At 62.2% G+C, this 56,495-nt stretch carries 52 protein-coding genes and 1 tRNA gene (1 of these 53 running past the window's edge); 36 read left to right on the forward strand and 17 right to left on the reverse strand.

Going from position 1 to position 56,495, the window contains the following annotated elements; genetic code table 11:
• Positions 1–360 precede the first annotated feature (360 nt).
• Complete coding sequence (locus HMPREF1155_RS02730; protein WP_009077121.1) at positions 361–1,812, forward strand: LuxR family transcriptional regulator; 1,452 nt, start codon at positions 361–363, stop codon at positions 1,810–1,812.
• A gap of 107 nt (positions 1,813–1,919) precedes the next feature.
• On the opposite strand, the gene HMPREF1155_RS02735 is transcribed toward HMPREF1155_RS02730, so the two are convergent.
• On the reverse strand, positions 1,920–2,423 hold the full coding sequence (locus HMPREF1155_RS02735; protein ID WP_009077450.1) for a hypothetical protein: 504 nt from the start codon (positions 2,421–2,423) through the stop codon (positions 1,920–1,922).
• 321 nt (positions 2,424–2,744) lie between these two features.
• Here HMPREF1155_RS02735 and rpsF point away from each other — a divergent pair, with 321 nt between their 5' ends.
• The 9 genes from rpsF to HMPREF1155_RS02780 all read left to right on the forward strand — a co-directional run bounded on the left by rpsF (position 2,745) and on the right by HMPREF1155_RS02780 (position 10,443).
• The gene (gene rpsF / locus HMPREF1155_RS02740) at positions 2,745–3,038 is read left to right on the forward strand and encodes a 30S ribosomal protein S6 (RefSeq protein ID WP_009077202.1); all 294 of its coding nucleotides are present in this window, start codon (positions 2,745–2,747) and stop codon (positions 3,036–3,038) included.
• Positions 3,039–3,105: 67 nt separating this feature from the next.
• Positions 3,106–3,549: a single-stranded DNA-binding protein gene (locus tag HMPREF1155_RS02745; protein WP_009077173.1), complete on the forward strand. Its 444-nt coding sequence runs from the start codon at positions 3,106–3,108 to the stop codon at positions 3,547–3,549.
• Positions 3,550–3,593: 44 nt separating this feature from the next.
• The gene (gene rpsR, locus HMPREF1155_RS02750) at positions 3,594–3,854 is read left to right on the forward strand and encodes a 30S ribosomal protein S18 (RefSeq protein ID WP_006362435.1); all 261 of its coding nucleotides are present in this window, start codon (positions 3,594–3,596) and stop codon (positions 3,852–3,854) included.
• Between the two features lie 12 nt (positions 3,855–3,866).
• Positions 3,867–4,403 carry a 50S ribosomal protein L9 gene (gene rplI / locus HMPREF1155_RS02755; RefSeq protein ID WP_006362433.1) on the forward strand — a complete coding sequence of 179 codons (537 nt, stop codon included), beginning with the start codon at positions 3,867–3,869 and terminating at the stop codon, positions 4,401–4,403.
• A gap of 293 nt (positions 4,404–4,696) precedes the next feature.
• Complete coding sequence (gene dnaB / locus HMPREF1155_RS02760; protein WP_006362430.1) at positions 4,697–6,091, forward strand: replicative DNA helicase; 1,395 nt, start codon at positions 4,697–4,699, stop codon at positions 6,089–6,091.
• A gap of 134 nt (positions 6,092–6,225) precedes the next feature.
• Positions 6,226–7,542 (forward strand): adenylosuccinate synthase, encoded by a 1,317-nt coding sequence (locus tag HMPREF1155_RS02765; protein WP_039993238.1) that lies wholly within the window; start codon positions 6,226–6,228, stop codon positions 7,540–7,542.
• A gap of 31 nt (positions 7,543–7,573) precedes the next feature.
• Positions 7,574–8,848: a phosphoribosylamine--glycine ligase gene (purD, locus tag HMPREF1155_RS02770; RefSeq protein ID WP_009077231.1), complete on the forward strand. Its 1,275-nt coding sequence runs from the start codon at positions 7,574–7,576 to the stop codon at positions 8,846–8,848.
• Positions 8,849–8,856: 8 nt separating this feature from the next.
• Positions 8,857–10,173, forward strand: coding sequence for a coproporphyrinogen III oxidase family protein (locus tag HMPREF1155_RS02775; RefSeq protein ID WP_009077412.1), 1,317 nt, complete (start codon positions 8,857–8,859; stop codon positions 10,171–10,173).
• A gap of 194 nt (positions 10,174–10,367) precedes the next feature.
• Positions 10,368–10,443: transfer RNA gene (locus tag HMPREF1155_RS02780), tRNA-Phe, on the forward strand.
• A 37-nt stretch (positions 10,444–10,480) separates the two neighbouring features.
• Here the strand turns inward: HMPREF1155_RS02780 and HMPREF1155_RS02785 are convergent.
• Positions 10,481–11,128 carry an HAD family hydrolase gene (locus tag HMPREF1155_RS02785; RefSeq protein WP_009077136.1) on the reverse strand — a complete coding sequence of 216 codons (648 nt, stop codon included), beginning with the start codon at positions 11,126–11,128 and terminating at the stop codon, positions 10,481–10,483.
• Positions 11,129–11,227: 99 nt separating this feature from the next.
• Here HMPREF1155_RS02785 and HMPREF1155_RS02790 point away from each other — a divergent pair, with 99 nt between their 5' ends.
• From HMPREF1155_RS02790 to cydB, 3 genes are all read left to right on the forward strand, one after another.
• Positions 11,228–11,965, forward strand: coding sequence for a 6-phosphogluconolactonase (locus tag HMPREF1155_RS02790; protein ID WP_009077404.1), 738 nt, complete (start codon positions 11,228–11,230; stop codon positions 11,963–11,965).
• A gap of 357 nt (positions 11,966–12,322) precedes the next feature.
• A complete protein-coding gene (locus HMPREF1155_RS02795; RefSeq protein ID WP_009077142.1) occupies positions 12,323–13,738 on the forward strand; it encodes a cytochrome ubiquinol oxidase subunit I in 1,416 nt (471 codons plus the stop codon).
• 2 nt (positions 13,739–13,740) lie between these two features.
• Positions 13,741–14,805 (forward strand): cytochrome d ubiquinol oxidase subunit II, encoded by a 1,065-nt coding sequence (gene cydB / locus HMPREF1155_RS02800; protein ID WP_006362420.1) that lies wholly within the window; start codon positions 13,741–13,743, stop codon positions 14,803–14,805.
• A 311-nt stretch (positions 14,806–15,116) separates the two neighbouring features.
• Here the strand turns inward: cydB and HMPREF1155_RS02805 are convergent, their stop codons facing one another.
• Together HMPREF1155_RS02805 and HMPREF1155_RS02810 are read right to left on the reverse strand one after the other, a co-directional pair.
• Positions 15,117–16,370, reverse strand: a complete 1,254-nt coding sequence (locus tag HMPREF1155_RS02805) for a DUF4179 domain-containing protein (protein WP_009077314.1) — start codon at positions 16,368–16,370, stop codon at positions 15,117–15,119.
• Positions 16,367–16,858, reverse strand: a complete 492-nt coding sequence (locus HMPREF1155_RS02810; protein WP_009077244.1) for an RNA polymerase sigma factor — start codon at positions 16,856–16,858, stop codon at positions 16,367–16,369. Before HMPREF1155_RS02810 ends, HMPREF1155_RS02805 begins: the two co-directional genes overlap by 4 nt.
• A gap of 244 nt (positions 16,859–17,102) precedes the next feature.
• On the opposite strand from HMPREF1155_RS02810, the gene HMPREF1155_RS02815 reads away from it, so the two are divergent.
• On the forward strand, positions 17,103–17,546 hold the full coding sequence (locus HMPREF1155_RS02815; RefSeq protein WP_009077402.1) for a GatB/YqeY domain-containing protein: 444 nt from the start codon (positions 17,103–17,105) through the stop codon (positions 17,544–17,546).
• Between the two features lie 134 nt (positions 17,547–17,680).
• Here HMPREF1155_RS02815 and HMPREF1155_RS02820 read toward each other — a convergent pair whose 3' ends face one another.
• Together HMPREF1155_RS02820 and HMPREF1155_RS02825 are read right to left on the reverse strand one after the other, a co-directional pair.
• Positions 17,681–17,962 carry a hypothetical protein gene (locus tag HMPREF1155_RS02820; RefSeq protein ID WP_006362415.1) on the reverse strand — a complete coding sequence of 94 codons (282 nt, stop codon included), beginning with the start codon at positions 17,960–17,962 and terminating at the stop codon, positions 17,681–17,683.
• A 13-nt stretch (positions 17,963–17,975) separates the two neighbouring features.
• Complete coding sequence (locus tag HMPREF1155_RS02825) at positions 17,976–19,493, reverse strand: Mur ligase family protein (RefSeq protein ID WP_009077505.1); 1,518 nt, start codon at positions 19,491–19,493, stop codon at positions 17,976–17,978.
• 118 nt (positions 19,494–19,611) lie between these two features.
• Here HMPREF1155_RS02825 and HMPREF1155_RS02830 point away from each other — a divergent pair, with 118 nt between their 5' ends.
• From HMPREF1155_RS02830 to purB, 9 genes are all read left to right on the forward strand, one after another.
• Complete coding sequence (locus tag HMPREF1155_RS02830) at positions 19,612–20,097, forward strand: PH domain-containing protein (protein WP_009077287.1); 486 nt, start codon at positions 19,612–19,614, stop codon at positions 20,095–20,097.
• A complete protein-coding gene (locus HMPREF1155_RS02835) occupies positions 20,094–21,965 on the forward strand; it encodes a PH domain-containing protein (protein ID WP_009077373.1) in 1,872 nt (623 codons plus the stop codon). The genes HMPREF1155_RS02830 and HMPREF1155_RS02835 overlap by 4 nt, the downstream gene beginning before the upstream one ends.
• A gap of 23 nt (positions 21,966–21,988) precedes the next feature.
• Entirely contained in the window at positions 21,989–22,663 is a 675-nt protein-coding gene (locus HMPREF1155_RS02840; RefSeq protein WP_009077259.1) for a hemolysin III family protein, read from the forward strand.
• 51 nt (positions 22,664–22,714) lie between these two features.
• Positions 22,715–24,058: a hemolysin family protein gene (locus HMPREF1155_RS02845; protein ID WP_009077476.1), complete on the forward strand. Its 1,344-nt coding sequence runs from the start codon at positions 22,715–22,717 to the stop codon at positions 24,056–24,058.
• Positions 24,059–24,096: 38 nt separating this feature from the next.
• Positions 24,097–24,861 carry a PspC domain-containing protein gene (locus tag HMPREF1155_RS02850; RefSeq protein ID WP_009077410.1) on the forward strand — a complete coding sequence of 255 codons (765 nt, stop codon included), beginning with the start codon at positions 24,097–24,099 and terminating at the stop codon, positions 24,859–24,861.
• Positions 24,862–25,022: 161 nt separating this feature from the next.
• Positions 25,023–25,763, forward strand: coding sequence for a hypothetical protein (locus HMPREF1155_RS02855; RefSeq protein WP_009077094.1), 741 nt, complete (start codon positions 25,023–25,025; stop codon positions 25,761–25,763).
• A 46-nt stretch (positions 25,764–25,809) separates the two neighbouring features.
• Positions 25,810–26,469, forward strand: a complete 660-nt coding sequence (locus HMPREF1155_RS02860) for a TrkA family potassium uptake protein (protein WP_006362407.1) — start codon at positions 25,810–25,812, stop codon at positions 26,467–26,469.
• 8 nt (positions 26,470–26,477) lie between these two features.
• Entirely contained in the window at positions 26,478–27,158 is a 681-nt protein-coding gene (locus HMPREF1155_RS02865; protein WP_006362406.1) for a TrkA family potassium uptake protein, read from the forward strand.
• Positions 27,159–27,250: 92 nt separating this feature from the next.
• Positions 27,251–28,594 carry an adenylosuccinate lyase gene (gene purB, locus HMPREF1155_RS02870; RefSeq protein ID WP_009077455.1) on the forward strand — a complete coding sequence of 448 codons (1,344 nt, stop codon included), beginning with the start codon at positions 27,251–27,253 and terminating at the stop codon, positions 28,592–28,594.
• A 162-nt stretch (positions 28,595–28,756) separates the two neighbouring features.
• Here purB and HMPREF1155_RS02875 read toward each other — a convergent pair whose 3' ends face one another.
• Positions 28,757–30,118: a hypothetical protein gene (locus HMPREF1155_RS02875; protein ID WP_009077187.1), complete on the reverse strand. Its 1,362-nt coding sequence runs from the start codon at positions 30,116–30,118 to the stop codon at positions 28,757–28,759.
• A 128-nt stretch (positions 30,119–30,246) separates the two neighbouring features.
• On the opposite strand from HMPREF1155_RS02875, the gene HMPREF1155_RS02880 reads away from it, so the two are divergent.
• From HMPREF1155_RS02880 to HMPREF1155_RS02915, 8 genes are all read left to right on the forward strand, one after another.
• Positions 30,247–30,966 carry a response regulator transcription factor gene (locus HMPREF1155_RS02880; RefSeq protein ID WP_006362401.1) on the forward strand — a complete coding sequence of 240 codons (720 nt, stop codon included), beginning with the start codon at positions 30,247–30,249 and terminating at the stop codon, positions 30,964–30,966.
• Positions 30,967–30,999: 33 nt separating this feature from the next.
• The gene (locus HMPREF1155_RS02885; RefSeq protein ID WP_009077101.1) at positions 31,000–32,586 is read left to right on the forward strand and encodes a HAMP domain-containing sensor histidine kinase; all 1,587 of its coding nucleotides are present in this window, start codon (positions 31,000–31,002) and stop codon (positions 32,584–32,586) included.
• Positions 32,583–33,455: a phosphoribosylaminoimidazolesuccinocarboxamide synthase gene (locus HMPREF1155_RS02890; RefSeq protein ID WP_009077348.1), complete on the forward strand. Its 873-nt coding sequence runs from the start codon at positions 32,583–32,585 to the stop codon at positions 33,453–33,455. The genes HMPREF1155_RS02885 and HMPREF1155_RS02890 overlap by 4 nt, the downstream gene beginning before the upstream one ends.
• A gap of 120 nt (positions 33,456–33,575) precedes the next feature.
• Positions 33,576–34,157, forward strand: coding sequence for a hypothetical protein (locus HMPREF1155_RS02895; RefSeq protein ID WP_009077099.1), 582 nt, complete (start codon positions 33,576–33,578; stop codon positions 34,155–34,157).
• Positions 34,158–34,285: 128 nt separating this feature from the next.
• Complete coding sequence (locus HMPREF1155_RS02900; RefSeq protein WP_009077495.1) at positions 34,286–35,671, forward strand: hypothetical protein; 1,386 nt, start codon at positions 34,286–34,288, stop codon at positions 35,669–35,671.
• Between the two features lie 7 nt (positions 35,672–35,678).
• Positions 35,679–36,581: a sulfite exporter TauE/SafE family protein gene (locus tag HMPREF1155_RS02905; protein WP_009077261.1), complete on the forward strand. Its 903-nt coding sequence runs from the start codon at positions 35,679–35,681 to the stop codon at positions 36,579–36,581.
• A gap of 10 nt (positions 36,582–36,591) precedes the next feature.
• Positions 36,592–37,881 carry a histidine kinase gene (locus HMPREF1155_RS02910; protein ID WP_009077462.1) on the forward strand — a complete coding sequence of 430 codons (1,290 nt, stop codon included), beginning with the start codon at positions 36,592–36,594 and terminating at the stop codon, positions 37,879–37,881.
• A 180-nt stretch (positions 37,882–38,061) separates the two neighbouring features.
• On the forward strand, positions 38,062–38,775 hold the full coding sequence (locus HMPREF1155_RS02915; RefSeq protein ID WP_006362394.1) for a LytTR family DNA-binding domain-containing protein: 714 nt from the start codon (positions 38,062–38,064) through the stop codon (positions 38,773–38,775).
• Positions 38,776–38,895: 120 nt separating this feature from the next.
• Here the strand turns inward: HMPREF1155_RS02915 and HMPREF1155_RS02920 are convergent, their stop codons facing one another.
• Complete coding sequence (locus HMPREF1155_RS02920) at positions 38,896–39,651, reverse strand: Fic family protein (protein ID WP_009077180.1); 756 nt, start codon at positions 39,649–39,651, stop codon at positions 38,896–38,898.
• Between the two features lie 115 nt (positions 39,652–39,766).
• Here HMPREF1155_RS02920 and HMPREF1155_RS02930 point away from each other — a divergent pair, with 115 nt between their 5' ends.
• The 4 genes from HMPREF1155_RS02930 (at position 39,767) to HMPREF1155_RS02945 (ending at position 43,472) form a co-directional block, all read left to right on the forward strand.
• Positions 39,767–40,369 (forward strand): TetR/AcrR family transcriptional regulator, encoded by a 603-nt coding sequence (locus HMPREF1155_RS02930; protein WP_009077149.1) that lies wholly within the window; start codon positions 39,767–39,769, stop codon positions 40,367–40,369.
• A gap of 234 nt (positions 40,370–40,603) precedes the next feature.
• Positions 40,604–41,200 carry an MptD family putative ECF transporter S component gene (locus HMPREF1155_RS02935; RefSeq protein WP_009077339.1) on the forward strand — a complete coding sequence of 199 codons (597 nt, stop codon included), beginning with the start codon at positions 40,604–40,606 and terminating at the stop codon, positions 41,198–41,200.
• A complete protein-coding gene (locus tag HMPREF1155_RS02940; protein WP_039993245.1) occupies positions 41,197–41,949 on the forward strand; it encodes an energy-coupling factor transporter transmembrane component T in 753 nt (250 codons plus the stop codon). The genes HMPREF1155_RS02935 and HMPREF1155_RS02940 overlap by 4 nt, the downstream gene beginning before the upstream one ends.
• Positions 41,950–41,954: 5 nt before the next feature.
• Positions 41,955–43,472, forward strand: coding sequence for an ABC transporter ATP-binding protein (locus tag HMPREF1155_RS02945; protein WP_009077361.1), 1,518 nt, complete (start codon positions 41,955–41,957; stop codon positions 43,470–43,472).
• On the opposite strand, the gene HMPREF1155_RS02950 is transcribed toward HMPREF1155_RS02945, so the two are convergent.
• From HMPREF1155_RS02950 to HMPREF1155_RS02975, 6 genes are all read right to left on the reverse strand, one after another.
• Positions 43,469–44,956, reverse strand: coding sequence for an ATP-binding cassette domain-containing protein (locus tag HMPREF1155_RS02950; protein WP_009077085.1), 1,488 nt, complete (start codon positions 44,954–44,956; stop codon positions 43,469–43,471). The two genes, HMPREF1155_RS02945 and HMPREF1155_RS02950, sit on opposite strands and share 4 nt — an antisense overlap.
• A 445-nt stretch (positions 44,957–45,401) precedes the next feature.
• Positions 45,402–47,123 (reverse strand): ABC transporter ATP-binding protein, encoded by a 1,722-nt coding sequence (locus HMPREF1155_RS02955; protein WP_009077379.1) that lies wholly within the window; start codon positions 47,121–47,123, stop codon positions 45,402–45,404.
• Complete coding sequence (locus tag HMPREF1155_RS02960; RefSeq protein WP_009077374.1) at positions 47,113–48,888, reverse strand: ABC transporter ATP-binding protein; 1,776 nt, start codon at positions 48,886–48,888, stop codon at positions 47,113–47,115. The genes HMPREF1155_RS02955 and HMPREF1155_RS02960 overlap by 11 nt, the downstream gene beginning before the upstream one ends.
• 11 nt (positions 48,889–48,899) lie before the next feature.
• A complete protein-coding gene (locus tag HMPREF1155_RS02965) occupies positions 48,900–50,396 on the reverse strand; it encodes an ABC transporter ATP-binding protein (RefSeq protein ID WP_009077523.1) in 1,497 nt (498 codons plus the stop codon).
• Positions 50,393–51,085 (reverse strand): energy-coupling factor transporter transmembrane component T, encoded by a 693-nt coding sequence (locus HMPREF1155_RS02970; RefSeq protein WP_238319071.1) that lies wholly within the window; start codon positions 51,083–51,085, stop codon positions 50,393–50,395. Before HMPREF1155_RS02970 ends, HMPREF1155_RS02965 begins: the two co-directional genes overlap by 4 nt.
• Positions 51,086–51,158: 73 nt before the next feature.
• Positions 51,159–51,776: an MptD family putative ECF transporter S component gene (locus tag HMPREF1155_RS02975; protein WP_009077440.1), complete on the reverse strand. Its 618-nt coding sequence runs from the start codon at positions 51,774–51,776 to the stop codon at positions 51,159–51,161.
• A gap of 144 nt (positions 51,777–51,920) precedes the next feature.
• Between HMPREF1155_RS02975 and HMPREF1155_RS02980 the strand changes: the two genes are divergently transcribed.
• The gene (locus HMPREF1155_RS02980) at positions 51,921–52,880 is read left to right on the forward strand and encodes a helix-turn-helix transcriptional regulator (RefSeq protein WP_006362382.1); all 960 of its coding nucleotides are present in this window, start codon (positions 51,921–51,923) and stop codon (positions 52,878–52,880) included.
• Between the two features lie 103 nt (positions 52,881–52,983).
• On the opposite strand, the gene HMPREF1155_RS02985 is transcribed toward HMPREF1155_RS02980, so the two are convergent.
• The 3 genes from HMPREF1155_RS02985 to HMPREF1155_RS02995 all read right to left on the reverse strand — a co-directional run.
• A complete protein-coding gene (locus HMPREF1155_RS02985; protein ID WP_009077318.1) occupies positions 52,984–53,475 on the reverse strand; it encodes a hypothetical protein in 492 nt (163 codons plus the stop codon).
• Positions 53,476–53,591: 116 nt separating this feature from the next.
• Entirely contained in the window at positions 53,592–54,878 is a 1,287-nt protein-coding gene (locus HMPREF1155_RS02990; protein WP_238319072.1) for an ATP-binding protein, read from the reverse strand.
• Between the two features lie 84 nt (positions 54,879–54,962).
• Positions 54,963–56,495, reverse strand: partial view of a glucose-6-phosphate isomerase gene (locus HMPREF1155_RS02995; protein ID WP_009077363.1) — the 3' portion only. It continues 219 nt past the right edge of the window; 1,533 of the gene's 1,752 nt are visible here — the last part of the coding sequence; its start codon lies off the right edge, out of view; its stop codon occupies positions 54,963–54,965.

Genomic DNA, 56,495 nt, shown 5'->3' on the forward strand with positions numbered 1-56,495 from the left:
CCAGCCATGCGGTCGCGTCGGCGGCGGTCGCTTCGGCCGCGCCTGCATCTGCGGCGGTGGTGGTGGAGCTGCCGCATCCGACGAGTGCGGCGGCTCCCGCGAGCGCGCTCAGCGTCGCGGCGCCCGCAAGGAAGTTGCGGCGGGAAAGTTCGGTCGACATGGATACCCCTCCTTATGATGGTTGCGGCCACGCTTGCGGCCGCCTGATGTTTCTCAACCGTAGGGGCCGCGCTTCGGCGACGCATCACCCTGCGCCCCGTATTTCACGGCGCACGCTCGGGGATTTCCTCTCACCCTTGTCATATGAGATGCGCATGACCTGCGTTTCCGTAAGAATGGCCGGGCGTTTATAATGCGCGTATGTCAGATTCGATCTCGCAATTGCACAAGAGGGCGGGCGCCGATGCGCGCACGCTCGTTTTCTGCGTCACGGCGCTTTCGCTCGTGTTCATGTACGCATGGGTCTTGAACGCAGAGGTCCTTCCCGCACTCGATCCCCTGTCGCCCGCGATGAGGGATGCGCTCGTCGGCGCGAAGGCCGTCACGCTCGTGGCGGTTGCGATTGCGGCGGGCGGCAGATATCGGGAAGTCCTTCTTCGCTCCCTCGTAGGCGTCTCGCTGCTTTCGATCGTGCTTGGCATCGCGGGATACATGGCCGCCCTCTTCATGCATTCGACCGGTCTGCATGTGTTCGGCGCCTTCGCGTCTTCCATAGGCGCGTCCCTCGCCGCGGTGGTCGTCGGCGTCGCATGCCTGTCCCTTTCGCTTCCGGTGCTCGGCGCCGCTGTGGCCGGAGCTTACGTGCTTTCGTTCGCGTGGCGCGCTCTTTTCGCGGTCGCGGCGGTTTCCGAGGGATATATGGTCGCGCCTCTGATCTGCATCATCGCCGTGCTTCTGGTGCATCGTTCCGCTCGCAGCGGGCTTGCGTGCATATCCGCCTCGCCGTCATCTCCCGATGCGGCGCTTGCGCAGCCGAACTCGTTTCTTTCCATGCTGAACCAGATCTTCGTCTGCATGCTGGTTTTTCGCGTGGTCTACGGGCTGGCCCTCACGGCAGGCGAAACCCTGCGCATCCCGGTGGATTCGAGCATCGTCTTCGCGCCCTTGGCGGCCGCGTTTCTCTACGCTCTTTTCTGCTTCGCGCGCCGTCGCAGCCTTGATGCCGACTTCCTGTTCTACGCGGCATCGCTGTGCGTGGTCGCAGGCCTGTCGCTCTTTCAGGCCGAATCTGCGTTCAGCGAAGGGTTCGTGAACGCGTTCCTGTACACGGGTTCCGCCCTGTTCGATATGTTGAGCTGGTATGTTCTCGTGGCGCTCGGGTCGCGGAACCATGCAATGGCCATCAAGGCATTCGCATGGGGAAGCGCGATGAAGGCGTTCGGATCGATAGCGGGCGCGTTTTTGGGCCGTGCCATGAATGCGGGAGCCTTAGGGCCCATCGACCGATCGGTGCTCGTGGCGGTGACGACCGTCGCGTTCGTGTCGTATGTCGTGCACTTCGCGAGCACGTTTCGCATTACGCGAACCATTGCGTGCGTGGAGCCTGTTCAAGAGATCTCCGTCTTGCATGCCGTGCCCGACGAGACGTTCGAGGCGCGCTGCGCCGCGGTCGCCGCGGAGTTTTCGCTCACGCCGCGCGAGGCCGAAGTGTTCGAGCTTCTCGCGCGCGGCCGCAACGGCAACTATATAAAGGATGCGCTCACGATTTCGTACAACACGGTGAAGACGCATGTCGCTCATGTGTACGACAAGGTGGGGATCCATAGCCAGCAGGAGCTGATAGATCTGGTGGTGGGCGCGAAAGGCTTCTAACGGCCGCGATCGTCGGGCGGGGACGCCATACGGACGGCTTGCACGGACGAGAAGGCCCTCCGACATTTGACGCGTCGGAGGGCCGCGGTGCGCGCAGAGGAGCCGTTCTATTCCTCGGATGCCTCCGCTTCGTCTTCAGATGCGGCTTTCGTCGAGTCATCCTCGATTTTGGCGACCTTCACGGGAAGGAAGCTGGGGGCGGGTCCTAGATAGAAGGGCTCTTCGCTGAAGGTGATCGTATCGTCTTTTTCGGTATAGAGCAGGCCGATCGCGATGCCGTCCTGCCCGTCGGCGATGGCGCCCTCCACGATGATGGCGTCTACCTGTCCCTCGTCGGTGTCGAGGTACCCGTCGTAGCAGAATGCATAGGCGCGTGCCCCTCTCATGCCTTCGACGGTCCTTTCGGCTTCGGCGAAGCATTCGTCGGTGGTTCCCAGGTAGGTTTCCTCGAAGACGCGCTCGCCGATGAGCGTGGCGGTATACGGGCTCAGGACGCCGGACTTCTCATAGCGATCCTGGGCGTTTTCGAGCGTCTGGAGCAGGAGCGTCTCGAGCGTCTCGTCGATCTCGGGAACCTCGGTCGGAGCGACTTCGATATCTCTGTCGGCCATAGTGCCTGCCTTTCCTTGGGGGTGACGAGGATTCGTGCGTCCAGTATACGGTGGCGGGGCACGGTCTTCGGCAGCTTCGATCGCGTTCTCGTCCGAAAAACGCAAGGATTCGGCCGTATCGCGCGGAATCGCCGGAAGACGCCGCCCGGATCCGGGCAAGGATGCCATGATAGGGTCGTGTGCAACGCATGGAGCGATGGCCCGGCCGAAGGCATCGGCAATTGCAATGACGGAAACCTGCTGATAAGATAACGAAGTTTCCTGTCCCGAGCAGATGCCTTCATGAGCCTCGGGACCGTTAAGTCCAGAGGAGGTGACATCATGAAGGCTTATGAATTGCTGTTCTTCGTCTCGCCTACGATCGAAGACGAGGTTCGCCTTGCGGCAATGAAGCGCGTCGAGACCGCCATCAACGACAACAACGGCACGATCGATAACGTCGAGGACTGGGGCCGTCGCAAGCTCGCGTACGAGATCGCCGGCCTGACCGAAGGCGATTACACGCTCATCGATTTCCATGCGGATCCTGAAAGCATTGCGGAACTGGATCGCATCCTGCGTATTACCGACGCAGTCGTGCGCCACAAGATCGTCCGTCGCGACGACCGCGATTAATTCGGCGGCATGCATCCCGAAAGGATGCGGAACCGTCGAAATCTTGAGGAAGAAGGAAGAGGAAGACATGAGCATCAACAAGGTTCTCATCACGGGCAATCTCACGCGTGACCCTGAGCTCCGCCAAACCGCGAGCGGTTTTCCCGTTCTCGGCTTCGGCGTGGCGGTCAACGATCGCCGCAAGGATCCTCAGACCGGTGAATGGAAGGATTTCCCCAACTACATCGATTGCACGATGTTCGGGACGCGCGCGCAGAGCGTTTCGCGCTTCCTGAGCAAAGGCTCGAAGGTTGCCATCGAGGGGAAGCTTCGTTGGTCCCAGTGGGAACGCGACGGGCAGAAGAGGAGCAAGATCGAGGTCATCGTCGATGAGATCGAGTTCCTGTCCTCCCGCGACGGCGCAGGTCAAGGCCAGCAGGCTCCGCGCATGCAGGCTTCGTCGTACGCCTCTCCCGCGTCCTCCGCTCCGATGGTGGACACCTCCGTCTATGACGAGGACATTCCCTTCTAGGCTTCCCATACGTCTCAATGCGTTAGGAATCGAAAGAGGAAATCATGGCTGAATACAACAAGCAGCCTCGCCGTAAGTTCTGCCAGTTCTGCAAGGACGGCACGGACTACATCGATTACAAAGATACGGCCATGCTGCGTAAATTCGTGACCGACCGCGGTAAGATCAAGCCGCGCCGCGTGACGGGCGCTTGCGTCCAGCATCAGCGCGACATCGCTACCGCCATCAAGAACGCGCGTGAAATGGGCCTCATGCCCTATGTCGTGGCTGCCGTCAGCGGCCGTGGCGATCGCCGCAATCGCTAAGGAGGTACACCGATGAAGGTCATCCTGCTTACCGAAATCCCCGGAAGAGGCGGCGAAGGCGACGTAGTCGACGTCGCGCGCGGCTTCTTCAATAACTATCTCGGCCCCAGGGGCATGGCCGTCCTGGCCACCAAGGGCAACCTGAAGCAGCTCGAGCAGCGTCGCGGCTCCATCGCCAAGCGCGAAGAGACCCGCATCGCCCGCGCGAACGAGCTCAAGGCCGCCCTCGAGGGCAAGACCGTCGTCGTGCCTGCGAAAGTCGGCGAAGAGGGCGTCCTGTTCGGCTCCGTCACGGCTTCCATGGTCGCCGACGCCGTCAAGGCCGACCTCGATCTCGAGATCGACCGCAAGCGCCTTGTCATGCGCCAGGCCATCAAGACCGCGGGCGAGCACGTCGTCGAGCTTTCCATCTACCGCGACATCAAAGTCGGCATCAACCTGTTCGTGGGCGAGCCGAAGGTCGAAGAGGCTCCGGCTGAAGTCGAAGAGGCTCCCGCCGAGGAAGCTCCTGCGGAGGCCGCCGAGGTCGAAGAGACCGAAGCCGAGTAACGCGCTTTTACGGATCGTCTCCGGGTTTTTCCTGGTGGCGAAACGGCATGAAATCCCGCCGCATGCGCGGCGGGATTTTTTGTTTTCCACAGTCTAAAATGTGGAAAACGTTGATAAGTGGGAAAGGCGCAGTTTGTCGGTGTGGAAATCGGTTTTCAGAGGTGGATTGACGGAATGCGTATCGAGGGCTTGGACATGCGGCCGACACAAGACGCGCGCGATGGGGTAATATATCTGTTCTGCCAAAGCAAATTCGACTTGGTATCTCTAAACGGCCAGGTCAGAGTGGAGTGATGGAGACCATGCCGAATTACCAGGATCCCTCGGCCTCGATAATGCAAAGCACCACCGGCAGACCCCTCCCGAGCAACGTCGAAGCAGAGAAATCGGTCCTCGCCGCCTGCATGCTCAACGAAGAGGCCGTGGATGAAATCGCATCGTCCCTTTCCCCAGAAAACTTCTATCGGCCTGCCCACAGGCTCATCTTCGAAGGCATCGCCAACCTTGCAAGCCGTCATATCCCCATCGACCAGATATCGCTTGCCGACCGCCTTGCTGCAGAAGGGCAGCTGGAGGCCGCCGGAGGACGTCCGTACCTCGTCGAGCTCGCCAACAACACGCTTTCGCTCACGAATTGGAAAAGCCATTCGGAAATCGTCAGGCGCGCAAGCCTGCAGCGCGATCTGATCTACGCATCCACCAATATAAATGCGCTCGCCTACGACGCCCCCGACGACGCCAGCCAGACCATCGAGGAAGCCGAGCGGATGCTCTTCAGCGTTACGCAGAAGCGCGTCGGGTCGTCGTTCACGAAGGTGGGCGATCTGCTGAGCACCGTCTTCGACCAGATCGACGAACTGGCACGGCATAAAGACGAACTTGCCGGCGTCGGCACCGGATTCAAAGACGTCGACGACCTGTTCTGGGGTTGGCGCGGCGGCGACCTGCTGATCCTTGCCGCGCGCCCCGCCGTCGGCAAGACGTCGTTCGCGCTGAACGTCGCCGTGAACGCCGCCAAGCACGGCGCCTCGGTCGCGCTGTTCAGCCTCGAGATGAGCGCAACCCAGCTCGTGCAGCGCATTCTCTGCTCCGAGGCGCGGGTGAACCTGTCGAAGCTGCGCACGGGCAGCCTGACCGATGCCGACTGGGCGCCCATCCTGAGCGCGACGGACTCCCTTTCCAAGCTCGATCTCTGGATCGACGATACTCCGGGCCTGTCCCTGCTCGAGATGCGCGCTAAGGCGCGCCGCCAACTTCGTGACAAGGAGCGCGGCCTGATCATCGTCGACTATCTGCAGCTCATGCAGCCGACCAAGGCCCGGCGCGACGGCAACCGCTCGGTCGAGGTGGCCGAGATATCCCGAGGCCTCAAGGTGCTCGCCAAGGAACTCGACGTTCCTATCCTGTCGCTTTCCCAGCTCTCTCGCGCGGTCGAGATGCGCGGCAACAAACGGCCGATGCTTTCCGACCTGCGTGAATCAGGCTCGATCGAGCAGGATGCCGACATCGTCATGTTCATCGACCGCAGTACCGACGAAGCCGAAGCCGAACAGGACGGCCGCCCTCCGTTGGGTACGGCCGACCTTATCGTCGCGAAGCACCGCAACGGCGCCACGCGCGATATACGCCTGTCGTTCGCGGCCGAATACACGAAGTTCGGCGACTACGTCGATGTTTCGATGATCTAGCGACCGCCGCGCTCGACGGGGTTTTGATGACGCTCCGCCCCTTGTCGTCGCATGCGGATACAGGCGGATATAATCGCGGTTTAGTATGTTCGGCAGGATGCAATTCGATTTCTCGAAGAACGGAAGAGGAGAGCATGTCAAACGTAGTTCTGGTCGGCGCGCAGTGGGGTGACGAAGGCAAGGGCAAGATCACGGACCTCATCGCCCGCGAATTCGATTTCGTCGTCCGCTATCAGGGCGGCAACAACGCCGGGCATACCGTGGTAAGCGGCGACAAGAAGCTCGCGCTGCACCTCATTCCCTCGGGCATCATGTACGAAAACGCCATACCGGTCATCGGCAACGGGGTCGTTGTGAATCCCCAGGTCTTGGTTGAAGAGATGCGCATGCTCGAAGGGGAGGGCTTCCCGTGCGACCGCCTGAAGATCTCCTGCGACGCGCATGTGATCATGCCGTACCACATCGAGCTCGACAAGGCCTCCGAATTCAAGCTGGGCAAGAACGAAATCGGCACGACGAATCGCGGCATCGGCCCGTGCTATCAGGACAAGGCCGCCCGCAGCGGCATCCGTATCCAAGACCTGCTCGACGAGAAGGTGTTCCGCATGAAGGTGGCGGCCGCGCTCGAGGTGAAGAACGCCATCCTCGAAAAGGTCTATGGCAAGCGCACGTTCACCGTGGACGAGATCTGCGCGGCCTGCCTTCCCTACGCAGAGGTCATCCGTCCCCACATGGCGGAAACGGCCATGATGCTCAACGAGGCACTGCGCGACGGCAAGCGCATTCTGTTCGAAGGCGCCCAGGGCACGCTGCTCGACATCGATCACGGCACGTATCCGTTCGTGACCAGCTCTTCCTGTTGCGCCGGCGGCGCAGCCACCGGATCGGGCGTCGGCCCGGCGGCCATCGATCGCGTTCTCGGCATCGAGAAGGCCTATGTCACGCGCGTAGGCGCGGGTCCATTCCCGACCGAGCTCCTGTATCCCGAAAACGGCGGGGAAGGCCAGGATGCCGTCGACGGCGACCTGATGTGCTCCGTCGGCCATGAGTACGGCGTGACCACCGGGCGCAAGCGCCGTTGCGGCTGGTTCGACGCCGTTATCGCGCGCTATGCCGCCGAGGTCAACGGCCTGACCGACATCGCGCTCACCAAGCTCGACGTGCTGTCCGCGTTCGATGAGATCAAAATCTGCGTCGCATACGAATGCAACGGCGAGCGCTACGAGTATTTCCCGATGCAGCAGAGCGTGCTCTACCATGCCAAGCCCATCTACAAGACCATGCCGGGCTGGAAGGGGCAGGACATCACGAAGGCGACGGCTTTCGAGGAGCTGCCGCAGGCCGCCCAGGACTACATCGCCGAGATCGAACGTCTAAGCGGCGTCAAGGCGACCATCGTATCCGTCGGCCCCGATCGCCATCAGACCCTGATGCGCGGCTGGGATCGCTAGCGCGCATTCCGTTCAAGGAGAAGACCAAGACATGATGAACGTACTGGTTCTGGGCAGCGGAGGCCGCGAACACGCCCTCGCATGGTCCATTGCGAAGTCACCTCAGGTCGGAGACCTATTCATAGCCCCCGGAAACGGAGGAACGGTGCAGTGCGGCCGGAACGTGCCGCTCGATCCGTGCGATGCGGAGGCCGTCATAGGCTTTTCCAAAGACCAGGGGATAGGGCTTGTGGTCATCGGCCCCGAGGCCCCTTTGGTCGCAGGCGTCGCCGACGCCGTCCGCGCGGCGGGAATCCCCGTCTTCGGCCCGAATGCCGACGCCGCCCGGCTCGAGGGCAGCAAATCGTTCTCGAAGGAATTCATGATCAGGCATGGGCTTCCGACCGCGCGGTATCGCGCCTGCGATTGCGAAGCCGACGCCCTCGCGTTCGTGCGCGAGACGGGCGCTCCGATCGTGGTCAAGGCCGATGGTCTGGCCGCAGGCAAGGGCGTCGTCGTGGCGGACGACCTCGAAGAGGCGGAAGAGGCCGTCCATGACTGCTTCGCCGGTGCGTTCGGCACGGCAGGAAGCTCGGTCGTCATCGAAGAATGCCTGGCGGGTCCGGAATGCAGCATGCTTGCGTTCATCTCCGACGGCGAGGCGGTCTGCATGCCGTGCGCGCAGGACCACAAGCGCGCCTTCGACGGCGATCGCGGCCCGAACACCGGCGGCATGGGCGCGTATTCCCCGGTACCTGCCGTGGACGATGCGCTCGAGACCCGGATGGCGGACATCATGCGCACGGCGGCCGCGGCGACCAAGGAGGAATTCGGCGCGGGGTATCGCGGCGTGCTTTACGGCGGCTTCATGCTGACCGAGGAAGGCCCGAAGCTGCTCGAATTCAACGCCCGCTTCGGCGACCCCGAAACCCAGGCCGTTCTCGCACGCTTCGACGGCGACGCGCTCGACGCGTTCCTTGCCGTGGCCGAAGGCCGCGCCGGCGACGTGCGTCCTTCCTGGAGCGACAAGGTGTCGGTCTGCGTCGTGCTTGCGAGCGGCGGCTATCCTGGATCATACGAAAAGGGCAAGGTCATTCTCGGCATAGAAGAGGCCGAGGAGATGGATGGCGTGCTCGTGTTCCAGGCCGGCACGTCCTATAACGCCGATGACGAGCTCATCACGAGCGGCGGCCGCGTCCTGAACGTGGTCGCGCTCGCCGATTCCTTCGAAGAGGCGCGCGAGCTTGCCTACGAAGCCTGCGACAAGATCAACTTCGAAGGCAAGCAGATGCGGTTCGACATCGCGAAACGAGCGATAGAGGTTTAGATTCATTTATGCTTTCAGAACGACTTTTAAGCAAGGCGGTCCGTCACTACACATCAGGCAATCTGCGCATCGATAGAACCGAAGAGACGCGCATCCCCGGCCCTCAAGCCGGGATGCCGTATATGCTGTACATGCATATACCTTTCTGCGAGCGTTTGTGTCCGTACTGCTCGTTCAACCGGTTCCCTTTCAACGAAGGGCGCGCGAAGGCGTACTACGAGAACCTGCGCCGCGAGATGATGATGGTCAAGGAGCTCGGCTACGACTTCGATTCCCTGTACATCGGCGGCGGCACGCCGACCATCTTGCTGGACGAGCTCTGCAAGACGATCGATGCGGCGAAACGCGAGTTCTCCATCAAAGACGTTTCGTGCGAAACGAACCCGAATCACCTGACGGAACCTTATCTGAGCGAACTCGAAGGACGGGTGAACCGCCTGTCGGTCGGGGTGCAGAGCTTCGATGACGGCCTGCTCAAACAGATGGATCGCTATGACAAGTACGGCGATGCGGCGTCCATCATGGAGGCCGTTAAAATCGCCGCGCCCTACTTCGACTCGATGAACGTGGATATGATCTTCAACTTCCCGGCGCAGACCGAAGACATCCTCCGCCGCGACCTCGAAGCCGTCATCGAGACGGGATGCAACCAGACGACCTTCTATCCCCTGATGGCATCGCCTGCGGTCGAGCGCTCCCTGGCCGCCACCGTCGGCAAGGTCGACTACGATCGCGAGCAGCGTTTCTACCGGATCATCAGCGAGACGCTGACGGACGGGCCCGACGCGCTGTTCACGCATAGCAGCGCATGGACGTTCAACCGTACGGCCGATGCGCCCACGATGATCGATGAATACATCGTCGATTACGAGCAGTATCCGGCGATCGGCAGCGGCGGCTTCACGTATCTTGGCGATTCCCAATACATCAATACCTTCAGCGTGCGCGAGTACAATCAGGCGATCGACGCGGGACGCATGTCCATCATGGGCAAGACCACGTTCTCGAAGGCGAATCGCATGCGGTATCGCTTCCTGATGCAGCTCTTCGGCCTGCATCTGGATAAAACGCAGTTCGAACGTGATTTCGGCTGCTCGGTGCAAAGGGGTTTGCCGGTCGAATACGCGTTCATGAAGGCGGTCGGCGGCATCGACAAGGACGATGACGAGCAGCTGACGCTCACGCCCAAGGGACGCTACCTCATGGTCGTCATGATGCGGCAGTTCTTCATCGGCGTGAACAACCTGCGCGACCAGGCGCGTTCGATTCTCCCTCCCGAAGAGCGCGAGCTTCTGTTCGGCAGCGGCTGCGCCATGAAGGAGTAGAGGCTCGAGCGAGCGAGCGGTGCGGAGCGCTCCGCGTGCGTTGCCATGCGGGTGCGAAGATGTCAGACCCGCATGGTTCGGAACGGCGCGTCGTCTGGGGCCAGGTCCCTTGCGGCCCGCATGCAGGCCGAGGCAAAAACCGCTTGCGCAGACGGTTCGCTACAGGTATCATGCATACTCGCGTTTAACGAACCGGTCAGGTAGCTCAGTTGGTAGAGCAGGGGACTGAAAATCCCCGTGTCGGGGGTTCAAGTCCCTCTCTGACCACCATCGATGCTTGAAGCCGGGCTTGCAGGCCCGGCTTTTTCTATGCGAAGTCGAGAATGCGGGACGGCGTGTCTATGAGCGCTTGGGCTCCGGCATCCGCAATGGCCTCCCTCGTCTGGTATCCCCAGGTCACTCCGATTCCGAACACACCTGCGCGCACGGTCGTCCTCATGTCCGTCGTCGAATCTCCGAAGTACGCGATGCGCTCGAGCGGCGCGCCGATGCGTTCCGCCAGCATGATGAGCCCGGTCGGGTCCGGCTTGCGCGGAGCCGTGCCGTCGCCGATGGCGCAGTCCACGAGTCCGTCGAAGAAGCGCGCGATCATGGCGTCCACTCCCGCCTGGTACTTGTTGGACAAGACCCCGATCTTCTTTCCGCGGGCGCGCAGGTCGCGCATGGCTTCGACGATGCCGTCGTACGGGCGGGTGTGCTCGTCGCCATGCGTATCGTAATACGAGGTCCAGCAGGAATAGAGCTCATCGATATTCTCCCGGGGCGCATCCGCGGGAAGCGCCCGCTCGATGAGCGCACGGGTGCCGTCGCCTACCATGAAGCGGACATCCTCCTTCGTGCGCTCGGGGAAGCCGAACGCCTTCAGCATGGCGTTCGTCGTGGCGGTCAGGTCGTCGAGCGTGTACAGGATGGTGCCGTCCATATCGAATACGAATGCGTCGTAGCATGCGGCCATTGCGGCCTCCTATCTTGAAAGCATCTGTCATGCGCGGATTCATGGTACCCTTCGAAGACCGCCTATGCCACATGCCTACCGCGATGGAAGGTTCGCCCTATGCAGATCATGGTTGCCAAGGATTCCGAAGAACTTGCCGCCTACGCCGCCGATTGCGTGGCGGAGGTCGTATGCGAGAAGCCCGGCTGCACGCTCGGGTTCGATGTCTTTCCCGACGGGGTGGACGTGTACGGCCAGCTGAGCGCCCGCTATGTCGAGGAAGCGCTCGACTTCTCGCGCGTTGCCGCATTCGGCGTGACCGAATCGCGCGTCGGCCGCAACGACGGCGGGGACGACGAGGCCTATCCTGTGCGCGCCAGGCTCGATGCCGAGCTCTTCGGCGTGACGAACATCCATTCCGAAAACGTCTGCACGCCGGGAGGCGCGGCCGCCGATCCCCATGCCGTCTGCGCCGCCTTCGAAGCCCAGATCAGGCTTCAAGGAGGCATAGATACCCTGATTCTTGCGCTCGGGCCGAACGGCGAGCTGGGAGCGAATGTCCCCGGGGATTCCTTCTCGAACGAGACCTGCTACAACGAAGAACGCGGGGAATTCACCATGGGCGTCGGCACCGTCATGGAGGCCCGGCGCATCGTCGTCGTGGCATCAGGAGCCGCCTATGCGGATATCGTGAACCAGGCGTTCTACGGACCCATCACGCCGAAGGTTCCTGCATCTATCCTGCAGTTCCATCCTAACGCGATCGCCGTGCTCGACGATGCGGCGTTTTCCGCATGCGACGCCGCCCAGGAGCTCGAGGAGCAGGAGCGTCATCACCATCATCACGGCGAAAACTAGGCTGCGGGCGAGGCTTTCGGGCCATGGCCCGAAAGCTCGACAAGCCGGTTTCGACGGGGATGGAAAGACGTCCGTCACTTCATGCGTCTGCCCGCCCTCTTGCGCGGCTTTCGTGAGCGCGCTTTCCAGCATCCTTCTGCTCGCTGTTTTTTTCAGAGCCTTCGGAGCGAATCCGGAGGCTCTTTTCCGTGCAACGGTGCGGTTTTGACGGCATTCGGGCGAAAATGTTATTAAATTAGGAACAAATATCGCCATCGTCCCGTAATTTGGAGATTTCGAGTGTTATTATCTGCGCGTGCTCGCGTATGGGGACGAGTATGCAATTGGAACAACGTAAAGAGAAAAGGGGGTGTGGCTATGGAATTCCTGTCCGATGTTGCCGTGCTGTCGCGCATACAGTTCGCTTTGGTGGCTATCTTCCACTTCTGCTTCGTTCCGCTGTCAGTCGGCCTTGGTCTGATCCTGGCCCTCAATGAAACCCGCTACTACAAAACGCGCGACCCGCGCGACGCGGCTGCGACGAAGTTCTGGTCGAAGATTTTCGCGACCACGTTTGCCATCGGCGTGGCCACGGGAATCACGATGGAATTCTCGTTCGGCACCAACTGGGCCGATTACAGCCGCTTCGTAGGCGATATCTTCGGCGCCCCCCTTGCGGCCGAAGCCATCTTCGCCTTCTTCATGGAGTCCACGTTCCTCGGCGTCGTGATCTTCGGCCGCAAGAAGGTCGGCCCGAAGTTCTATCTGACCTCCGCCTGGCTCGTCTTCCTCGGCAGCTGCCTGTCGTGCCTCTGGATCCTCATCGCCAACTCCTGGATGCAGACCCCGGGCGGCGCGGAGCTTTCCGCCGACGGCACCAAGGCGGTTCTCACGGACTTCTTCGGTGCGGCGTTCAACGCCTCCACCGGCGTGCGCTATTTCCATACGGTCATGGCCCTGTTCGTGATGGGCGCCTTCATGGCCATCGCGGTTTCCGCCTGGTATATGCGCAAAGAGAAGTTCCGTTACTTCGCTGACAGGACCCTGCGTCTGGGCGCCACGGTCGCGCTTATCTCCACGTGCGTCCTTCTGGTGAGCGCGCACGCCTCGGCAGTCGAGGTCGCCGAAGAGCAGCCTTCCAAGATCGCCATGATGGAAGGCCACTATGAAGAAGGCACGTTGCCGCTCTACCTCATCGGCTACGTCGACAAGGACACGCAGGAAGTCGTCGCGCCCCTCAAGCTCGAAGGCTTCACCAGCTTCCTCGCTTCCAATAGCTTCGATACGGAATACCCCGGCCTGAACGATCTCGCCAAGGAAAATGCCGACCTCGATGTCGACAATCTGCCGATCGGCGTGACCTTTGTGAGCTATCACCTGATGGTGCTTATGTTCGGCGCTATCGTGATCGTGCTGGCGCTCGCGCTTATAGCCTCCTATAAGAAGGGCAGCAAGCTCAAGGATAAGAAGTGGTGGCAGTGGATCCTGGTCCTCTCCCCGATCTTCCCGTTCCTCGCGATCGAATCCGGATGGACGGCCGCAGAGGTCGGTCGCCAGCCCTACGTCGTGTATCCCGCGACGAGCTCTCCCGATGGCCTGGGGCTTCTCACCAACGATGCGATTTCCTCGTCTCTTTCTTCCGTTGAGCTGCTTGTGACCATCCTGCTGTTCATCATCGTCTACACGTTCATCTTCATAGCCTGGGCCCGCCTCATCACGGGCTTCATCGGCAAGGGTCCTGTGGACGACCTTGAGGGCAACCCTGTCAGCGACGAGATCGAGGAGGCGAAATAACCATGACCGTACTGGGAATCATCTGGTTCATCCTCATCTTCGTACTGATCGCCGGATACTTCGTTCTTGACGGATTCGACCTGGGCGCCGGCGTCCTGAGCCCCTTCGTCGCCAAGACCGACGAAGAAAAGGCGCTCCTGCGCCGCAGCGTCGGTCCTGTGTGGGACGGCAACGAGGTTTGGCTCCTGACCGCGGGCGGCGCGCTGTTCGCTGCATTCGCGCCGGCATACGCCACCACGTTCTCCGGTTTCTACCTGGCCATCATCCTCGTGCTCATGGGCCTCATCGTCCGCGCGATCTCGCTGGAGTATTCCGCGAACGAAACGAAGCCCGGTTGGAAGAAGGCGTGGAACGCCCTGTTCTTCGTGGGTTCGCTGCTTCCGGCCCTGCTCTTCGGCGTCGCCATCGGCAACGTGTACGCGGGCATTCCGATGAACGCCAACGGCGACTACGTCGGCATTCCCCTGCTCGGCCTCGTCACGCCCTTCACGCTGCTGTGCGGCCTGCTCGGCCTGTCCATGTTCATTCTGCAGGGAGCATCCTGGCTTGCGCTGAAGGCTCCCGAGGGTAGCGCGATGGCCGTTCGCGCCCGCATGGCTCGTCGGACCTTCGCCATCCTGGCGATCGTGTTCTTCGCGCTCGTCACCGTCTACGCTCTGGTCATCATCAAGCCCGAGATGGTCGGCGGCCTGTCCATCCTGCGCATCGCCTTCGCCGTGCTCTTCGTCGCGATGCTTGCCGCCACCTTCATGAAGGCGACGGACGAGAAGGCTTCGCTCGTCGTGTTCCTCGCCTCGTCCGTTGCGTGCTTCGCTTTGGTTGCGCTGCTGGGTGCGAGCCTGTTCCCGAATCTGGTCGTGGCAGGTGCCGGCGATCCGTTCAATCTGTTCGCAACGGCCGCTTCCGGCGCGAATATCACGATCGAGACGGCTGCGTCCGAAGATTTGACGCTTGCCTGGATGCTCGGCATCACCTGCGTCGGCCTTCCCTTCGTGCTGCTGTACCACTTCCTGGTCTACCGCACGTTCGCAGGAAAGCTCACGAAGGAAGACGCGAGCGAGTACTGATGATTGACGGGCCGGGCGCCACGGCGTCCGGCCCGCGGCGTGCCGGAGTACGCTTCGGCACGCACGTATATCGGATGGAGAGAAAGATCCTTCCAGTTGAACGAATGCCTCCCCTTCCCCGATGACGGGAAAGGGGAGGCATCGTGCGTCAAAGGGCGAGCGGACCTGAGGGGTTCAGCATCTTCGTCACCCTTCCATTCTTGGACGGGAGGGCGACGATGCGTGGGCACGCTCGCGATAAAGGGCGCCCGAGGAGGATTCCTGAATCGAGCGAGAATCCTCCTTCGTTCGTCTCGGAACGATTGCTTGGACTAATTCATTCGAAGCGCGGTGCCTTCGATATCGATGGATTCGATTTCGTCGAGATCGATGATGCGGTCGAAGACGATGTTCGTGGTGCAGGTCGGATGCTCGGTGTCCCCATCGATACGCCCGCCTCCGTTCGCGTCGCATTCGAAGGAGGTCCCGTCTTTCAGGGTTACGGTCGCGCGGGCGCCAAGCAGTTCGTTGGAAAGCCTCGCATCCTGGGCGTTTTCACGGCCGGAAGCCTCGTCGCCTCGGAAGGAAGTTCCGTCCTTCAAGGAGATCCCGCGGCCCTCATCGCTCCATGCGACGGGACGGTCGACCTGATAGGCGAGGTGTAGGGAAATGGGGGAGATGCTCGCGTCGACGATATGTGCGTCATATCCGTAGAGGTCGAACAGTTCGGCGGCGGAAAGGGCGACGGAAGAGTCTTCGTAGGCGATGTCGAACTTGAGGTTCCACGTGCCTTCGGCGATGGTTTCGAATCCGGAGGCATCGTCACGCATAAGATTCTTCATGTGAGAACGCACGACGCTTCCGGCCAGGCTCTCCGTTGCGTCGTAGCTCATCGTCTCCACATACTGGATGGCTGGGTCGTCAGGATCCGCATCGTAGAAATACGCGCTTCCGGAAGCGCCGCCCCAGTCGATGTCGGCCGTCGTATTCTGCTCGTAGAACATGAAGCAGGCAAGGATCCCGTTCTCGTTCGTGTCAAGATCGTCGAACGCGCTGCCGTCGTCCTTGGAGATCGAATAGACGATCGTGTAGGTATGCGCGTCGCCGATGATCGCATCCGCGCTGACGGTGATGCCGCCGTCGCTTGCGGTCGCTCCTAGGGGATGGCCGATCGATTCAACGACCTCGGTCTTCGCGGGCGCTCCGTTGAACAGGTCGTCCGCGGCGTTCTGCAGCGTGACCAAGTTGCCTGTCGCATAGGCGCCCCCTCCCCCGAGCGCAAGGGCGGCGACGACGGCCGCGGCAGCGAAGCGCGCGGGATGCTTCCGGAACCAGGTGGCCGTGCGTGCTGCGGAGGCCGGGCGATCGACGCGGGGCGCATACGCGCGGCTCTGCCCTGACGCATCGCCCGCATCCGCTGCGCACGCGGCGCCCGCGCCTGCGATCGAGGCGCTGCGGAGGCCGGATCCTTGCGTTCGTGCATCGGCGGCGTGCGCGAGCCTTTCCGCCATACGGCCCTTCTCTTCGGAAGAGAACTTCAAATCGTCAAGGGCTCGAGCGTAGGTCTCGGCGAAACCTTCGTTCATGACGCGCTCCTTTCAAGCATGGCGCGCAGTTTCTTGCGTCCGCGGCTCAGAGCCGCTCCGACGGCGGATTCGCTCCGGTCGGTCATGCGCGCGATTTCGGCTATGGAGTATCCCTCGTAATAATGCAGGTAGATCGCTTCTCGGTAGATGAGCTGGAGCTTCTGCACCGCCTCAAGCGTCTCGTCGTGCGGGTGCCCAGGAGCTTCCGCATAGCGGGCCTCATCCAGGCTGACGAATCGTCCCCGCCCCTGCTTCAGACGGTCCTTGCAGGCATTGATCGCGACACGGATGATCCAGGCCTTCTCATGTTCGGCTCCGGCGAAAGGGGCGGTTCGTGCCAGGGTTTTCATAAGAACGTCCTGGCATACGTCTTCCGCGTCGCAGGTCGAGTTCAGGTAGGTGTAGCTCAGCCTGAGGATGAGGTCGGCGTAGTCATGGATCAGACGTCTTGCCTCGGAATCCGCGTCTGTCGGTCTCGATGCCCTCATCCGGCCTCCTTTCGAATCGCATTGAATCATGCAACGTTGCTTACCTACAACACGATTCGCGGCGGCGATTCTTGACAGCGAAATGCGAACGGCGCCGGCCGCATGCGGAACGACGTTTCGCCGATCGCTATGCAGCATGACGCAGAATGGCACCCATCGGTCGAGACGAGGCATGCGCATCGTGGCAGAGGGCATGCGGCGGGGCTATAGTGGAGGGGCAACGAAACCGGAGATAGGAGCCGCCATGCGCTACGATGAGCTGAAAGACATGATCAAGGACGCCATGAAGGCCCACGACAAAGTGCGGCTCTCCATCCTGCGCCAGCTTCATGGCGAGATCAAGAACATCGAGGTCGACGAGCGGCGCGAAGTGACCGAGGCCGATGTCGACGCCATGACGAAGCGTCTGATCAAGCAGACGAAAGAGACGCTCGAAGGGTCCGTTAAGGCCGGCACGAACGAAGAACGCACCGAGACGCTTCGCACCCAGGTCGCCATTCTCGAAGACCTGCTTCCCGAACAGCTTTCAGGAGACGCGCTCGGCGAGCTCGTCGACGCGACCATAGCCGAGCTCGGCGCGACCACGAAACGCGACATGGGCAAGGTCATGGGTGCCCTCACGAAGGCGACCGGCGGGAACTTCGACAAGGCCGCTGCCGCCAAGATCGTCGGTGGGAAGCTGGCATAAGCCGTTCTGCGGTTCTTTCTCGGGATGTCGAGAAACCGGGCGTTCGTTTCGCGTTCGATGCCGACCGCGCTCGAGGCGCATGGCTATCGCCCTATTCCCCTGTCGTCTTCCGTATCGGGCTGCGGTGCGGCGCTCTAGAGCCTGCCCCGATTCACGGTGCGGGTCTTGCGATGCTTCACCGGTTCGCGAAAATCGATCTCGATCTGGTTGTCGAGCACGTCGCTCTTGGCCCGTTTGACCTGCACGTCATCGATATTCCAGGTCACGGCTTCATTGCCGTAGGCGACGAGCATATGCATGCGCGCATCGCGCAGGTTCTGCTTCGATCCCGCGCGGTGCTCGCTTTCGAATTCGAACGATCCTGACGTGGGGTTCTCGTTCTGCGGGGAGCGGTAGTGAGCGATGTAGACGGCCATCGTCGGATCCTCCCTAGGCGTCCTGCGCGACGCCGAGGCATTCGCGTGCGATATGCAGATCCGATTTGACTTCGGGAAACGAGTCTCCCCTATGCTGGCGGGTCTCGTCGCCCTTCGCAAGCAGGCAGACCACGGCATCGTTTTCACCCGCCACCTCGAACGCGCGGATGATGGCCTGCTCGCGGTCGACGATGATTTCGCACGGCGTATCCGTCGGCGTGTTCGCCGCCAGCTCCTCGGCGATAGCGCGCGGATCTTCGTGCGCAGGGTCCTCCTCGGTGTAGATCAGGTAGTCGGCGAACTGCGCGGCCACGCGGGGCAGAACCTCACGACGTTCGAACGCCTTGTCGCCCGGCGCGCCGAACACCGCCACGACCTTCGCCGCAGGGTGCTCTTTCCTGACCGACGTGAAGAACGTCTTATAGGAAAGCTCGTTGTGGGCATAGTCCACGAGCGCGATGGTGCTGCCTGCGGCAGACCGCACGACCTCCATGCGGCCGGGTACGCGGACATGCGCGAGGCCTGCGGCGATGTCTTCGAAGCCGATGCCCGCGATGCGCGCCATCGCGATGGCGGCCAAGGCGTTTTCCGCATTGAAGAGGCCGGCCATGCCCAATGTCATAGGGCGTGTCCCCCCTTCGCAGGCCAGATCGAATGCGATGCCGTCTCGGCACGGCCGTACGTCTCTGGCGCTGTAGTCGGCTTCCGGCCGATCGACGCCGAAGGTCAGCAGGCGCTCGGCGCGTCGTGCATGTTCGAGCACCTCGTCGACGAGGTCGGAATCGAGGTTCACGACGGCGGTGCGGCATTGGTCGAAGATGCGCAGCTTCGACGCGAAATAGTCCTCGAACGAGGGATGCTCGCTCGGGGAGATGTGGTCGCGTCCGATATTCAGGAAGCACGCGACGTCCAGCATGAGGCCGAGCGTGCGGTCGTATTTAAGGGCATGGCTCGAGACTTCCATGACCAGGTGCTTCCTGCCGGATTCGGCAGTATTGAAGACGTGGCGCCACAAATCGACGGCCTCGGGCGTCGTGTTATGGCTTTCGAACGCGTCGATCCCGTCGTCGGTTTCGATTGATCCGATGATGGAAGGCCGCATGCCCGCCGCCGCGAAGATCGACTTCAGCAGGAACGACGTGGTGGATTTGCCTTTCGTGCCCGTGATGCCCATGATATCGATGCGCTTATCGGGACGCCCGTACGCCGCGCGCGCGGCGTAGGCCATGGCCGGTCGGATGTCGTCGGTGACGAGGTGGGAAACGCCTTCGGCATGCGCGCTCAGATCAAGCTCCGAGGATTCGTCGCAGAGGTACGCCGCCGCTCCTGCGTTCAGCGCATCTTCCAGGTAGGCGGGCTTGAACGCGGCGCCCTTGCAGGCGAACAGCGCTTCCGGGCCCACGGCCCGCGAGTCTATGGACATCCCGCGAACCGGCCGATCCGGTCCGACGAGCCGGATCTTCACGCCCTGCGCGGCGATCGCGTCGGCGAGGGATGAGAGGGTCGTTTCAGGCGGAAGGCAGGATGTCATGGCGTTCCTTCTTTTGCGATTTGGCTTAAGTCTCAAGCATAGCCCATGGAGGGCTTCGGAACGTCTGATATATTGATGGGAAATCATCGAGCCAACCCCCATTTCGAAGGAGCGAAGGATGAGGGCACTCCCTTCCCAATTGCTTGACGGTCGCATGAGGATCGTCTGGATGGCATCCGGCGCGCTCAAGGCGCTTGTCGCCGTCGCCGTCATCATGGGCGCATATGCGGTCGTCTCTTTCAACGGCATCGTGCCGCCTTCGTGGGTCCTGCCGACGCTCATCGCGCTCGCCGTTGTCGCCGTCATCGTGTACGCCGTAGCGTATCCCATGCTCAAGTATCGATTCTGGCGATACGAGGTTGCCGAGAACGATCTGGATATCGTGCAAGGGGTCGTCTGGCGCACCCGTACCGTCATTCCGTTCGTGCGCGTTCAGAACACCGACACGGTGCAGGGCCCGATTCTGAGGATCCTCGGATTGGCGAGCGTGACCGTGGCCACGGCGGCCGGATCGCACGTCATTCCGGGCCTAGCCTTCGATGCGGCGGACGCTCTGCGCGACCGCATCGCCGAGCAGGCCCGCCTCGCTCAGGAGGACGTATGATTCCCGAGACCCTGAAGCCGGGTGCGCATCGCGTCCATTCTTCATATGTCTGGCTCGGCAGCCTGCCGATCATCCTGTCCCTCATAGTCGCCTCGCTGCCCGGATTGGTCCAGGTTCTGACGCTGGTCCTTATCGTTCCTCTTATGGCCCTGATCGCCGTGCTCGTGCTCGGTCTGCGCGTCTTGGGATGGACCCGCCTGTCATACGAGCTGTCGGAAACCGAATTCCGCAAGTCGTGGGGCGTCGTCTTCAAGCGCAAGACCCATGTGCCCTACCAGCGCATCCAGTCGGTCAATCAGTCCGCGCGCCCGCTGCAGCGCGTCGTGGGCGTCTGCGACGTGCGCATCGAAACCGCGGGCGGCTCGTCCAACGAGGCCATCGTTCTGCAATGCATGCGTGTCTCCGAAGTCGAGGCCCTGCGCGGCGAGCTGTTCCGTCGCAAGAAGGTCCTGCTCGACGGCGGATCGCTCGATGCCTGGGGAAGCGCCACCGTGGACGGCGTCGTCTATCCGTCGCAGTGGGCATGCATCCAGTACGGCATCGATCCGTCTCAGGCCCGTCCGGTTCGCGTCGACGGAACGCCCGTCGACGTCGCGTCTTCAACGCGCGCTTCCGCCCCTTCGGCTCCATCTGGCGGCATCTCCGTCGCCGGCAGCGCGCAGCCCGGAGCCGAGGCCAACCTTCTCGGAGGCGTCGCCGCCGCGTCCGACCGGTTTCGCGGTCTCGATGGCGGGGAAGCCGTGGAGACGGGTCCTGTCTCGTATGAAACCGGCCTTTCCAATGTCGAGCTGCTGCTTGCGGGGCTGACGGGAATCGGGTCGTCCGTCGGCGTCGTTCTTGCGGCGCTCTTCGGTGCCCTGGGATACCTTCCCTCGGTCGTGAACGATCGGCTCCGTGCGTATTTCGAGGAGATGGCGGGATCTTCTCTCGACCCCACGCTCTCCCTGCAGGCGGGCGATATGGCCTCCTTTTCCGCGAACGGCCTTGTCGGGGCGATTGCGATCGCGCTGTTCGTCCTGTTCATCCTGCTCGTCTTCTCGGCTCTCGGATCCATGCTCACGTACGGCAGCTTCCGCCTGCGTCGCCGGGGGTCTCGCATCGAAATCGAATCGGGTCTTGTCAGCCGCGCGTTTCACGGCATCGACGTCGATCGCGTGCAATCAATCGTCATCGATCAGTCGTTTTTCCGTCGTTTGATCGGGTACTGCGAGATCAGGGTCGAGAAGATCGACACGCTCGATCCCTCGCAGAAGCAGGCCGGCCAGGCGGTGCACGGAACGATCCTGCATCCGTTCATCAAGCTTTCGCGCGTGCCGTCCCTGCTCGAGGGCATTCTTCCCGAATTCGCTTCCTATCCCGATCTTGCTGTCAGACCGGCCCCCGCGGCTCTGCGCCGCGGCATCATGAGGATCGCCGTCTGGCGGAACTTCGGGGCCTACGCGGCGATCGCCATGGGCGTTTTGCTTGCGGTTTCGTTCGCCTTGGATCCGCTGGTTGCTTCCGACCAGGCTCTCGTCGTCCTGATTTCCATCGCGCGCGGCATCATAGGGGTCCTGCTCGCCTTCTGCCTGATCGACGTCGTCCTCTCCATCGTGCGCGCCGTGCTCTGGTTCAAGGGCTCGGGCATCGGATACGACCGCCGCTTCATGACGCTCGTGAACGGCGGGTTCTCGCGGCGCACATCTGTCGTCCCTCGTCAGAAGATCCAGTTTGCCACGCTTTCCGCGAATCCTTTCCAGCGCGCCTCGAAGGTTCGCTGCGCATCGGTGCGCACGGCCGCCGGCATCGACGGCAAGACGACGACGCTCTGGGATCTCTCGCTTTCGGATGCGAACGCCTGGCTGGAATGGGCGCGTCCGCGCGGTTAACGGCCCTGTGCTAGAATCCCGACATGGGAAGCGAATGCGACAGAACATCCGTCCGCGCGCCGCGTTCGGTGCGTGAGTACCGCCTGGGCGAGGAAATCGCCAACGCGATCACGCACGGCATCGGCGCGCTGCTCGCCATCGCCGCCATCCCCGTCATGATCGTGACCGCCGTGTCGCACGGCGGAGGGGCGCATCTCGCATCCGCGATCGTCTTCGGCGTATCCATGCTGCTCGAATACCTCGCCTCGACGCTGTACCATGCGCTCGCGCACGAAGGCGCCAAGCGCGTCTTCAAGGTCATGGACCACTGCGCCATCTACTTGCTCATCGCCGGATCGTACACGCCTTTCTGCCTGATCGCCCTCGCGGACCACGGAGGGTTCGTCCTGTTCTGCGTCGTCTGGGCGGCCGCGCTCGTCGGCATGGCGGTCGAAGCGTTCTGGGTCTTTCGTCCGCGGTGGGCCTCCGCGCTTCTGTATCTGCTGCTCGGATGGTGTGTCGTATGGTTTTTGCCCGTGCTTTACGCGTCTTTGCCGCGTCCGGGCTTTTTCTTGCTGCTCATTGGCGGCATCCTGTATTCGATCGGAGCAGGGTTCTACATCCTGAAGAAGATCCCGTACATGCACACGGTCTTCCATGTCTTCGTGCTTGCCGGGACCATCTGCCATTTCTTCGCCGTCGAGCTCTTTCTCCTGTGACCGGCAGCGCCGGGTAGGCGCATCTTGTAAGAAGGTTGTGACGCAACTTCCATGGACGTAGGCATATCCATCCTAGTCACGTTCGTCCTCATCGTCGTCAACGGGTTCTTCTCGGGCTCGGAGATGGCGCTCGTCAGCGCCAAGCGCGTCGTTTTGCAGAAAGAAGCCGAGGAAGGCTCCCGACGCGCGCAGAAGGCGCTTACGCTCTCCGAGGATCCCGATCGGTTCCTCGCGGCCATCCAGGTCGCCATCACGCTCGTCGGATTCTTCGCCTCCGCGACGGCGGCGACGAACCTATCAGCCCCGCTCTCCTCATGGCTCTCCTCGTTCGGCATCGACTGGCTTACGGCGGCTTCCCAGGTGGCGGCTCCTATCCTGATCACGCTCATCGTCTCCTATGCGAGCATCGTCTTCGGCGAACTGGTGCCCAAGCGCCTCGCTCTCGCCGATGCGGAGAAGATGGCAGGCGCCGTGGCCGGCCCCCTGACGGCGTTTTCGACCATCGCCTCGCCTCTCGTGCGTCTGACGGCGGCTTCGTCCGATGTGGTCGCGCGCGCGATGGGCATCAAGAGCGCTGCGGATCGCCAGGACGTCTCCGAGGAGGAAATCCGCTACATCGTGGCCGACAACGACGAGCTCGATGACGAAGAGAAGCGCATGATCCACGAGGTGCTCGACCTCGGCGACACGACGGCGGAGGAGGCCATGACTCCGCGCGTCGACATGGTGGTCATCGAGGCGGCGGACACGGTCCTGCATGCCATCGAGCTCATGCGGAAAACCGGGTATTCCCGCCTGCCGGTGTTTTCAGGAGACCACGACAACGTCGTCGGCATGGTGCGCTACAAGGATCTCATCGGTCCGCTGCTCGAGGATCGCGAGAACGATCCCGTGTCCTCCTGTTTAGCCCCCATCAGCTACGTTCCCGAGAGCAAGGACCTCATGCCCCTGCTCAACGAGATGCAAACGAATCGTCAACAGATGGTCATGGTCGTAGACGAATACGGCGGCACCGCTGGTTTAATTACCATCGAAGACATCGTGGAGGAAATCGTCGGCGACATCATCGACGAGACCGACCTCGAGAACCGCCATATCATACAGACGGCTCCGAACGAATGGCTCGCCGACGGAGCGTTCACCTGCGATGATGCCGCCGATCTCGGTTGGCCTGTCGAGGTGAGCGATGCGTATGAGACCATTGCCGGCTGGCTGATGGACACGTTCGACCGCGTTCCTCAGGTCGGCAACGAGCTCGTGTTCGAGGGCTATGTCTTCAGAGTCCAGCAGATGCGTCGCCGTCGTATCGCGAAAGTGCTGGTCAGGCGTCTTGAAGAATCGGCGTCTGAACCTGAGGCGGGAGACGGGGCGACGCGCGAGGCGCACGAGGCGTGAGCACGCCTCCGGGCAGGGTCGAAAGGAGGCGGGCCGCCATGGAGAGGTCGATCGGGGATTTCAATATCAGGCGGTCCCGCGACGACGTCGCCATAGCCGGCATCTGCGCAGGCCTTGCCGATTATTTCGACGTCGATGCCCTCGTCGTGCGCATCCTTGCGCTCCTTGCGCTCCTTGCGAGCTTCGGCGCCGCGGCATTCGCCTATCTGGTTCTATGGGCCGTCATCCCCATGCGGGAGGACGGCGATCCCATCACGGTGCGTGCGGAAGGCGCGCCCGACCCGAGCATGTCCCCGATACTGACGCGCAAAGCCTGCTTGGTGATCTGGTCGACCGCCTTCGTCGCCTGCATCGGCTTCGCCGGCGCGCTCGATATCGTTCTCGTCGATTCTCACTGGTGGCAGTTCTGGCCCATCATCCCGTTCTCATTCGGCATCATGATGATGGTGTTTCCCGTCCGTCGCCGGTTCCACGCCGATCTCATGGCATGCGGCATCGCGTTCGTCGGCATCGGGCTGCTGCTGCTCTTCTGCTCCATCGATCTGCTGTCGTGGACGACCGTTCCCGAGGCTGCCGGCGATCTCTGGCCGCTCCTTGCCGTGTCCGTCGGCTGCTCCGTCTACGGGCATGCGCGGAGAAGCAATCTGATGATCTTCGCGAGCGGGCTTTTCGTTCTTGTCGCAGCGATTCTTGCCGCGACGGTCTTCGGCATCCCGGGCGACGTGGACGCGCTGGCGTTCCGGGTTCTTCCCGGGTCCGAGTACGAGATTACGGCAGCGCCCCTGATGGAGGCCAAGGGTTAGCGGCGCGGCGTCTCGTCCGGTGCATCCGCCTTCGTCGCCCTCCATGCCATTCTTACTAAAAATACATATCTGACCTTGTGATTTGTTATTGACAGCCCTTCTACGCTAGAATGTCGCGGTTACCTATTCACAGCCTTTCGAATCGATGCGAAGGAGGGGGCTTGGCAGCAACGCCGACACATACGGGCGCTCGTTCGAACGCGAAGCTCTTCTTCTTTTTCGTGAAGGCCGCGGCCGTCACCGTCGTCGCCGTGATCGTCGCGTCGGGCGTCTGGCAGCCTGCGTCGGCGTCGCTCAAAGTCGATCTTTCCACCATCGGCATCGGCGACCGCCAGAGCACCGCGTCCGATATTTCGGGCTCGAATCCGTCGAGCCGCCTGTCGGGCACGACGGACGCGTCGTCTGCCCGCAAGGGCGCTTCCGCCGTCCGCAGCATCTCGGTGAAGGATCCCGATCCCGTCGTCGTCCTCGCCGCCATCGATGAATCCAACGCCCATACCGTCGCAGCTGCCGAAGAGGTCGGCACGATGGACCCGCTGCCCACGGCGCCCCATGTCCTTCCCGATGTTGCGGACGGCTGGTCGACCGGCAGCGCATCCGCGTACAGCATCGTCGACAACGACGATGGCGAAGGCAATTTCAACACCACCGCCACCGCATCCGGTCGCAAGCTCGATGACGGCGGCATCACCGTCGCCGTGCCCGAGTCCCAGTCCTGGCGTCTCGGCCAGGCGGTCGCCGTCATGTGCGGGGACAAGGTGGTCGTCGCGACGGTCACCGACACCGGCGGCTTCGCCCCATACGGGCGCGACCTGGACCTCGCGCCCGGAACATGGAAGGCGCTCGGGGCACGGAGCGTCGGCGACTGGGGCGTTCGCACCGTCTACTACAAATTCCTGTAAGATGCGCTTTCAAGGCGCATCTTCCATGTAGAGGGAAAGAGGTCCAATGGCCAACGTCATCGTCGTGGGATGCGGGCGCGTCGGCTCGTCGCTCGCAACGATGCTGTCGTCGAACGGGCGCAACGTGTGCGTCATCGACACGAAGGCCGATGCGTTCTCCGCGCTCGGACGCAACTTCAACGGAGCCACGCTTCAGGGCCTCGGCTTCGACGAGGGCGTGCTCGTGCGCGCCGGCATCGAGGATTGCGATGTCGTTGCGGCCGTGACCAGCAACGACAACACGAATCTTATGGTGGTCGAGGTCGCTCGCCGCATCTTCGGCGTCGAACATGCCATCGCCCGCCTGTACAACACGAACAGGGAACGCGCCTACGGGCAGCTCGGCATCGATTACGTCTGCGGCACGTCGCTCATCGCCGAGGAGGTCTTCTCGAAGATCATGTCGGGCCATGGTTCCCACCTCGATACGTTCGGCCAGTACGAGATCCTGCGTTTCTCTCTCAATCTGGAATGGGCCGAGCAGAGGGCCATTCGCGTCAGCGAGCTCGAAAAGAGCCACGGCGTGCGCATCGTATGCTTCGAACGCTCCGACGGCAGCGCGAATTCGATCCCTTCGCCGACGAGCGTGCTCTACCATGGCGATACGATCATCGCTTGTGTGCGCCATGACCTGCTTAAACGATTCCAACGTTTTATTCGGGAATAGGGGGCGGCGTGTATATCGTCATCATGGGCGGAGGCAAGGTCGGCGAATACCTCGCCAGCGTCCTTCTCGGGCAGGGCCATCAGGTCGCCGTCATCGAGCAGGACCGCCGCACCGCCGACCGCCTGAGCATGAATCTCACCGGCGACTATCTGATCATCTGCGGGGACGGCTGCGATTCCGACTATCTGGAAGACGCCGGCGTGCGCAAGGCGGACGTGCTTGCGGCCGTGACCGGCCATGACGATGCGAACCTCGTGTCGTGCGAGCTTGCGACCCAGATCTTCAAGGTGCCGCGCTGCATCGCCCGCGTCAACAACCCCAAGAATCGCCGCGTGTTCCGCGAGGTGGGCATCGAAAGCGTCTCGTCCACGATGCTCATCGCGAACATGATCGAGGAAGAGGCCATGATGGGCTCCGTCGGCGTCGTATCCGCGCTCTCCCGCGGCGACGTCGTGCTGATCGAGGCGGCCATCCCGAGGAACCCGCGTCGCTTCGACCCGAAGCGCGGCCTGCTCGCCGCGCGCATCAAGATGCCTCGCGGCAGCGCCCTGGTCGCCATCGACCGCAAGGAATACAGCAATGCCGAGATCGTCACGTCCGAAACCGTGCTTCGCCCGGGGGACAAGGCGGTCATCCTCGCGGAACGCGACTCCATCGAGGCCGCTCGTGCGCTGTTCGCCAGCCTCTGATCGGGCCGGCATGCGTCTCGCGTCAACCCTCGCGCCCGCCTGGCGGGCCTGACCCAAGGAACGGCCGCCGTGCGGCCAGGAAGGAAACCGATATGATTCCTCGCTATACCAGGCCGGCAATGGGAAGCGTCTGGGAGCCCGAGAACAAGTTCGCCGTCTGGAAGGAAATCGAGATCCTGGCATGCGAGGCCCAGGCCGAGCTCGGGCAGTGCGGCATCACGAAGGACGAGGCGGCATGGATCCGTGCGCACGCCGATTTCCGCGTCGATCGCATCGACGAGATCGAAGCCGTCACCAACCATGACGTCATCGCGTTTCTGACCTGCATGGGAGAATACATCGATGCCGATATGCCCGAGGGCGCCGAGAAGCCGAGCCGCTGGGTCCATTACGGCATGACGTCGTCCGACCTGGGCGACACCGCGCTTTCGTACCAGATCACGCAGGCGCTCGACATCATCATCGAAGATGCGCGCAAGCTCGGCCGCATGGCGAAGGACCGCGCGTTCGAGCTTGCGGACGCACTCTGCGTCGGACGCACGCACGGCATCCATGCCGAGCCGATGACCTTCGGCATGAAGTTCGGCAGCTGGGCCTGGGCGCTCAAACGCTCGCTTACCCGGCTCGAGCAGGCGCGTGAAGTCGCCGCGACCGGCGCTATCTCGGGCGCCGTGGGCACCTATTCGAGCATCGATCCTTTCGTGGAGGCCTACGTGTGCGAGCATATGGGCCTCGTTCCCGACCCGCTCTCCACGCAGGTCCTCGCCCGCGACCGCCATGCGCAGGTCGCATCCACGCTCGCCGTGGTCGCATCCACGCTCGAAAGCATCGCGATGCAGGTGCGCCTTATGCAGCAGACCGACGTGATCGAAGCGGAAGAACCGTTCAGGCCCGGTCAGAAGGGGTCTTCGGCCATGCCTCATAAACGTAACCCCATCACGGTCGAACGCGTCTGCGGGCTTTCGCGCATCGTGAAGGCGAACGCGCAGGTGAGCTTCGACGACGTGGCGCTGTGGTATGAACGCGACATCTCGCACTCGGGCGCCGAGCGCGTCGCCCTGGCCGACAGCTTCATCGCGCTCGACTATATGTTCGCGAAGATGCAGTTCATTCTCGAGGGCCTGCAGGTCTATCCGGAGAAGATGAAGCTCAACCTCGATCGCACGCGCGGGCTCATCTTCTCGTCGAAGGTGCTGCTGGCGCTCGTCGATACGGGCATCACGCGCGAGGCGGCCTATGCGATCGTCCAGCGCAACGCGATGGCGGTCTGGGGCGATATCCAGAACGCCGTCGTCGGCCCGACGTATCGCGAACGTCTCGAGGCCGATCCCGAGGCGAACCTTGCGTCCGAGAAGCTGGACGAGATCTTCGATCCCTGGGCGTTCCTCGCGCACAAGGACGTCGTCTTCAAGAAGCTCGAGTCGCTCACGTTTTAGACGTCGGCATCGCGTCCGACGCGGCGTGCGTCCGTTGCAAGCGGCCATGCGGCCGTTCTACGCTTCGATTGCAGGAAAGGCCCCGATCCCGGGGCCTTTCCGTCGCTTGAGACCGATAAAGGGCCTGGATGGACGGTGGATGCATCGAAAGGAGCGGCCTTCCTATGCCTGCAGGGGCCGCCAGGTGCGCAGCAGGGTGTATTCGTCGGTATCCGAACGGCTTACGTGCGCATAGGTCGCGACGATCCCGCGCGTACCCGTGGAGGCGAGGTAGTCGCCGAAGTCGTCGCTGCGGTCGGGGCAATCGAGCGCGAATACCAGGCGATTGACCGGATCGACGCCCGAGACGGATTTGGTCGATTTCACGATGAGCCATTGACCGGCCCATGCCGGCGGCGCGGACGGATTGCGGCTGAAGCGGAACCACTCATCGCCTGGCTGAGGCGTCCCCGACTTGACCGGCGCATAGGTGCCGAGGTTCGCGATGCCGCTCTTCACGTTGTAGATGGCGTCGAAGGAAAAGGCGAAGCGGCCGTTCGCGTAGCCCGCCTCGAGCGGAGACATGGACGCGGGCAGGACGAGCGCATCGCGCTGGTCCATAGACGTTCCATCGACGAGCGTGATCTGGTAGGCGACCGCCGATCCCTTCGTGCGCGGCGTGATCACCGCGCCTTCGTCGCAGGAATACGGGGGCGTGGCCATGCGCCCGTTCGACCGGTAGGCGATATCGGTCCCCTTCGTGCCGTACGTCGATGACTTGAGCAGCGATTCGGCGCCTTTCGTGCCGGCCGACGGCAGCACCTGCCAGAACGCGCGCGCCTCGGAGACGGCGAGCGTGGGGATCTCGTAGTCGGTCGTGCCGTGGTCGGCAAGCATCGGATCGCCGATGGATTCGCCCGAATGGGTCGCGTGGTAGACGCGCCATTCTCCGGTGAAGGCGTTTGCCTCGGTCCAGACGATGCCTCGGGAGCTGCAACGCACGTCGTAGATGTCGTAGCCGTTTTCCGAGGAGATGGGCCCGTCGAGCACCGTCGCGAGGTTTCCGCTGTCAAGGTCGAGGATGCCCGCCTTCGTGATGGGCGCGGAACCCGAGGTCGGGATGAGGCAGCTTGCATAGGAGTCATTGCAGGCCCACACGAGCGTGTGGTAGGGAAGCTTGAATTCGGATACGAGGCGCATGCAATCGGATGCGTCGGCTTCCGTGCAGTCGGATAGGGTGAAGACGCTGTCGGGGGCGACGGAGAGGGCGGAGGAATCTTCCGCGGCCTCTTCTTTCTGAGAGGTGAGATGTGCGATGCCCGACGAGGCGAGCGCGATGCCCGCGATGCCGGCCGCGCCGGCGATGAGCTGCCGCCGCGAAACGGCGATGGACGGGCGTGTCGCCGCGTGCGGGCGAGGCCGGGCATGACGATGCGCCCCGGCGGTTCTCGACGAGGATCGCGTCCGTCGCAAGTCGGAACGCATGCGTCGCGCGGTCGCGTTCGAGCGCGTGCGCGGTCGTGGATGTCTGGATTGCTGAGACATGGCCGCTCATTATGTCATTTTTCCAAAAGCGCTGCAGATGGATGGGTCAAAAATCGCTACAATAACGTCAAACCGTATCTTGAGGCCTTGCGCCTTGACGTACCGTACGACCTGAGGAGCACCGGATCATGAACACCACCGATACGCGTCGAATTCTACTTGTTGAGGATGAAAAGGCCATTCGCGATGCCGTGGCCGCCTATCTCGAGCGCGAGAACTATTGGGTCACCGCCGTCGGCGACGGTCAGGACGCCCTCGATGAATTCGGCAAGCATCACTTCGATCTGGTCGTGCTCGACCTCATGCTTCCCCGCGTCCCGGGCGAGCGCGTCTGCCGCGTCATCCGCGACAATTCCGACGTGCCCATCATCATGCTGACCGCCAAAGGCGAGGTCGAAGACCGCATCATCGGTCTCGAGCTGGGCGCCGACGACTATCTGGTCAAGCCGTTCTCGCCGCGCGAGCTGGTCGCCCGCGTCCGGGCGCTGCTTCGCCGCGTCCATGCGGACAGCGAGCCTCAGCGCGAGGTTCTCGAGTTCGGCGAGCTCACGATCGACGTCTCGGGCCACAAGGTCCTCGTCAACGACAAGGAAGTCGACCTCACGGCCAGCGAGTTCAAGCTCCTGACCACCCTTTCCCGCTATCCTGGCCGCGTGTATTCGCGCATGGAGCTGGTCGAGAAGGTCCTGGGCTACGACTTCGAAGGCTATGAGCGCACGATCGACAGCCACGTGAAGAACCTTCGCGCCAAGATCGGCGACAATCCGCGCAATCCGAAGTGGCTGCACACGGTTCACGGCGTCGGATACCGTTTCGAGGATCCGACCAAGCAGCCTTCGCAGCAGTAATCCCGGCTGCGCCGGCTCCTTCGTCAATCCATCGTGGTCGATCGCATCAATACCCGCATACGCGGCCCGATCGCGGCCATCAAGGCATGGGTCTTCGGGCATTCGTACACCGCGCGCGTCACGGTGACGTTCGCGCTGATCGCCGGGCTGACGGCCATCGTCGCGATGGGCGTGCTCTCATTCGTGTGGGAGCAGCATTTCCAGAACTATACGCACGAGAACATCCAGGCATTGGCCGACCGCACCGCGTCGGCCATCGCCGACAAATACGAGAAGTCGAACGGGCATGCGCTCGATATCGTGAACACGACGGGGAAGGGCACCTATCCCCCGCTCACGATGTCCGACGTTTCGCCCGCTTCCGCCGCTCATACGCTCAATCAGACGATGGGCATCCAGGTCGTCGGCATCAACAATACGATCGTGTACGATTCCACGGTCGTGATGACGGGCAGCGACGCATTGGCGCCGAACAAGACCCAGTCCTTGGCGCCCGGCTCGGATGCGACGATGGCCCACGCCGACATCATGGTCAACGGCACCGCCATAGGTCGCGTCAACATGTGGGTATACGGCTCCGACGTGCTTCTATCCAAAACGGACCAGGAATTCCGCAACCGAAGCTACCAGGCAATGGCCTTCGCCGCGGTGCTGTCCATCGTGCTCGCTTCGCTTCTCGGCTTCCTTTTCGCGCGCAGCTTGGTGCACCCGATCAGCCGCATGACGGAAACCGCGGCCGCCATCAAGGAAGGCGATCTTTCCGCGCGCACCAATCTCGAGGGCGATGACGAGATCGCCGAACTCGGCAAGACGTTCGATGCCATGGCGGCGAGCGTGGAGAAGGATCGCGAGCTCGAACGCCGCCTGACCACCGATGTCGCCCATGAGCTGCGCACGCCGCTCATGGCGATCCAATCCACCGTCGAGGCGATCGTCGACGGCGTGTTCGAGCCCGACGCCGAACGCCTCGGCACGATCGATGCCGAGGTCCAACGCCTCTCGCGCATGGTCGATGCCTTGCTGAAGCTTTCCCGTCTGGAGAACCGTACGACGCCCCTGAACGAAGAGGTCGTCAATGTCGGCGAGATGATCCGCCTGCTGGCGATGTCGCACGAGGCCTATATCAACGAAGCTGGGCTGCAGCTGGTCTATGAAGCCGAAGACGACGTGGTCGTCTATGCCGATCGCGACCTCATCCGCCAGGCGACCGCGAACCTCATCTCCAATGCCGTGCGCTACACGCCTGCACCCGGCACCATCACGGTCAGCGTGAAGAAGAGCGACGACGAGGCCATGATCGCCGTGCAGGATACCGGCGTCGGCCTCACGCCCGAGGAGTGCACGATGGTCTTCGGGCGTTTCTGGCGCGCCGACAGCAGCCGCGAGCGCGCCAGCGGCGGGCTCGGCATCGGCCTGTCGGTGGTCAAGGAAATCGTCGATCGCCATCATGGCTGGGTGGACGTTCAGGGCGCGAAGGGCGAGGGCGCGTGCTTCACCCTGCATATCCCGCTCTATGATTACGAACGCATCAAATCGATGCGCGAGAAGGAATCCATCGGGGCCGAGACGCTGAAAGGCGCGTCTCGCTCCTCGGTCGAAAGGGAAGGACTGATCGGATGAATCCCATTACCATGGCGCCGACCGCACAGGGCAAGGTGCGCGACCTATATGACCTGGGAGACAGGCTTCTGCTCGTGGCGACCGACCGCATTTCCGCGTTCGATTACGTCCTGAAAGACGAAATCCCCTACAAAGGCCAGGTCCTCACGCAGTTGAGCTGCTTTTGGTTCGAGCTGTTGGACGGCGTGGTGGAAAACCATCTCGTCTCATCCGACGTCGCCGACCTGCCCGAGGAATTCAAGCCCTGGTCGGAATACCTGCGCGGCCGTTTCATGCTGGTCAAGAAAGCGCAGATGTTCCCGATCGAGTGCATCGTGCGCGGATATCTGACGGGCAGCGGATTCAAGGATTATCTGAAGACCGGCACGGTCTGCGGCATCGAGCTTGCGGGCGGCCTGGAGAATTCCGCCAAGCTCCCGACGACGCTCTACACGCCTTCAACCAAGGCCGAGATCGGCGATCATGACGAGAACATCAGCTACGATCGCACGGTCGGCATCGTCGGCGAAGAGGCGGCCCGGACCCTGCGCGACCTTTCGCTGAAGGTGTACGAGACCGCCGCCGACCATGCCCGCGCACGCGGCATCATCATCGCCGACACGAAGTTCGAGTTCGGTACCGTCGATGGCACAGTCGTCCTGGGCGACGAGGTCCTGACGCCCGACAGTTCGCGCTTCTGGTCCGTCGACGACTACGAGGTCGGGCGCGAGCAGCCGAGCTTCGACAAGCAGTTCGTGCGCAACTGGCTGAACGCCAACTGGGACCGTACGGGCGAGCCTCCGCATCTTCCCCAGGACATCATCGAGAAGACGTCCGAGAAGTACATTCAGGCCTACGAGAAGCTGACGGGCCGCGCGTTCGAGCGGTAGGGCGCCAACGCGTTCAAGAAATAGCGGTTGCATGCGATATCCGCCTTTCGGGGCGGATATCCGCTATTATAGGCAGACGGCTTTCCGCCTTACGAACGCCAAGAGCGAAGGAAAACGATCGTGACGCAGCGCAATCCCATGAACGAGAGGTCCCAGTCCGAGATCAAGGGGCAGACGAAGAAATCCGCCGCCTCTTTGAAGCCCAAGACCAAGGCCGCCTCGAGCGTTCATGTCAAGTCGACGAAGAAGACGCCGAAGCAGAACCGCGAGAACCGCAAGGCCGAGCGTCAGCGCCAGGCCGAGCTCGAGCGTCTCTATTACAATCCTCCTACGAGGGAATACAAGCGCCTGCGCCGTATCTGGATCGCGCTCATCAGCGTCGGCCTGATCGCCACCGCCGTCGGCGGACTCCTGACGGCCAAGTTCGACAACGCGCAGCTTTCCTGGGCGTTCATCATTCCCGCATATGCGTGCATCATCGCTGCCGTCTGGCTCGATCTGGGCAAGATCCGCAAGCTGCGCCGCGCATACCAGGCGGACATGGTCCGCAAGCACGGCAAGAAGCCGGACGCCGCCATCGCGGCTGCCCAGGCTGCCGAGGCGCAAGCCAAGCAGGATAGGAAACCGCTGTTCGCCCGCCGCCGTGCGACGGAAGCCGACAAGCCGGATGCCGCTGCCGACGCGAAGGCGTCCGAGAAGTAACGCGGACGCTTGCCTCGCCGCCATGATGCGAGGGAAGGTCGCGGATGGTCGCGGCGTTTTCCTCGGCAAGAGGATTCCTGCGGCATGCCTGCGGGTTTTCCGCGTGTAGTAGATAAGGAGCCGTGTTCGTGAATCCGCTGGTCGTTATTCCGACATATATATCGGCCCGACGCGTCAAGGAGATGAGCACGGTCATCGCGACGTACGATCGCATGACGCCGCTCACCAAACAGGGAAGCCTTGCGCGCTGCCTCTCCTCGCTGCGCACCGTGCGCTCGCTCGGACGGGTGGCCGTGCTCGTGGTCGCCGAGGGCGCCGTGGAGAACCAGGCGTACGGCAAGGTCGCACATATCCTCGAAGGATTTCCCGAGATCGATATCGTCCTCGTGGGCGCTCCCGAACTCGCCGCGTTGCGCCGCCGCATGGAGCAGCTCGGCATCGATGCCGCCCATGAAGTCGGGCTTTCGGGCTATTCGGCGATCCGCAACCTCGGGTTCGTGCTGGCGCATGCGCTCGGGCACGATGCCGTCGTCTTCATGGACGACAACGAGACCGCCGGCGGCGAGGAATTCCTCGAACGCGCCATGTACGGTCTCGGCAAGCTCACGCGCCGCCGCGTGCCCATTCTCGCGAAGTCGGGCTTCTACCTGAACGAAGAGGGAAGCTATCGCTCGTCGGCCTCCCGTCGCTGGTATAACGCGTTTTGGGATCAAGGCAACGCCTTCGATGCCTGGATCACCCAGGTCATGGCGGGGCCTCGCCTCACGCGGTCGAACCATGTCTGCGGCGGCTGCATGGCCGTTCATAAAGAGGCGTTCAAACGCGTGGCCTTCGACCCGTGGATCCCGCGCGGCGAAGACCTCGACTACATGCTGAGCCTGCGCATGTACGGCAGCGATATGTGGTTCGACAACACATGGAGCCTGACCCGGGAATCGACGCCCTCGAACGAAGAGGGACTGCGGTTCCGCCAGGACATCTATCGCTGGCTCTACGAATACCGCAAGGTGGAATACGCACGCACCCAGATCGACCTCATGCAGATCAAGCCTGCATCGCTCATGCCGTATCCGGGTTCGTTCCTCGAGCCTGGCATCACGAAGCGCGCGAAGCGCACCGCATGGCTGCGATCCATCGCGCGTCCTGATTCGAGCGGATATCGTCGGGCGGCGCGATCGGTTCCGATGGCATCGCGGTATGCCGAAGAGAACTGCATGAAGTACTTCGGATTCCAATACCGATGGCCTGCGCTCATCGCGCGCATGGAAAACGACGCCTACGTGCAGCGCCTGTTCGCCTCCCAATCGGAGACCGCATCGTGGCGGCGTGGCGCCGACGCGGCTGCGTGCGAAGACGATGCGCATCGGGAAGGAAGCGCACGCGATCTCGCGCATCCGCGTTACGACGAGCCGCGCGACGACGGCGAAAGCCTTGAACGTCCGCACCTTTCGTCCACGAGCGTCGATCCGGGGCTGACAAGCGAGATTCGCCTGAACCTTCCGGAAGACGAGTAGGCGCGCCATGCTGTCGTTCGTGGCGGCCGCGATCATCGGGGTTGCGATCGGCATCTTGTCGGGCATGCTCGGCATCGGCGGCGGCACGGTCATGGTGCCGCTGTTCAGATTGGCTTTCGGGCTGGATCCCCTCGCCGCCACGGCGACGTCCCTGTTCTCCATCATCCCGACGTCGCTCGCCGGCCTGTCGAAGCACCTGCGAAACGGGACGTGCATCCCTCGTATCGGTTTGATCTGCGGATGTGCGGGCGCCTGCGCATCGCCTCTCGGCGTGCTCGCGGCCACGCATTCTCCGAACTGGGCCGTCATGGGAGGCACGTCCCTCGTCATCGGGTATTCCTCCATCACCATGCTGCGTCGGGGCATCGCCGCCGTAAGAGCGGAGCGTGCAGCTGCGGCCGCATCTCCATCGAAGGCGATCGGCGCGGAACGCGCGGGTGCGGACGCGACGGCATCGAAAGCGGCTGGCGCATGCGCAGAAGGCGTGAAGGACGCAGAAGGCGCGCGTTCGTCGACGGAGGCCGCGCATGTCGCCATGACGACGCGCACCGTGGCGGCCATGATCGCGATCGGCCTGATCGCAGGCTTCATGGGCGGATACGTCGGCGTCGGAGGCGGCTTCGTCATGGTGCCGCTGTTCATATCCGTGCTCGGCATCTCCATGCGCGAGGCGTCGGGCACGTCGCTCGTCGCCGTGTGCATCCTGGCCGTTCCGGGCGTCATCGAACAGGCGCTCCTCGGCAACGTGCATGTGTCCGTCGGCCTTGCGATCGCCGTCGGGTCCATGCCGGGGTCCATTCTGGGCGCAAGCCTCGTCAAACGCATCCCGGAAAGCGCCCTTCGCCTGCTTTTCGCATCGTTCTTGCTCGTCGTTGCCGTCATACTGGTGTTGAACGAAGTCGTCGGTTAGGGGTTTTCGCATGCCTCAGAAGGATACCTACGAGCGCGTGCTCGACGTCGTGCTGCTTGCGACGCTCCTGCTTTCAGGCGGAACGCTGGTCTATTCGATCTACAGCCCCGCGCAGGTCGGGTCGTTCACGCCCATCGCAGGCGCTTCGTTCACGCTATGCCTGCTCATTCTCGTGTATATGCGCTCGAATCCCGACACTATCCGCGCGCAGCAGTCGGACACCATCCTGCGCATCGCGTCCCAGACGCTCGAGTGCCTGCAGAACGGCGTGACCATAGAATCGGCCCAAAGGATCTGCCGGTTGCTTTTGCCCGCCACCAGCGCGCGCGCCGTCGCCATCACCGATCGCGAGCACATCCTGGGATATTCGGGCGACCAGGAGATTTCCAATCCAGGCGGCAGCCCCATCAGGACCAAGGCGACGCATGCCACGCTCAAGGACGGCAAGACGCGGGTGCTTTCGACGCCCGAGGCCATCGGATTTCCGAGTTCCGTCAAGAACCTTCGCGCCGGCATCATCGTGCCGCTGCGCCGCGGCGAGGCGATCGTCGGCACCCTCAAGCTCTATTTCCGCCGCGCCCGCAACATCAACGAGACGCAGCTCGCGCTGGCCGAAGGCCTCGGAGAGCTTCTGTCCACGCAGATCGCGGCCGTGGAGCTGGATCAGCAGGTGAAGCTTGCGACCGCGATGGAGCTCCGTGCGCTCCAATCGCAGATCAATCCTCACTTCTTGTTCAACACCATCAATACCATCGCCTCGCTTACGCGCACCGATCCCGACCGCGCCCGCGTGCTTCTGCGCGAATTCGCCGTGTTCTATCGCCGCACGCTCGAAGATGCGCAGGACATGATCGAGCTCGACCGCGAGATGGACCAGACCCAGCGCTACTTCGCATTCGAGCTCGCCCGATTCGGAGGGGATCGTCTGAACCTCCAGGTCGAAGTCGAGCCGGGCCTGGAAGACTTCCTGGTGCCCGCATTCCTCATCCAGCCGCTCGTGGAGAACGCCGTGAAGCACGCGATGCCCGATCAAGGGATGCTGCATATCGTCGTGCGGGCGGAAAGCGACGGCGACGACGCGATCATCTCGGTGTCCGACGACGGCGTGGGCATGGAGCCCGAACAGTCGCGCAAGCTCGAGCAGTCGCCGGAAAGCCGGGGCACGGGCATCGCCATGAAGAACATCACGGAGCGCCTGCGCGTCTTTTTCGGGACCGAATCGTACATGGAAGTCTCGTCGCGCATCGGCGAAGGAACGGTCGTCCGCCTTGTGCTCAAAGGCATGCTGAACGACGGATAGCGGCCTTCGAGCGTTGATTGTACGCGCCTATGGGACGCGATTTTCTTCGAAGAGCGTGAGTTTGCGTGAATATCGGGCAGATTGGCTTCGGCGACGGCTGAGCGAACTTTGAGACGTTTAGAATGTGCGCTATCATGAAGCCGCATATCCCCTTGGATTCAAACGAGTCAGGAGTCGACGTTGCTGAAGACCATAATCGTAGACGATGAGGCGCCAGCGCGTTCGGAGCTGCGCTTTTTACTCGATGAGATCGGCGATGTCGAAGTCGTGGCGGAAGCCGCCGGCGTGCGCGAAGCCATCGAGAAGATGCAATCCCACCCCGTCGACGTGCTTTTCCTCGACGTGAGCATGCCTGGCGTGACCGGCCTGCAGTTCGCCGAGGCGCTGCAGCGCCTGAAAAACCCGCCCGCGGTCGTGTTCGTGACCGCCTACGGCGAGCACGCGCTCGAGGGATTCAAGGTCAATGCTGTGGATTATCTGGTCAAACCCGTCGAGACCGATCGTCTGCGCCAAGCTGTCAAGCGCGCGACGGAATACGTCACGCTGCACGTGAAGGCGAGCCAGGCCGAGCGTATCCCGGTCGAAAAGGGCGGCAAGAAGATTCTCATCCCGATCGATACCATCCGCTTCGTCATGGCGCGCGACGACTACGCCTACCTGCAGACCGACGCCGACCGGTATTTCTCCACGGTCTCCCTCGCGCAGCTCGAGAAGCGCCTCGAGGGCCATGGGTTCTTCCGTGTGCATCGCGGCTACCTGGTCAATCTCGATATGGTCGAGGAAGTCGAGCCCGTGCAAGGCGGCACGCTCCTTCTGACGCTCAACGGCACCGAAGAGAAGATCCCCGTCTCCCGCCGCCGCGTCTCCGCGCTGAAGAAGGTTCTCGGGCTGTAGCTTCTCATCCAAGAGCGATCTCTACCAGACCGTCATGCAAAAATGCGCAAACCGCTACCTAGAGCGGATTTCGGGCTGCCCTCTGCCGGCGAGTGATGCATGATCCGGCGGAACGAGCCGTCAATTCTCGTGGACGATCCAAATTCCGGACCTGGCGCTTCCCTGCCTTGCCAGGGAGCCTTCTTCTTTCAATCCCGCGACTATGCGTTCGGCGCTTCGCTTCGAGCATCCGAGGTGTTCTGCGAGCCGGGAGATGCTTCCATCTCCGCGCTCTCTGAAGAAGTCGAGCGTCCTTGCTCGCGTCAGCTCCTTCTCGTTTGCAGGCTTGGAGAACGGCAGGATCGAATTCCTGATCACATCCAGCATGAACTCGACGAATCGTTCGCTCGATCCGATGGCGTCGGATTTCGCCAAAGCCTCGTAATAGCCCGCCTGTCGCTGCCTGATCGTGCTTTCTATGGGAAGCCATGCAAGCGCAGGTCTCCATTTCGATAGAAGCAGCGTGTGCCATAGCCCTCCTGTTCTTCCATTTCCGTCGGAGAAGGGGTGGCAGAATTCGAACTCGAAATGGAAGATGCAGGATGCGACCAGGGGATGCATGCTCGTCTTTTCCAGCCAGTCGAAGATATCGGCCATCACTTCGGGAACGTGGGCCGCAGGAGTGCCTGCGTGGATAAGAGCATCGCCGTCGAACACGCCGACATTGCCGCTGCGGAAACGGCCCGCTTCGGGGAGATCATGCCTACGAGCTCCGCGATCTCCATGCAGAGCGTATCTATTGCATCGTTGCGTTCGAATGGCGGTTCGTATGGCATGGCCTGTCCTTTCTTTACCGCCAATGGCGGTAATCAGGCGTTCGTCCGATCTTGAATCCATGCAGCATGCGCCGTCGTTGACAGCACTAGTTAGTCTAGGGTAATCTTAGACCGACGTTCGTTCTGTTTTTAATGCAAAGCTATCCGCATCGAGCGAAGAATCGGAAGGGTCACACGTGAAGAGGAACAGCAAGAAACCGGCCGAACGGCGCAAGGAGCTTGTGGACGCGGCCGCGCATCTCTTCGCGGAGAAGGGTTATGAGAACACGTCGGTCCGCGACATCTTGGATGCCGTCGGGGGCGCTCCGGGTATGTTCTACTACTACTTCAAGTCGAAGCAGGATATCTACGTCGCCGTCATGGAGGATTTCATCTCCGAACGCATGAGCCGCAAGTGCGAGGTCATGGAGGATGACGAACGCTCGTTCGACGAGAGAATCTCCGCGCTGCGCAGCCTTGTCGAAGATGATGTCGACGAGTATGTCAGGTCATTCAACCCTGAACCGGGGGAATCGGTTCCCGATGCCTCGTACAAGCTTTGGGATATGGTCCAAATGCTCGATCGCATGGCAGACCCTTACGCCAAGCTCATGCTCGAAGGCGTGCGAACCGAAAAGATAAAGAACCGTCTCGGCGTGAACGAGGATAGCGCCGAGGCGTGTGCGCTGTTCGTGCTCTATGGGCTTTGGGGCGTCATGTACAACGGGCGCTTCGCGCCGGAGTGCAGGCAGCATTCCCTCGAAGAGGCCTTCGGGATAGCGCAGGAGCTGTTTCATTGATGTAAGCGAGCAGAAAACAAACGTCGCGAGCGGCGAGAGAGACCGATCATTCCACGGCGGGAGCATTCGAGAGGATGCTCCCGCCGGCGTGTTTAACGGGAAATCAGAACGAATTCGTTCTGGACGGCAGGAAGGAGCTTACGAGCGACGCATATATGCGGTGCAGCGAGGGCGGATTCTACAGATCAACCGACTGCAACGTTCCAATTGACAGCCTAAAGAAAGGAAATCGACATGGATTCTCAGAAGAAGCGCAGCTCATCGAGGGGAGCTATATCGGCCGGCGTGTTCATTGCCCTCTACCTGGCGGTCTACGTCATCATCGGCGTCGCATGCATGCCGGTTCCGATCCTGTTCCTGCTCATGCCGGAGCTCGTCGCACTGGTCGCGGCACCTGTCTACCATACGATGCTCTCCAAGTCGCCTTCGGGCACGCCCATCTTCATCGCCGCCATCTTGCCGAGCCTCATTCTCATCGCCTCGGGCCACATTCCCATCGCACCCCTCGTCTCGGTTCCCGTCGGTATCGCGGCCGTGCTCATCGCCCGCAAGGGGCAGTACAAGAGCTTCAAATGGAACGCCGCAAGCCATGCCGTCTTTTCGTGGAACCTGCTTGGCGGCTTCGTGCCCATCTGGTTCATGCGCGACTACTTCTTCCAAGACACGTTCGAGCGTGGCATGAGCGCCGACTTCTGCGATACCCTCTATGCGCTCACCCCCGATTGGGTGTTTCTTGCGATGATGCTCGCCATCGTCGTCTTCTCGCTGGCAGGGTCGCTGATCGCGCGCAAGCTGCTGGCGGGCAGGCTCGAGAGCGCCGGAATCCTGTGAGCGTTCTTGACAGGATTTACGGCGAGCGGCGCGAGCATCAAGGGCTCAGGTTCGACCCGCGAACGAAGCTGGCCCTGCTCGTGCTGCTCGATATAGCCGTGTTCCTCGGGCGATCGCTGCCGTACGAATGCGCGGTCTTTCTCATATGCGCCCTGCTCGTGGCCGTCGGCGGCATGGCCGGCGCCTCGTTTCGCTCCTGTGTGGCATTCGCCCTGCTTGTAGTCTTGCAGCACGTGATCGGGCCCGTGATGGGCCAGAGCTTGGCGCTGTCCCTTGCGCAGTTTTTAGCGGTGGCGGTTCGCAAAGTCCTGCCGTGCGTCCTCGTTGCGTATTGGGTCGTGGAGACGACCGGTGTCGGCGAGTTTTCAGCGGCGCTGTGGAAGAGCAAGGTGCCGCGGAACGCTATCGTCACGACATCGGTGATATTCCGCTGCTTTCCGACGATCGGCGAGGAGTGGCGTGCGATACGGTCGGCCATGAAGATGAGGGGTATCGGGACGGGGCCATCCGCCTGGATCGTTCATCCTATCCGTACGTTGGTTTGCCTCTACGTGCCGCTCTTCGCCTCGGTGGCGACGATAAGCGACGAGCTTGCGGCTGCGGCTCTGTGTCGCGGCCTGGACGATCCGGGACCGCACACCAGCCTGTCCGAGATAGGCTTTCATGCCCAGGACCGGATCGTCCTCGCGCTCGTGGCCGCAGGCGTGCTGGTCGTGACAGCATTCGCCCTCGCCGGAAAGGGGTTTTGAGTCCGATGGAGAAGCCCGCGGTCTCGTTAGCCGATGTCACGTTCTCGTATAGAGGCGCCGGCGCTCCGAGCCTCTCGTCGCTGTCGCTCGATGTGGCGGCAGGCGAATGCGTTCTTCTGTGCGGCAAGAGCGGCTGCGGAAAATCCACTGTTCTTCGCCTGCTGAACGGCATGATTCCCGAGTTCTACGATGGCGAGGCGAGCGGGAGGGTGGAAGTCGCCGGCATGGACCCCGCATCATGCCCGCAGTACGAGATCGCCCGCAGCGTGGGAACCGTTTTCCAGAACCCGCGCACGCAGTTCTATACCCTTAATACCACGAGCGAGGTGGCCTTCGGTTGCGAGAATCAAGGACTGGAGCGCGCAGAGGTTGTTCGAAGAGTCGGCAACGCGGCAGAAGAGCTGGGAATAGGAAGCCTCATGAACCGCAGCATCTTTCAGCTCTCGGGCGGTGAGAAGCAACGTCTTGCCGTCGCGAGCGTCTATGCCTCGGACCCTGAGGTGTTCCTTCTGGACGAGCCGTCGGCAAACCTCGATTTTCCCGCGATTCGCGAATTGCGGCGCATTCTGAGCCTGCTGAAGGCGAAGGGCAAGACGATCCTCGTTGCCGAGCATCGCACCTGGTACCTCGAAGGTATCGCCGATCGCGCGGTCTATCTTGACGGTGGGAGGGTCGCCGGCATCTACGCCATGGAGGAACTTGCTGGCCTTACCCGCGAGCAGCGCCTTGAGACGGGCATACGGCCTGCGAGGCTGGATGCGTTCGACATCCCGAGGACAAGCGCGCCAGCAGAGCTCTCTCGTTCTTGCGAGCTTCATCTTCGCGATATCGCGTTCTCGTATTCCCGGCGCTCCGAGCGCTCTCTTTTCGTCGGCGACGCGCGGTTCGGCGCGGGTCGCATCGAGATGATCGTGGGAGACAACGGGGCGGGAAAGTCGACCCTCGTCTCGGTGATATGCGGGCTTGCCAAGGAGAACCGCGGAACCATAGCGATTGACGGTGCATCGATCAAAGCGAGAAAGCGGCTGCCGATCAGCTACGAGGTGATGCAGGAAGTCAACCACCAGCTGTTCTGCGACAGCGTCGAGGACGAGGTCGTCCTCGGGGCGGCCCGGCCCGACGCTTCCGCTTTAGAGTCGGTGCTCGACCGGATGGATCTTCGGGACGCGAGGGACCGCCATCCTCTGACGTTGTCGGGCGGGCAGAAGCAGCGCTGCGCCATAGCAGCCGCCGTGTTCTGCGGAAAGAGGGTGATCGCGTTCGATGAGCCGACGAGCGGGCTTGATTACGCCCACATGGCGCAGACGGCGGAGTTGTTGAGGGAATTGGCCGGCACCGGGATATTCGTCCTCGTCGTGACGCACGACTACGAACTCGTGCGGATCGCCGGAGACCGGGTGACCGAGATGAGAGGGGGCGGGGTCGCCGGCCAATACGATCTCGACGAGGAAGGCGTCTTGCGCCTGCGCACGTTCTTCGGGATCGGGTCGCCGTTTTCTTGCCGACGCGAGGGCGGCATCTAGCTCACTGTGAGCTCATAGCCTCCTTTCGCCATCTGCATCCTCCAGGTTATGCTCGTGGTCGAGCCGAGTAAGGCGGAATCGTGCGAGACAAGCAGGAGCGCTCCAGGATACGAGGACAAGAGTCGCTCAAGGGCCTTCGTCGATCCGAGGTCGAGGTGGTTGGTGGGCTCGTCCATGATGACGAGCTCCGGCGACTCGAGGATTCCGAGCGCGAGCATGAGCTTGCGCATCTCCCCGGGGCTGACGGCATCCCCCTCGAGCATACGATCCGGATTCGAGTTGAGCTGCGCCACGATGGAGAGGGCGCGCCCGAGCCGCGCGGTCGAGAGTCTGTGCATCGCCTGCAGCGCTTCTCCTACCTGCGACCTGTCGGGTTCCTGGGGGATGTAGAGCATTTTCGTGCCAGCGGGAATTCCTGCAACGATTCTCTTGACCAGCGTCGTCTTGCCGGATCCGTTGTCTCCGGTGAGCCCGATGTGGTCCGCGTTTCCGATGTGCAGCGCGGGCACGCTCAGGGAGGCATCGCCGAGGGGGATGCTGCAAGGATCCGTCCTGAAGAGGACCTTGCGCCTGCTAGGCTTGGCATCGAGCCATACGTCGGCGTCGTAGCGCCTCTCAATCCGTGTGGCAGCGAGCTTCGCCTCGGCCTCCTCGAACCTGCCCTGCATGCGGGACGACAGTCTGCCGGCCTTTCCGTCCTTGCCGGTCATCACCGCTACGCGCACCTTCCGTCGCGCGTCCGTATCGTGCGTGCCGATGCCCCTGAGGCTTCTCTTGCCGGCGGAACGCGACGCCTCCTCGCGGCGCCGTTGCGCTTCGCGCTCTATACGAGCCTTCTCCTTGCGAGCTGCATCGCGCGCGTGAATGGTGCTTGCGCGTTCAAGAGCTGCCTGCGAGGATGCCTGCGAGTATCCGCCGGGCCTCATGACGGCAGCGCCGTCCGCGACGAACAGGCACTGTGAGCAGAGCGCATCGAGCAGCTCACGGTCGTGTGAGACGAGGAGGCCGATTCCCCCGAAGCGCGACAGCGCTTCGAACATAGCGCGCCTCGTCGAGGCGTCCACGTGGTTGGTCGGCTCGTCCAAGGCGAGTACGTCGGGGGCTGCCCACAGGGCGCAGGCCACCTGCAAGCGCTTCTGCTGTCCGCCCGAGAGCGTGACGTAACGCCAGGCCCAGTCGTCTTCGATGCCGAGCTCGCGGCGGAGTCTCACGGCCGGGCCGTCGTAGGTGAGCGCGAAATCGGTCACATTGCCTGGAGGCTCTTTTGCATTCTGGGCGCAATAGGCGGAAAGGAGGGACGGCGTGACGGTGCCGGCATCGGGTCGCAAGATTCCGCATGCGACCAGAGCGAGCGTCGTCTTGCCTCCGCCGTTGTCTCCGACTATACCGGTCCATCCCTGCGGGAGCGTGGCGGTAACGCCGCGCAGGGCAGGGTCTGCCGCGGACGGATAGGTATATTCGATGTTGAAGAGGTTGAGCTGCATGTTGCCTCGTCTCTGCAGGAGACCGCACGGAGCAGCAAGCGATGTATCGATCTTAGGATATGTGGCTTTGGAATGGCGTTTAAGCACACGATGCTGCATCCGCGGCATAGCCGCCAGCGATGTCGCTTGGTTTTCGGATGGATATGAGCATCGCTAGTTCTTCACGCGCCTCGTCCCTTCTCTTGCCGACGCTTGCCAAAGGCCCCGGCGGATTTCTCGACGCGACTAGTATAGCCTGCCGGGGGCGTCGGCGTGAAGGGTTCGGGGCTCACGCCGTCGTTCTGCTGACGAGCAGGAAACAGGGAGCCGCATCGGCCGTGTGCGCTCCCGTGAAGAAGGGACCGGTCGGACGGTAATTTGCGGCATACTCGACGACTGGTTCCTGTCAACACTCCAGATCGAGCGCGTCCGCTTCGACGAGTTGCGATGGTATCCGATGACATCGCTACCCGTTGCTCGATGCCGCCCACATGCGGGCGTACTTGCCGCCGAGCGCCATCAGCTCGTCGTGGCATCCCAGTTCAGCGACTCGTCCGCCGTCGATGACGGCGATCTGGCCGGCCGTGCGCACAATGGGCAGCGTGTGAGCCACCATCACCACGGTCTTGCGGTGGGCGAGCAAGTTGGTGACGGCCTCGCGCACGGCGAGCTCGTTTTCTATGTCGAGGTTCGATGTGGCCTCGTCCAAAAGCACGATGGGCGCATCGCGCAGGATGGCGCGGGCAATCGAGAGCCGCTGGCGCTCGCCGCCGGAGAGCTTGCCGCCCCTCTCGCCGATCCGCGTGTTGTAGCCTTGCGGCAGCGCTTGCACGAACGCGTCGGCGTTTGCCAGGCGGCACGCCTCGCGCACGTCCTCGTCGCTTGCGGAGGGGCGGGCGTAGCGCACGTTGTCCATCACCGAATCGTCGAAGAGGAAGACGTCCTGGTCGACGAGCGCCACGTTGCGCAGCACGCTCTCGGGCGCAAAGCCGCTCGCATCCACGCCCCCGAAGCTCACTGTCCCGCTCTGGGGTCGGTACAGCTGGGCTACCAGGTTGAGCACCGTTGACTTGCCGCAGCCCGAATCGCCCACAAGCGCCGTCAGCCTTCCTTCGGGGATGGTCAGATCAAAATCCTCGAGCACGGCCGGTCCATCCCCATAGGAGAACCCCACGTGCGCAAGCTCGATGCCCGTACCTTGCATAGGCATGTCGTCGAAACTGCCGGTCTCCTTAGGCTCTTCAAGCACGGACGCGATGTTGCGTCTGGCGATCTCGAGGTTGCGGTAGGCGGTCAGGTCGATGAACAGGGCGCTTCCGAGTTTGAGGGTGAACAGGGGCAACATAGCGATGAGCAAAAACGACTCGACGGGCAACGCTCCTGACGTCCATGCGCTATAGCACATCCACACGAGGAGGGGCTGGGCAAGGCCCGCAAAGATGGACCATACGGCCCCGACCGGGATGATCGCTCGTTCGTATACGTAGCTCACGTGCGAGAACGCACGCATGCTTTCCACGATGGAGCGGTTGTGCACGCCTGCGACCCCGTAGGCGCGCAAGGTCTGCATGCCATCGACGTGTTCCATGATGGCGCTCGAACTGCTCGCGCGCACCTGGTCCTTGCGGGGCCCGAAGACCCTGACTTGGCGCCACGAGAGCGCGACAGCGGGGACGAGCGATAGGAACGAGCATGCGATCACGATGCCGGCCGGCGCATAGAGCCAGAATGTGAACGCGCAGACCGTCGTTGCCAGCACCGCGCCTCTCACGATGTCACCCGTGCGGTGGGTGAGAATCTGCTCGTAATCGTTCACGTTGACTGTGAGCGCCTGCAGGTATTGCCCGCTCGAGCGCTTCGCGAAATGCGACAACGGGATGCGCTTGATGGCGTCGCCCAAGGCGATGCGCAGGTCGTGACTCACATGGGCGCCGCCCACCTGCCCGCGTACGTATCCGAAGCGGTAGATTGCAAGACGCGCGGCGAAGACGACGACGAGCATCCCGGTGATCTGCAGAAGGGCAGCGAGCTCGACGGCGCCTGCGAACACCTGGCGCATCACCATCCAGATGAGCACGAAGTTCGCACCGCCGAGCAGGCCCTCTGCGATTGTGCAGATGCACGAGAGGTAGAAATCCCGGTTCTTCGCGAACGGGTTGCGTGCAGCATCCCGAGCCTTATCGGACATTGCGTCCCTCCTTTTCGCCGGTGCGGTAGCTCATGGAGCGCGAACGCGTCCAGGCGGCCCATGCGCTGCGGTAATAGGAGCTTGCCTCGAGCACGGCGTCGTGCGGACCCATGCAGGCGATGCGCCCGTCTTCCATCACGGCGACGGCGTCGCAGCCGTCGACCGCGTCGAGCCGATGCGCCACGACGAGCACCGTCTTGCCTTCGCACAGGCTGTCGATCGCCCGGTCGATGAGCACCTGGTTTTCCGGGTCGGCGGCGCTTGTGGCCTCATCGAGGATCAGGATGGGGGCGTCTTTCAAGATGGCGCGGGCGATAGCGATGCGCTGGCGCTCTCCGCCGGAAAGGCGACCTCCCAACGTGCCCATGCGCGTGTCGTAGCCTTGCGGCAGCGCCTGGATGAAGTCGTCGGCCTGTGCGCGCCGCGCGGCCGCACGCACCTCGTCGAGCGAGGCGTCCGATCCCATGCGAATGTTTTCCAGGATGGTTCCGCTGGCAAGGAAGGTCTTCTGGAACACCGCCGACACGTGGGCCAGCAGGTCGTCGTAGTCGATGTGTCGCACGTCGATACCGCCGATGGAGACGCTGCCCGACGTCACGTCGTAGAAACGCCCTACCAGCTGGATGAGGGTCGACTTACCCGAGCCGGACGCGCCCACGATGGCGATCCGCTTGCCCGCCGCCACGTCGAGCGAGACATCGTGCAGCACCTCGGGCGCGTCATCGGCATAGGAGAACGACACCCCGTCAAGGCGGATGGAGGCGTCGTCAGGAAACGGAACGCCTCCGCCGAACACGGGGATATCCAAAAGCTCCTGAACGCGCTCGGCGCTGGCGGAGACTTGGGAGAGCTTGTTGGCAAAGCTCTGCAGGAGCCTGATCTCGGTGAGGTAGAGCGACCCGACGAACGCGAACAGAAGATAAGTGGAGACATCGATGGCGCCGTTCGTCAACATGAGCGCCCCTGCCGGCACCATGATGAGCAATCCGGCTTCGATGATGATGACGTAGGAGGCGAATCCCGGGCCGGTCTTGCGCGATATCTCGCACCACACGGCGTTTTCCTCGTCCACCGCCTTCCTGAAACGTCCGAACGAACGCGTGCCCATGTCGAGCGCCCTGACGGTGCGCATACCGCTCACGTATTCCGCCATGACGGAGTTCATGTCCTCGAGCGACTTCGTCGCACGTCCCACGATCGAGCTCATGACCTTGAAAAGCGATACGAGCACCGCCAGCGCCGCGATGGCGGGGATGAGCGTGGCCAAGGCGAGCGGCACATTCGCGAAGAGCAGGAAGGCGAAGGTCGCGACGGGCCCTGCGCCGTACATCAAGGCCTCGGGCACGTTGTGCGCGAGCAGGAGCTCGAGGTTCTCCACGTCGTCGGAGAGCACCGTCTTGATCTTGCCCGTGCTGCGCTCGTCCATCTCGCCGAGCGGGGCCTTCGAGAGACGTTCGAGGATGCGGCAGCGCACGTCGAAGAGCGTCCCATAGGCGCCCTTGTGCGAGAGCGTGCCCGCGAAGGCGAAGAAGACGAAGCGCAGCACGATTCCCACGGCGAGGATGGCGACGTCTGCCGCTATCGTGTCGGCCGTGGCCGTGCCTCCGTAGACGGCGCTCATGACATCGAACACGGCGAAATAGGGCACTGCGACCAAGAGGCCCGACAGCGTGGCGCACACGACCGAGGCGACCAGGTACTTCCGATGCCGTCCCGCCCACGCGAACACGAGGGCGACGGGGTTTGCCCCCTTACTGATTTCCACGAAGATCCTCCTTACCGGGAAACGGCCGAATCCATCAGAGCTTTCACGGTATCGAACTGCTCAGCGGTCGCGAGAGGAGCGCGTAGCGCGCCGTCTTTCACGCACAGCACCCGGTCGCAGGCGCACGCGACGAGCTCCAGGTCGTGCGTTACCACCAGGAGCGCACGGCCCTGCTCCGCGAGCCGTCTGAGCAGCCGGGCTATACGTTGCATGCCGTCGAGGTCAAGGCCGCTCGTGGGCTCGTCGAACACGAGCACGCGCTTTTCTGCGGCGACGCATGCCGCGACGGCCAGACGCTGCTTCTGTCCGCCCGAGAGGGTAGCCGGATGCCGATCGCCCAAGGCTTCGAGGTCGAGTTCGGACAGGACACGCGCAACGTCTACGCTCTCGGCCTCGCGTCGAGGCAGGCCGAAGGTCACCTCTTCGGTCGCGCTTTCGGCGAACAGCTGGTAGTTGACGTCTTGAAACACCATCGACGAGACGCGCACGCGTTCCCTGCGCGTGGCGGTCGCGCTGTTGAGCAGGATCTTCCCCCGCGTCCGACGCTCGAACCCGCACAATGCCCGGCACAGCGTGGTCTTGCCCGCTCCGTTGCGGCCGACCAGCGCCGTGACTTCGCCCGCGCGCAGCTCAAGTGCCGCGCCACGCAGGACAGGGGCCGTGCCGAAGGAGACCGAGAGCGCCCGCGTCGCGAGCAGCGCGCCGCCCGCGCGAGGGGAATACGTGCTCACGGAAGGATTCGCGCGCGGGGCTATCTCGCCTATGCTGCGGGCGCGCAGTCCCATCCGTCCGACCTCCCAGGCGTCGAGCGATGCGAATTCCGCCGCCCCCATGACGCGCCCCACGCTCCCTTTCTCCAGGTACACGTATCTGTCGGCGATGCCGGCGAGCCAGGAGAGCCGGTGTTCGGCGATGAGAATCGCGCAGCCTCTTTCCTTGGCATGCCCCACGAATGCCGTCATGGCGTCTATCGAGGTCAGATCGAGGTTGCTCGTGGGCTCGTCCAAGAGCAGGTTCGCGGGATGTTGGGCCCAGATGCTCGCGAAGGCGATCTTCTGGCGTTCGCCGCCCGAAAGTTCGAAGATGCTGCGGTCTGCCAGCATGGAAAGGTCAAGCTCCTCGAAGGTCTCGCTCACGCGGGGGCGGATCTTCTCTTCAGGCCACCCCGCGCTCTCCAGTCCAAACGCGACTTCGCCCGTGGTCTCCACGTTGAAGAACTGGGTGCGCGGGTTCTGGAAGAGCGAGCCCGCTCGTTGCGCTATCTCCCAGGTGGCAAGGTCGTCCACGTCGGTGCCGTCGAGCATGACGTTGCCGGCCTTCTCTCCTGAAAAGAAGCGAGGGGCAAGGCCGTTTGCGAGTCTGAGCAGGGTCGACTTGCCGCAGCCCGACCGCCCGCAGAGCACGACGACCTCGCCGGGGGCAACGGACAGCGACACGTTCCTGACCCCCGCGTCATCGGCCGTGGGGGACGTGCCATAGGAGAAGGAGACATGCCTGAAGGAGATCATGCGACCACCCTGATCGCGAGCATGATCGCAATGACGGCGAGGGATGCCGCGAACGTCAGGAGATCCGCACGCCGTAGCTCTATATGCAGATAGCAGGTGCGCGCTACAGGGTTTTCGATGCCACGTGCCACGGCTGCCATGGAAAGCTCGTCGGCGGCGCGGCTTGCGCTCATGAGCAGAGGGACGTAGATGCAGTCGATGGTGCGCATCGGCGCCTGGATGAACCCCAGCGGGTTTGGCGATATGCCGCGCATGCGCATGGCGTCTTTGATGAACCCCCAGTCTTCGCGCACGGTCGGCGCGTAGCGAAGGGCGACGGCCAGAGGAATCGTCACCGCACGGGGCACCCTCATCCGCGTCAGCGCGCTCATGAATTCGTTTATGTGCGTGGTCTTCACCGTGGCGTACGCCATGAGCCCGCAGGCGAACACCTTGCGCATCAGGAGAAGAAACGAGGAGAACATGGTGCGCAGGCCTACGTCATTCAAGTATGGGACGAACTGCGCGAGCGTTATGAACAGCGCGTATAGAACGAGCATGGCCGCAGAGACCCGGAGCTGCCCCAGCATGCTTCCAAAGGCGAAGGCGACCCCCATGAGCGCGAAGTCGCACGGCATATTCGGTGCCAGCGCCACCGCGACGGCCATGGCGGCGATTGCCGCGAGCTTGGCGCGTGGATCGAGGCGCACGCCCCTCCCCGGCGTTCCATCTCTTCTCAGGGATGCTCCAGGAATCTTCTGCGTTTTGGGCATACGCGTGCGTCTAGGCCGTGATTCCGGCTTTTTCAAACTGGCGGTGCAGCAGGCGCATGCCCAGAAGCCCGCTTATGATGGCGCAGGCCACGGTGGCAAGCACCATCGCAGGCAGCATCCAGTCGGTCGCCGTGGACATCATCGTGTCCATATAGGCTTGCTCGGCTCCTTTGCCCACCAGGTATGAAGCATAGCCCGTCGGGTTGGCCCAGAGCATAAGATAGGATCCCATGGGGGAAAGCGAGTAGACGACGAACGCCGCGAAGTTGAGCGCCTTGCTCCTGAACCGGCCGATGCCGGCTATGATATCGGCGGCAATGCCCAAGACGACGCAGGCCACCGCCCAACCCCAGTACATGCCCGTCGCAAAAAGGAACAGCCCTTCGACGACGCCCACGACGATGAGCGGCCCGTGCTTGGGCACCTTGGCGATGAGCAGAAGGTAGATCGGTCCGGTGAGCAAGGCAACCGAAGCCGGCATCCAGAATGTGAGCACGGGGTTGGAGGCGAAGAACGCGCCGCCCACCATCATGAACACCAGGTAGAGCGCCGTGAATATGCCTACCGTGACAAGGTCCCGTGCCGCAAGCCTCCCCGCGCCCTTCCCCGCTGTTTCTTGCTGGTCCATCTCTGTCCTTTCAAAATATATTACCTTTGGCTATCTTTATCTTGCGAGTATATGTTTGAGCATGATCTATCGGGTATTTAGGCTGATTTTCTGTCTAATCGACGTGAAGTCCTGTCTCAACGCCACATGACGAAGGGACGAAAAATGGAGAAGACGTTCCAAGAGAAGATGTTGGGGGGCACCGATTTCTCGCCTGTGCCGTCGCCCGATGGTTTCGGAGAGCTGTGGAGATCGTACCGGTCTAGGCAGGGCGCATATTGGGGATGGTTTCATTTCCTGTCGCCTCAAGAAGCCGATTGGAGCATCAGCATCCACGACTTCGTCATGGACGACGATTTCGTCATGAGTTCCGAAACCTCTGACTATCTCACGGTCACATACTTCAAGTCGATTTCAGGGGAGGAGTTCAACCCCTACCGCAAGCTCAGGCCGAACAGCCTCTGGGGCCAGAGCTTCAAGGGAGAGCCATGGAAGGGCATTGCGCATGCCGGCATACCCGTTCAAAGCATCTCGATCGAGGTGTCGCATGAGTTTTCCAGGCGGTTTCTCGAAAAAGAGTATCCCGGCGGGTTCGCGAGCGTCGAGGAAGCGTTCGTCTCGCTCGGAAACGATGGGGAGCATCTGGAATTGAAGGCTCTCCTCGCCAAGCTCTGGCCTGTACCCGGTGGCCAAAGCCATAGCGCGCTGTACTACGAGGGCAAGGTCCTCGAGGCGATGGGGCTTATCGTGGAAGGCACGAGGCAGCCGCGCGCACGTACCTGCAAGCCTGTCAGCTCATCTGACTGGGCGAGGATCCAGGATGTCGTGCGCTATATCGACGACCACTGCTCGTCTGCCCTGCGTATTGCCGACCTGTCGGCCATAGCCTGCATGAGCCCTACCAAATTCAAGGAGACGTTCAAGAAGGCGAATGGCAAGACCGTGACGGGCTATGTCCAGGAACGGAGGATGTCGCAGGCCGAACTTCTGCTCAGACAGCCTGATCTCACCATCGAGCAGATCGCGCGCTCTGTGGGTTACACGTGCACAAGCCGTTTCTCGGAGCTGTTCAGGCGCGAGGTTGGCATGCTTCCCAGCGAGTATCGCAAAGCGCTCCGGCCCTGAGAGCCCACGTGATCATCGCTCGACATAGTGCCGGGCGATATCGCCTGTATGTCTCGCCGTCTTCGTTTTACTGTCAATGGCGATAAAACCGAACTGCCTTCCGTTATTCAGACTTAGGAGGAATATTCAGATCAAGCTCTGTCTTCTGCTTTTGCTCCGTAAGAGTACCGTCCGACGCACTGTTGTAACCAATGGTCAAAGCAGCTTTCGGATCAGAAATTCCCTCAAGAGGTCCTGGAGTTTTTGAAACATTCGGTATGAATAGATAGAATTTCTCACCAGGCTCTAGGAACGCGTTGCCACTGGCATTCAGAGGACCGGTTATGTCGCCAAGCCAGAATTCCACATAGAGCGTATCGGAATGCTTATCGATGATCTCGAAAACATAACCCTCTTGAGAGCTTCCCGGAACCTGGGCGATAGCGTACAGATTCATGTACAGCTTCTCGGTATCGATAAGGGTCTTATCAACCTCTCGGGTTACTTCGAATTTCTTTTCTTTCAGGTCATTGAAAGAAGAATTATGAGGAATCGTGCCTGTATTGGTCAGCTGGTTGAAAGGCTCGTAGGCAACGCTCGAGTCGAGCGAGAGCACGCATGAGAATGCTTAAGAAGCGGTTCAATTCGGTTTGACCGTTCCAAAGTCCGAACTCACCTAAAGCTCAGCACTGAGTCCCGCTTCAGGACGCAATAGCGAGAAATGAATAAGGATCAGATTTTCCAGATGGGGACTGCCTGGACGGTTCGCGTGATGAGATACGGATCCGGAGTCTGGCACACAACGTGTCCGAATCCTACCTCGTAGCCGGAAAGGTTTTCAAGGTAGGCGAAATTCTTCACGGCATCCCTTCTCACCGTGGCTGATGTTTTCACCTCGACGGGATGCAGGGTACGCCCATCTTGGATGATCAGGTCGATCTCCCTTTTCTTGGCGTCGCGGTAGAACCAGATGTCGTGCAAGCTTTTTCCTGAGTTCATGAAGCTCTTCAGGATCTCGGAAACGACGAACGTCTCGAATACGTGTCCCGCCGCTGCACCGTTTCGCAACTGGTCAGGCGTTGTCCACCTGGTTAGATGGCATACGAGACCGGTGTCCATAAAGAAGATCTTCGGAGTCTTCGTCAGGCGCTTGTCAATATTCGGCCAAAACGGCTCGATAACGCGCACGATATTGGAAGCCTGAAGAACCGAGAGCCAGGCTTTGATCGTCTTATGGTCCACGTCGACGGTTTTTGCAATGTCGGAGGCATTCAGGAGCTGACCGGTCCTCGCCGCACATGCGATCATGAAGCTGTAGAACTTCGCCTCGTCCTTCACGTTGACGAGCGCGCGGACATCGCGCTCGAGGTAGGAAGCGACATAGTCGGCGTAGAAGAGATCCCAGTCAATGTCGGGGTCCTGCAGCTCCGGCATCGAGCCCCGATGGATTACATCCCAAACGTCTGCCGAGGATGGATTTGCAGAATCGTCCACCATCTTCGGAATGTAGGGATGGGGGTCGGAGGAATTGCTCGAGAGTTCCCTCAGGCTTAAACCGGGCATCTCCAGAATCCGTATTCTTCCCGCCAGAGACTCGCTCACGCCCTTCATGAGGTGGAATGTTTGCGAGCCGGTGAGGACGATGCGCCCCTTCTCCTCCGATTGATCAACAACCCATTTCACCGGAGAGAAGAGCTCTGGCACGCGCTGCACCTCATCGATGATAAGCGGGAGGGTTTTCGACTCGAAGAACAGGGCAGCATCCTCTTTGGCAAGGAGATAGTCCCTAGGGTTCTCCATCGAAACATAGCTGAAGGCGTCGTTGAGATGGTGCCTGAGCATGGTTGTCTTTCCGACCTGACGGGCGCCGGTCACAAGCACAACTTTTCCCTGCTTCAGCATTGCATCGATCGTTGATTCGATTTCGCGCTTTATGTACATAAGATGCCCTCCCCGGCAACAGAAGGGCATTATCTCATCGATATCCAGTGCCGTCAAATATGGGAATTTAATTCCCATATTTGACGGCACTCCCCGTTTGGTGACGGCAGGTGGTCTCGAACAGGCGCATGGAGCGCCGACGCCGTGGGCCACGGCATCGGCTCAGTCCTGCGAGGGTGCAGCCCGCTCGCGCAGAATGTCCTCGATGGCACCGCAGACGGCGTCTTTGAGGGCGCGCAGCGATGTGCCCGAATTATTCGGGAGGTGCAGCAGCAGGCATCGGCGTCGGCGCTGCGCGAGCACATCGAAATCGGCGTTGGCCTGTGCTTTCGCGAGCGTGCCGAGGGTAGGGGCCGGCAGGTTCTCGAGCGGGATGTCTCCCCATTCGTCGGAGGACACGATGAGGAGCACGCCGTTGTTCGCGCCGCCCTTCTGCAGCTGTCCGGTCGAATGCAGGTAGCGCGGGCCGATTTCCAGGCACGAGGGCACGCAGAGCTTGTCGGCCACGTGGTGGCGGATGCCCTCGAGCGCTTCGCGCCGCCCTTCTCCGTCGAAGGGCAGGAAGGCATCGATGGCGAAGTAGTCGCCGGGTCCTACGGAGGCGAAGAGCGTCCGCAGCGCGCATGCCAGGGTCTTCTCTTCCAGATCGAGCGCGTCGCTCGCGTTGATGAGCACCTTTCCCATATCGATGCGTTCGATATAGCGATCCTCGAACGACGTCGACGACGCCTCTGCCCCTTCGTCCCCATCGAGCATCGCGAGCGTCGCGGTCTTGGCTGCCGCCACGTCGGGCTGGTCGAAGGGGCAGACCTTCATCAGGTAGCCGACCATGGCGATGGCATATTCCCACATCACGAAGTGTTCTGCCAGGTCGGAGACGTTTTCGATGCGGTATGCCCGCGTCGGGATGGCTTCGTCGATGTAGGAGAGCGCCGTTGCGAAGTTCATGCGCTCGTCCCAGAGGTCGGTTTTGGTGGTGTACGAGATGACGGTTCGGTCGTGATGGTCGTGGGCGAGCACGAGGGCATCGAGCTCGATGTTGGGCAGGATGCCCACGCCGCGCTTCCCGAGGCTCTCGGCGACAAGCTGTTCGATCCAAAGGCCGAAGACGCGGCCGCGCTTAGGCGTGAGCAGGCTGAATTTGTCGCGTCCCTGCCGGTACCCGTCATAGAGGAACGCGGCAAGGGCGATAGCCGGGTTGGCGGGCCGGTTCATGCGGCAGACCCGCTCGGCTTCCTTCGCATGGCTCACGAAGGTCTCCAGATCGATGCCGACGAGCGCGGCGGGCACCAGGCCGAAGACCGACAGGGCGCTGAAACGTCCGCCCACGCTCGTCTCGCCGAGGAAGCATGCGCGCCAGGAATGCTCGTGCGCCATGCGCTCGAGCGGAGAGCCGGGGTCGGTGATGGCGACGAAATGGCTGCCCAGATTCTCTTCGGGGATATAGGTGCGGAACGCGTCGAGGACGACGTCGAGGTTGCTCAGCATCTCGATCGTGGTGCCGGATTTGCTGGATACCAGCACGAGCGTGCGTTCGATGTCGATCGCGGCCAACGTTGCGCGCACGCGCACCGGGGAGATGCTGTCGAGCACCTTGAAATCGAGCGCGTTGTAGTCGGGCTTGTTGTACTTGGTGATGGTCATCGGCGCCTGCGTCGAGCCGCCTTCGCCGATGAGGACGACGTGACGGAAACC

Source organism: Slackia sp. CM382, from assembly GCF_000293015.1.
Classification (GTDB): Bacteria; Actinomycetota; Coriobacteriia; order Coriobacteriales; family Eggerthellaceae; genus Slackia; species Slackia exigua.

Excerpts from the sequence above, each read along its gene's own strand:
- HMPREF1155_RS02730 (WP_009077121.1), top strand. The coding sequence starts at position 361 with ATGTCAGATTCGATCTCGCAATTGCACAAGAGGGCGGGCGCCGATGCG.
- HMPREF1155_RS02735 (WP_009077450.1), bottom strand. The coding sequence starts at position 2,423 with ATGGCCGACAGAGATATCGAAGTCGCTCCGACCGAGGTTCCCGAGATC.
- rpsF (WP_009077202.1), top strand. The coding sequence starts at position 2,745 with ATGAAGGCTTATGAATTGCTGTTCTTCGTCTCGCCTACGATCGAAGAC.
- HMPREF1155_RS02745 (WP_009077173.1), top strand. The coding sequence starts at position 3,106 with ATGAGCATCAACAAGGTTCTCATCACGGGCAATCTCACGCGTGACCCT.
- rpsR (WP_006362435.1), top strand. The coding sequence starts at position 3,594 with ATGGCTGAATACAACAAGCAGCCTCGCCGTAAGTTCTGCCAGTTCTGC.
- rplI (WP_006362433.1), top strand. The coding sequence starts at position 3,867 with ATGAAGGTCATCCTGCTTACCGAAATCCCCGGAAGAGGCGGCGAAGGC.
- dnaB (WP_006362430.1), top strand. The coding sequence starts at position 4,697 with ATGGAGACCATGCCGAATTACCAGGATCCCTCGGCCTCGATAATGCAA.
- HMPREF1155_RS02765 (WP_039993238.1), top strand. The coding sequence starts at position 6,226 with ATGTCAAACGTAGTTCTGGTCGGCGCGCAGTGGGGTGACGAAGGCAAG.
- purD (WP_009077231.1), top strand. The coding sequence starts at position 7,574 with ATGATGAACGTACTGGTTCTGGGCAGCGGAGGCCGCGAACACGCCCTC.
- HMPREF1155_RS02775 (WP_009077412.1), top strand. The coding sequence starts at position 8,857 with ATGCTTTCAGAACGACTTTTAAGCAAGGCGGTCCGTCACTACACATCA.
- HMPREF1155_RS02785 (WP_009077136.1), bottom strand. The coding sequence starts at position 11,128 with ATGGCCGCATGCTACGACGCATTCGTATTCGATATGGACGGCACCATC.
- HMPREF1155_RS02790 (WP_009077404.1), top strand. The coding sequence starts at position 11,228 with ATGCAGATCATGGTTGCCAAGGATTCCGAAGAACTTGCCGCCTACGCC.
- HMPREF1155_RS02795 (WP_009077142.1), top strand. The coding sequence starts at position 12,323 with ATGGAATTCCTGTCCGATGTTGCCGTGCTGTCGCGCATACAGTTCGCT.
- cydB (WP_006362420.1), top strand. The coding sequence starts at position 13,741 with ATGACCGTACTGGGAATCATCTGGTTCATCCTCATCTTCGTACTGATC.
- HMPREF1155_RS02805 (WP_009077314.1), bottom strand. The coding sequence starts at position 16,370 with ATGAACGAAGGTTTCGCCGAGACCTACGCTCGAGCCCTTGACGATTTG.
- HMPREF1155_RS02810 (WP_009077244.1), bottom strand. The coding sequence starts at position 16,858 with ATGAGGGCATCGAGACCGACAGACGCGGATTCCGAGGCAAGACGTCTG.
- HMPREF1155_RS02815 (WP_009077402.1), top strand. The coding sequence starts at position 17,103 with ATGCGCTACGATGAGCTGAAAGACATGATCAAGGACGCCATGAAGGCC.
- HMPREF1155_RS02820 (WP_006362415.1), bottom strand. The coding sequence starts at position 17,962 with ATGGCCGTCTACATCGCTCACTACCGCTCCCCGCAGAACGAGAACCCC.
- HMPREF1155_RS02825 (WP_009077505.1), bottom strand. The coding sequence starts at position 19,493 with ATGACATCCTGCCTTCCGCCTGAAACGACCCTCTCATCCCTCGCCGAC.
- HMPREF1155_RS02830 (WP_009077287.1), top strand. The coding sequence starts at position 19,612 with ATGAGGGCACTCCCTTCCCAATTGCTTGACGGTCGCATGAGGATCGTC.
- HMPREF1155_RS02835 (WP_009077373.1), top strand. The coding sequence starts at position 20,094 with ATGATTCCCGAGACCCTGAAGCCGGGTGCGCATCGCGTCCATTCTTCA.
- HMPREF1155_RS02840 (WP_009077259.1), top strand. The coding sequence starts at position 21,989 with ATGGGAAGCGAATGCGACAGAACATCCGTCCGCGCGCCGCGTTCGGTG.
- HMPREF1155_RS02845 (WP_009077476.1), top strand. The coding sequence starts at position 22,715 with ATGGACGTAGGCATATCCATCCTAGTCACGTTCGTCCTCATCGTCGTC.
- HMPREF1155_RS02850 (WP_009077410.1), top strand. The coding sequence starts at position 24,097 with ATGGAGAGGTCGATCGGGGATTTCAATATCAGGCGGTCCCGCGACGAC.
- HMPREF1155_RS02860 (WP_006362407.1), top strand. The coding sequence starts at position 25,810 with ATGGCCAACGTCATCGTCGTGGGATGCGGGCGCGTCGGCTCGTCGCTC.
- purB (WP_009077455.1), top strand. The coding sequence starts at position 27,251 with ATGATTCCTCGCTATACCAGGCCGGCAATGGGAAGCGTCTGGGAGCCC.
- HMPREF1155_RS02875 (WP_009077187.1), bottom strand. The coding sequence starts at position 30,118 with ATGTCTCAGCAATCCAGACATCCACGACCGCGCACGCGCTCGAACGCG.
- HMPREF1155_RS02880 (WP_006362401.1), top strand. The coding sequence starts at position 30,247 with ATGAACACCACCGATACGCGTCGAATTCTACTTGTTGAGGATGAAAAG.
- HMPREF1155_RS02890 (WP_009077348.1), top strand. The coding sequence starts at position 32,583 with ATGAATCCCATTACCATGGCGCCGACCGCACAGGGCAAGGTGCGCGAC.
- HMPREF1155_RS02905 (WP_009077261.1), top strand. The coding sequence starts at position 35,679 with ATGCTGTCGTTCGTGGCGGCCGCGATCATCGGGGTTGCGATCGGCATC.
- HMPREF1155_RS02910 (WP_009077462.1), top strand. The coding sequence starts at position 36,592 with ATGCCTCAGAAGGATACCTACGAGCGCGTGCTCGACGTCGTGCTGCTT.
- HMPREF1155_RS02920 (WP_009077180.1), bottom strand. The coding sequence starts at position 39,651 with ATGGATTCAAGATCGGACGAACGCCTGATTACCGCCATTGGCGGTAAA.
- HMPREF1155_RS02935 (WP_009077339.1), top strand. The coding sequence starts at position 40,604 with ATGGATTCTCAGAAGAAGCGCAGCTCATCGAGGGGAGCTATATCGGCC.
- HMPREF1155_RS02945 (WP_009077361.1), top strand. The coding sequence starts at position 41,955 with ATGGAGAAGCCCGCGGTCTCGTTAGCCGATGTCACGTTCTCGTATAGA.
- HMPREF1155_RS02950 (WP_009077085.1), bottom strand. The coding sequence starts at position 44,956 with ATGCAGCTCAACCTCTTCAACATCGAATATACCTATCCGTCCGCGGCA.
- HMPREF1155_RS02955 (WP_009077379.1), bottom strand. The coding sequence starts at position 47,123 with ATGTCCGATAAGGCTCGGGATGCTGCACGCAACCCGTTCGCGAAGAAC.
- HMPREF1155_RS02965 (WP_009077523.1), bottom strand. The coding sequence starts at position 50,396 with ATGATCTCCTTCAGGCATGTCTCCTTCTCCTATGGCACGTCCCCCACG.
- HMPREF1155_RS02975 (WP_009077440.1), bottom strand. The coding sequence starts at position 51,776 with ATGGACCAGCAAGAAACAGCGGGGAAGGGCGCGGGGAGGCTTGCGGCA.
- HMPREF1155_RS02980 (WP_006362382.1), top strand. The coding sequence starts at position 51,921 with ATGGAGAAGACGTTCCAAGAGAAGATGTTGGGGGGCACCGATTTCTCG.
- HMPREF1155_RS02990 (WP_238319072.1), bottom strand. The coding sequence starts at position 54,878 with ATGGGAATTAAATTCCCATATTTGACGGCACTGGATATCGATGAGATA.